Origin of the sequence: Pseudomonas pudica (assembly GCF_015680405.1) — a bacterium.
Lineage (GTDB): Bacteria > Pseudomonadota > Gammaproteobacteria > Pseudomonadales > Pseudomonadaceae > Aquipseudomonas > Aquipseudomonas pudica.
In genome coordinates this window covers 1-56,090 of the sequence record NZ_JADLJS010000015.1, presented here as the reverse complement: position 1 = coordinate 56,090, position 56,090 = coordinate 1, and the positions used below count along the sequence as shown (strand labels likewise).

The following is a 56,090-nucleotide window of genomic DNA, read 5'->3' as shown; positions in this document are numbered from 1 at the left end:
ATGAAGATGCCAGAGCGTTGTGAAGTCGCTGTAATCGGTGCCGGTGCGGTCGGCGTTGCCACTGCCTTGTGGCTGCGCCGCCAGGGTTACCATGTGGTGTTGCTGGAGCGCGATGCGGTCGCTGCAGGTGCCTCCTATGGCAATGCGGGCACATTTGCGCCCTATGGCTGCATGCCTATCGCACAACCTGGCCTGCTGCGCGACATACCACGCCTGCTCTTCTCGGCGGACTCGCCGTTTGTGGTGCGGTGGTCTCGCTTGCCGCGTTTGATGCCCTGGCTTGCCCGCTTCCTGAATCAGTGCCGGCCTCATCATTTCCAGCGCAACGCGACGGCCCTTGCACAATTGCTGCAACACACCTACGAGGGGTATGCACCACTGCTGGATGAGGCGCCTGTAGCCGCAAAGCACTTGCGCCATAAAGGCTGCATCTATGCCTACTCCAGCCTGGACAGCCTGCGTGGCGCCGAAGGCGGTTATGCGCTGCGTGACCGCTTCGGCATCCCTCAACAGCGCTTGAGTCGCGACGAACTCGAAGCACTTGAGCCCGCACTTGCCGGCAAGACGGTAGGCGGCATCCTCTTCCCCAAATCTTCCCATCTGGATGATCCAAAGCGCTTCTTCGAGGACTTGGCAGCGCCACTGCTGCTCGATGGCACCCTGTGTTTCAGCACCGTGCAGCGCCTTGTTCGACGCAGCAATGCACTGCAACTGGACTGCGCCGATGGCCACAGCCTGCTCGCCGAACGCGTGGTGCTGTGCGGCGGAGCCTGGTCTGCCGCCCTCGCGCAGCAACTGGGCGATCGCATCCCGCTGGATACCGAGCGTGGCTACCATATCGAGTTCGACCTGGAGGATACCTTGCTCGAACGCCCCTGCTGCCCGGTCGAAAGCGCCTTCTACATGACCCCCATGGCGGGTCGCCTGCGCGTGGCCGGCACCGTGGAGCTGGGTTCGATCAATGACCCAGCCAACCCCAGGCGCTACGAGTACCTGGAGCAACGGGTACGGCGCGTGCTTGGCCTTCGCCAGCCAGTGGCGAGGCGCTGGCTGGGCTTTCGCCCGTCGCTGCCGGACTCGCTACCGGTCATTGGCGTCTCGCCGAACGAACCGCGCCTGATTCACGCCTTTGGTCATCAGCACCTTGGCTTGACACTGGCGGGAGTAACAGGGCAACTGGTAAGCCAACTCATCGAAGGAACAGCACCTGCATGGCTAGACGCGTTTTCCTCACGCCGTTTCTGACCCAAGGAGATTGACCCATGACCATTCAACGCAAACAGATCGACCCGCGCATGAGCCAGATCGTGATCCACCGCGACACCGTCTATCTTGCTGGCCAGGTCGGCGAGACCGGCCAGACGGTGGCGGAACAGACCCGAGAAGCCCTGGCGCGGGTCGATGCACTGCTCGATGAGGCCGGCACCACTCGCCAGCACCTGCTTCAGGCCATTATCTGGTTGGCCGACATGACAGACTTTGACGAGATGAATAACGTATGGGATGCTTGGGTACCCAGCGGCCATGCACCGGCGCGAGCCTGCGGCGAGGCGAAGCTGGCAGATCCGCAGCTGCTGGTGGAAGTGATCATTACCGCTGCCATTCCCCAGTAGTGTCACGTGGCGCCGGGCTTGTGACGAGCCCGGATGGCCACCGAAAGGCTCAAATTTCGGAAAAGCTCTGTTGCCAGTGCAGGCCTCATCGCCGGCAAGCCAGCGCCCACAGGAATATGACCAGCCTTCAGGCATGCGCTGTACCTGTGGGAGCCGCGCTTGCCGGCGATGGGTCGATAGCAGATTGAAAGCCCTCCGCAAGGATGCCCAGGAACGAATGCCATGGATCGCCTTCCGACACTGCTCACCGATCGCCTTGTCCTCACGCCACTCCAGTTGAAGGATGCCCCCTTCATTCAGAAGTTGTTTCCGCAATGGGAGGTAGTGCGCTACCTGGATCGTCGTGTTCCATGGCCATATCCAGAAGATGGTGCGCTGGTTTATGTACGCGATGTCGCCCTGCCAGCCATGGCAGCGTGTCGTGAATGGCATTGGATGATCCGCAGGCGCGATGATGCCGAGTGCGTCCTTGGCAGCATCAGTTTGTTTGAGCAGCCGGGTAACAACAAAGGCTTCTGGCTTGCACCGCAGTGGTGGGGAAAAGGCTATATGCGCGAAGCATGCCGGGTCATCAACGCGTATTGGTTCGAGACATTGTCACGGCCGGTCATGCAGGTTCCCAAAGCGGTTGCCAACCACACTTCACGCAGGGTCTCGGAGCATGAGGGTATGCGTATGGTCGGCGTACGAGAAGGTGATTTTGTCTGCGGGCCGATGTGCGTCGAAATATGGGAGATCACACGAGCTGAATGGTTTGCCAAGGTCGATCGTTAGCCATTGGTTTTTTGGCCCGGCGGGCGTTGAACCAAGCCATTGCAAACAGGCCTGAAGGTGCCATAGGCTGCCTTCTCATGAATCGGCCACCGACACTGGATAAACGATGAGCGAACTACAAGGATGCGGAGAGTTTTCAGGCTTGGCCTGCCGCCCGGTCGGGCCCGCTGACGCAGAAATGATCTGCTCGCATCGCCAGGAGATGTTTCTTGAGGCAGGTGGCGATCCTGAAAAACTGCAAGTCATGGCTCAGCACTTTCGGCCATGGTTGGAGGAGCGGCTTGCTGACGGTCGGTACTACGGTTTCAAGCTCCTGGATGGCGACCAAGCGGTCGCAGCCATTGGCCTGATGAGTATTGATTGGCCTCCCCATCCATCGCACCCGACCCTGGACAAGCGTGGGTACGTGCTGAATGTGTTCGTCCAGCCGGCCTACCGCCGCCGTGGCCTGGCTTCAGCCTTGATGCAGGCAGCCGACGCCGAGTTCGCCCGCCGAGGCATCACCTTCGCTGTCCTGCACGCCACCGAGACGGGTAAACCTGTCTACGAGCAAACCGGTTGGATTGGAACCTCGGAAATGGCCAAATCCATTAGTTGATAGTGACCGCTTTCGCCTGAAAGCGGACATTGAAAAGAAGAAAGAACAAACCAGGCAGACTACTACCCACGCTAGTCTGCAACCGGCTCATACAAGCTCACCGCCTTGGCATCCACCGCCCTGGGCGGTAACCCTTCGCGGTAGAACGCATCGGCGATGCGCTGCTGCTCAGCCAGGTTCTCCGGCTTCACCGGCTGCACGTCGTAGCTGCGCCGGCGTCCACCGGCCCGAGGAAGCGGAACTCAACATCCTTCTCGCTCAAGCCGACCTGATCCAGTGCCTTGAGGGCCAGATGATGGCCGATCGACCCGCGACCGGTGGCGATGCGCTTGCCTTTGAGCTCGGCCGCGCTGTGCAGCTGCGCATCAGGACGCACCAGCAGCGCCGATTATGCCGGCATCGATCGCCCCGGCATTGAGCGCCTCGGCCAGCGGCGCGGCAGCGGGGAACTCGACCCAGTGGATGTCGTAAGGCAGGTCGCGCAAGGCGCCTGCGGCTTCCAGCTGGGCGCGCATGTTGCCCTTCTGGTCGACGATGCGCAGGGTCAGGCGCTCAGCGGCGCCGGCCTGGCTGGCCAGCAGCAGGGCCGCGGCCAGGGTCAGCAGCTTCGATCGGATGGACATGGCGTTGCTCGGTGTTTGGGCAGGCAGCCTCATGCTACCCGTGCCAGGCGACTCCAGCGAGAACCATCAGATAAATTAAATTGATTTTAGGAATAACCTAATATGCGTTTTCATCTATCAAATCCGAACCGTTAGCATTACCCGTCAGGCAGATATGGACGCCTTCGTCGCGGTCATTCGTTGCCAGTCCACCAACCTCGCCGCCGAGGCCTTGCAACTGACGCAACCGGCGATTACCCGTCGGGTGCAGAACTTCGAGGAAGACCTCGGCGCCACCCTGCTCGACCGCAACACCAAGCCGCTCAAGCCCACCCCCATGGGCCTGCGGGTTTACGAGCAGTGCAAGGCGATCCTGCGCGAGATCGACTCGCTGCGCGAACTGGTGGCCAACGATGGCGCCCCTTCTGGCACCCTGCGCCTGGGTGTGCCGCAGACCTTGGGTGACGTGGTACTGCTAGATGCGCTGGCGCAGATTCGCGAGGCCTACCCGCAATTGCGCACCCAGGTCAGCAGCGGTTGGGGCAGCAGCCTCATTGCGCGCATGGAAAACGCCGAACTGGACGCAGCCGCCGCGCTGTTCCCACCGGGCAAGATCTTCCCGGAAGGCATCGCCAGCCGTTCGATCGCACGCATGTCGCTGAAAGTGGTAGCTGCCAAGGGCAGCGTCACCAAGCGCAGCTACAAGCTCAAGGACTGCTACACCCGTGGCTGGGTGCTCAACCCCGATGGCTGTGGTTTCCGCGCCGGCCTGCAGCGAGCGCTGAGCGAACAGGGCCTGAGCCTGTCGATCAACCTGGAAACCCCTTCTGAATCATGGAAAGCCGGTCGACGATGTCGGCCGGCAACCGGTATCAACCTCGCAACATATGGGCCGCCACGCCGGCCAGGGCGCAGCTGAACAGTACCTGGATCACGCCACGCTTGAAGCGGAACAGCGCCACGGCGGCCGCAATGGCGATCAACGCGGAAGGCCAGTCGAACGCCCCACTGAAACCCTTTGGCCAGAGCACGTGGTAGCCGAAGAACATGGCGAGGTTCAGGATCACCCCCACGACTGCGGCCGTGATACCCGTCAGTGGTGCGGTGAACTTCATCTCGTTGTGGGTCGATTCCACCAACGGGCCACCGGCGAGGATGAACAGGAACGACGGCAGGAAGGTGAACCAGGTGACGAGGCTCGCCGCGACTGCACCAGCCAGGAACGGGTGCTGCTCACCGAACATCGGATGCACGTAGCCACCGACGAAGCCGACGAAGGCCACCACCATGATCAACGGACCTGGCGTGGTTTCTCCCAAGGCAAGGCCATCGATCATCTGGGTGGGTGACAGCCAGCCGTAATGGCCGACAGCGCCCTGATACACATAGGGCAGGACGGCGTAGGCGCCACCGAAGGTCAAAAGTGCGGCCTTGGTGAAGAACCAGCCCATTTGCGTCAGGGTGCCGGCCCAGCCAAACGCCAGCGTCAGCAGCCCCATGGGCAAGGTCCACAGTAGTGCGCCGATCAGCACCAGGCGCAGCAAATGCCCCACCCGAAAACGCGCATGCTCAGGCGCAGGGGTGTCATCGTCGATCAGGGCCGGGCCGTAGCTGTTCCTGGCAGCCCCATGACCGCCACCGATCACGAATTTGCCTGGCGCGAAGCGACCGCCCACATAGCCTGCGATGCCGGCAACCAGCACGATCAACGGGAACGGTACATCGAGGGCGAAGATGGCCACGAACGACGCTGCGGCCATGGCCCACAGCCAGCCGTTCTTCAGCGCGCGCGAGCCGATCCGGTGCGCCGCGTGGACGACGATGGCCGTGACTGCAGGCTTGATGCCGTAGAAAATCCCCGCCACCACAGGGACCTCGCCAAAGGCAATGTAAACCCAGGACAAGCCAATCAGGATGAACAGCGAGGGCAATACGAACAACACGCCGGCAATCACGCCCCCCCAGGAGCGGTGCATGAGCCAGCCGATGTAGGTGGCCAGCTGCTGTGCCTCGGGGCCTGGCAACAACATGCAGTAGTTCAGCGCGTGCAGGAACCGCTTCTCGCTGATCCAGCGCCGACGCTCGACCAATTCCTGGTGCATGATCGAGATCTGCCCGGCGGGCCCACCAAAACTGATGAAGCCCAGCTTGAGCCAGAACAGGAATGCTTCGAACAGTCCGATCGGCCGCTGAACCGCTTGCGATGGTGGCTGTTCGCCCACTGCGGAGGTGCTATCAACCATTGAGGGTTTCCTCACTTGCGAAAGCCGTCAGCAGGCCATCGAAGATGCCCCCGGCGACCGTTGTCAGTTGATCGTCATCGCCAATGCTTTGTCTCAAGCCCGCGAGGACACGTTCGATGCCTGGCGCTTCCGAGGGCTGGTTGCCTCCCACATCCAGGTAGTGAATGACTGCGGCCAAGCGTGCCAGGCCCGGCTGCTGTATGGCAAAGCTCTCGATGAGGGTCTCGAAGGACACCCGCTGACCCACATGGCTGAACCTGGCCCCATCAAAATCGAAGCCCAGCGCATCGTCCGGGCAGTCTTCAGGCCTGTCCAGCCAGATGAATCGAGCGTCGGCATCGATGAAGCGACGAATCAACCAGGCACATGCCAACCGATCCACCCATGGGCGCTTGCGGGTGGCCCAAAGGCGACCCTGGTAATCGTTGCGTTCCAGTCGGGTGATCGCCTCGTCGTGGGCACTCGGCTCATCGCAAGACAGTGCGCGGCCAATCGCGGCCTCGAGTTCTTGCAGCGCCGCATCGGCTTGCGCCTTGGGCTCGCCCGGGAAAAAATCGGTTGACGCCAACTGGCTGAAGGCCTTTCTGAGCTTGCGCACCTGCCGTGCGGTCTGCAGCGCATTCTCTGGCGCCAACTCGGCCCTGCAGCCTGCAATTTCTTCCATCAGCCTGGCGTACTCGTCGCTCCTGTCGAACAGGCTGCTGAAGCGCTCTTCACGCTCAGGCAGCGACAGGAGAAATGCCGTGCCGTTTATAGCCAGCACGTCTCGCTCGACTGCTGCGAAAACCTCCCGGCCTGCACAATGTTCGGGCAGCAAGTAAACACCATCCCTCAGCACTGCGGCTCCTGAGGCCTTCAGGCTTCTCCAGGCACGCATGCGCTCGGTGGCATTGGCCGTCGGCAACCCGAGGATCAGTAGCGACCAATCGATCATGTAGATTACTCAACATAATATGTTTGCATCTCTACAATAAACCGAAGCTTCGGAAAATCAACAGTTTCTACCGAGGCGAGGATGGGCTTGCTCCAATTCCGGCCAAAAACTGCAGCTGGGTGCATGCCACGCCTTTTTTTGAGGCACGCCTGCGGGCCGCTCCAGTGCTCTGCGTGCGGCTCAATCGTTGTATGCGGCAATAAACCCCTACCGTTTCAATGCCTTAGCGCCCCATGGTTGCCATCCGGGAACTACGCCGGGCTTTCGGCACCTTCATTGCAACGGCTTCTGCGTGCACAACGCACAAGCAATTGATCGGATTCGAGGCTCGCCACAGACACAGCACCCACCTACCCGCAAGGCCGCACCCTGAAACACGTAGATGAACCGCAATGAAGCTGCCGGCAACGGTGGCAAGGAGTGGGTATGTCCCGGGCATTTTTCAATGAAATGTACGAAACGAACGGCAGTTGCCGCCCGCATTACCAGGAGTTCGCCCGCTGGTTGGCAAACACCCCGCTGGAGCTGCTGGAGCAACGGCGACGTGAAGCAGACCTGCTGTTTCACCGCGCCGGTATCACCTTCACCCTGTACGGTGACAAACAGGACACCGAACGCCTGATCCCCTTTGACATCATCCCGCGCAGCATTCGTGCCAGTGAATGGCGCATGGTCGAGCGCGGCTGCATCCAGCGGGTGCACGCCCTGAACCTGTTCCTGCAGGACATCTACCACGACCAGCGCATCCTCAAGGCCGGCATCATCCCGCCGGAGCAGGTGCTGGCCAATGAAGGCTACCAGATCGCCATGCAGGGCCTGGGGCTGCACCGTGGGCTCTATGCCCACATCGCTGGGGTCGATCTGGTCCGCGACGGGGACGGCAGCTACTTCGTGCTGGAAGACAACCTGCGCACCCCCAGCGGGGTCAGCTACATGCTCGAAGACCGCAAGATGATGATGCGGCTGTTCCCCGAGCTGTTTGCCGCACAGCGGATCGCCCCGATCGACCACTACCCCAACCTGCTGCTGGACACGCTCAAGAGCGCCAGCCCACTGGACAACCCCACCGCCGTGCTGCTCACCCCTGGTCGCTTCAACAGTGCCTATTTCGAGCATGCCTTCCTGGCTCGGGAAATGGGTATCGAACTGGTGGAGGGCGCGGACCTGTTCATCCGCGACGAGCATGTCTACATGCGCACCACCGCCGGTCCACAACAGGTGGATGTGATCTATCGGCGCCTGGACGACGACTACCTCGACCCGCTGTCGTTCAACCCTGACTCGATGCTGGGCGTGCCGGGGCTGATCTCGGTGTACCGCGCCGGCAACGTGGTGCTGGCCAACGCGGTAGGCACCGGGGTGGCGGACGACAAGTCGATCTACCCCTTTGTCGACGACATGATCCGCTTCTATCTGGGCGAAGAGCCAGTGCTGAACAACGTCCCGACCTGGCAGTGCCGCAAGCCTGCAGAGCTTTCCCATGTCCTGGCCCACCTGCCCGAGCTGGTGGTCAAGGAAACCCAGGGCTCCGGTGGCTACGGCATGTTGGTCGGGCCAGCGGCCACCAGTGCGCAGATCGAGGACTTCCGCGCCCGCATCAAGGCCCGTCCGCACGCCTACATCGCCCAACCCACCCTGTGCCTTTCCACATGCCCGACCTTCGTCGACAACGGCATCGCCCCGCGCCACATCGACCTGCGCCCGTTCGTGCTGTCCGGCAGTGAAACGCGGCTGGTGCCAGGCGGCCTGACCCGGGTGGCCCTTCAGGAAGGCTCGCTGGTGGTCAACTCGTCGCAGGGCGGCGGTACCAAGGACACCTGGGTGGTGGAGGACTGAACCATGCTTTCGAGAACTGCTTCCGACCTGTACTGGATGTCGCGCTACCTGGAGCGCGCAGAAAACCTTGCGCGCATGCTCGAGGTGAGTTATTCGCTATCGCTGATGCCCCAGGCCGGCCGCAGTGACGGCCATGCCGAGCTGGCCATGTCACTGCTGGCATCCGGAACGCTGGACGACTACCGCCGCCGGCACACCGAACTCGACACCGAGCGCATGCTGCACTTCTTCGCCCTCGACGCGACCAACCCCGGCAGCATCTATTGCTGCCTGCAGGCGGCCAGGACCAATGCCCACGCAGTGCGTGGCCGCATCACCGCCGACATGTGGGAGAACATCAACGCTACCTGGATCGAAATGCGCAACATTGCCAGCAATGGCCTCGGCCGTTATGGCATCAGCCAGTTCTGCGACTGGGTCAAGGAACGCTCGCATCTGTTCCGCGGTGCGACCTCAGGCACCATCATGCGTAACGACGCGTACAGTTTCATCCGCCTGGGGACCTTCCTGGAGCGAGCCGACAACACCCTGCGCCTGCTCGATGCACGCTATGAAATGTTCGGTGAGGCCTCCGAGGAGGTCAGCGATGACTCCGCCCGTGGCTATTACCAATGGAGCGCGTTGCTGCGCGCGCTGACCTCCTACGAAGCCTTCAACGAACTCTATCGCGCCGCGCCCAGTGCACGGCCGGTATCGGAGCTGCTGTTGTTGCGGGTCGACGTGCCCCGCTCGCTGCATGCCTGTATCGAGGAACTGGACCAGATCCTTGCCAGCCTGCCCGGCAGCACCGGGCGCGCCGCCCAACGCATGGCCGCCGAACTCAACGCTCGCCTGCGCTACACCGCGATCGACGAAATTCTCGAAGCGGGGTTGCACCCGTGGTTGAGCGACTTCATCGGGCGCATCAATCAACTGGGCCAGGCGGTCCATCACTCCTATCTGGAGGTCGTATGAAACTGTCCATTCGCCACGACACTACCTACAGCTATGCCAGCGATGTGTGCAACAGCATCCAGTTCCTGCGCCTTACACCACGCAGCAGCGAGCGCCAGCGCATCAATGAATGGCAACTGGACCTGCCCTGCAAGGTCAAGGCCCAGATCGACCCCTATGGCAACATCCTGCATGTACTGACCCTGGACAAACCCCATGGCCACCTGGCGCTGACCGCCAGCGGCCAGGTGGAGATCGACCCGGAGCGCGAGCAGGAGGCCGGCGAACATTCCCCCCTGCCATTCCTGCGCGGCAGCCACCTGACCCAGGCCGATGACGCACTCAAGGCCTTCGCCAGCCGACATTGTGGCGAACACCGCGACCGGGCGGCACTGATCGGGCTGATGCAAGGCCTGGCCGAGCACATGCCGTACAGCCCCGGCGCCACATCGGTGGGCACCACTGCCATCGAAGCGTTCAACGGCGCGGCCGGGGTTTGCCAGGACCATACCCACGCGTTCCTTGCCTGCGCACGCAGCCTGGGTATTCCGGCACGCTATGTCTCCGGCTACCTGTGCACCGAAGACGAGCAGCACCTGGCCAGCCATGCCTGGGCCGAGGCCTGGGTCGATGACGCCTGGTACAGCTTCGACATCACCAACCGCCTTGTTCGGCCAGAGCGTCACCTGAAGCTGGCAGTGGGCCTGGACTACCTCGATGCCTGCCCGGTCAGGGGCGTGCGCCGCGGGGGTGGCGCCGAATCGATGCAGGCCAGCGTGCACGTGCACCGCCAGTGACAGGCGCAGTACCCGTTCATAAAAAAAGGGAAACAGCATGACCTATTGTGTCGCCATGCACTTGGCGGACGGGCTTGTCTTCATCAGCGACTCTCGCACCAATGCGGGCATCGACCAGATCGCCAGCTTTGCCAAGTTGTTCGTGTTCGGCGTGCCGGGGGAGCGCCTGATCGTGCTGCAGACCGCCGGCAACCTGGCGACCTCGCAATCGGTGGTGAACCTGCTCCAGCAACGCACACGGGGCCCCGGCCCCCACCTGCTGAACGTTGCCACGCTCTACGATGCAACGGTACTGGTCGCCGATACACTGCGTGAAGTGGTCAGCCGTGATCGCAGCAAGCTGTCGGCCGGAATCGACTTGAGCAGTTCGTTCATTGTCGGCGGCCAGATAGCCGGTGGCCCCATGGGCATATACAACGTCTATGCGCAGGGCAATTTCTTCCAGGCCACGCCGGACACCCCGTTCCTGCAACTGGGCGAGAGCAAGTATGGGCGGCCGATTCTCGATCGCAACCTTGGCTACCATATGCCACTCGACGAAGCGTTGCGCTGCGGTCTGATCTCGTTCGACTCGACCATTCGCAGCAACCTGTCGGTGGGCATGCCATTGGACCTGTTGGTGTATCAGAAGGACAGCCTGGAAATACCGAAACGCCAGCGCATCACCAGCGACGATGCCTATTACGAGCAGATACGCAGGCAGTGGAGCGACGGGCTGAGAAGGCTGTTGGCCGAACTGCCTGCGCCGCCCTACTGATTGGCAGGGTTCCTGTGGGCTGCGCTGTCGCGTAATGAACTCAATTCGAAAGCGACCGCTGCCACAGGGACCGTGATCCTACTTGAGGGGAATGGTCAGGCGATCGATCACTGCCCGAGTTTCTGGCCGCACCCCGCGCCACCAGGCGAAAGCCTCCGCCGCCTGCTCGACCAGCATGCCGACGCCATCGGCCAGGCGCGCCACACCCTGCGCCTGGGCCATGCGCAGGAACGGCGTCAGGCCTTTGCCATACGCCAGCTCGTAAGCAAGCCGCGTCTCGCCCAGCACGCCCTCGGGCAGTGGCGGCAGCTCGCCGGTTAGGCTCGCGGAGGTGGCGTTGACCACGATGTCGAAGGACTGTCCCTCCAGCTCCTCATAACGGCTGATGCGCAGCCTCGGATGATCCACTTCGTTGCGCAAGGTGAGCGCCTTGGACATGTCACGGTTGGCGAGTACCAGCTCGCTCGGCCCTGCCTGCAGGAACGGCAGCAGCGCACCACGCACCGCACCACCGGCGCCGAGCAACAGTACCCGTCGATTGCCCAGCGGTTCACCGAGGTTTTCCTCGATATCCCGCAACAAGCCAATGCCGTCGAAGTTCTCGGCAACGATACGGCCATCCTCGAACTTCAGTGCATTGGCCGCCCGCGCCAGCTGGGCGGCCTCGCTGCGCTGGTCAGCCAGCTCGAAGGCACGCAACTTGAACGGCGCGGTGATGTTCATGCCCAACCCGCCCTCATCGCGAAACTGCAGCACCTGGGCCTCGAAGCCCTCGAGTTCGCCCTCGATGGCGCCGTACTCCAGGCACTGGCCACTGGCCTGGGCGAACAGGCCATGAATCAACGGGGACTTGGTGTGGTTGATCGGTCGGCCGATCACTGCATAGCGGTCGCTCATCTGGCATCTCCGTGGGTGAACAGCACACCGTCTGCTTGCATGGCGGTGATTTCTTCAGGGCTGAAACCTAGGCCGGCGGCCACTTCGGCATTGTGCTGACCGAGGTCCGGGGCCACCTGGTGGATCGTGGTATCGCAGTCGGAAAAGCGGAACGGCAGGTTGGGCAGGCGCAAGGTACCGTAGCGCGGGTGCTGCTGCTCGATGACCATGTTGCGCGCCTGGATCTGCGGGTCGGCCACGACTTCGTCGATGCGCTGCACCTTGGCGCTGGGGATGTCGATGGCATCGAGCAATTGCAGGATATCGGCTACCCGGCGCGCACCGACCCAGTCACGCACCACGGCCAGGATCGCCTGCCGATGGGTGTTGCGACCATTGAGGCTGTGGTAGCGGTTGTCACTGCCGAACCCGGGCGGGCCACCATTGGCCTCGAGCATCGCGGCAAAGCGCTTCCAGGCGTCGTCTACCTGGGCGGCGATCACGAGGTCGCCATCGGCCGCGCGAAACACGCCGTACAGGGTGGAGGTGGGCATGTCATGGCCGGTCTGCTCGGGCAGGACGGTGCCGTCGGACAAGGTGTAGCACTGCACCGCGTATTCATGCATCGACACCAGCGTGTCGTACAGGGCCATGTCGATGTGCTGGCCACGACCACTGCTCACCCGGCCCAGTAGCGCCGCATTGATCGCCGCCACGGCATGAATGCCGGTGTACATGTCGCCCAGGGAAATGCGCAGCAACGGCGGCGCTTCGCCTGGCACGCCGACCATCTGCATGATCCCGCTCTTGGCCTCGGCAATCAGCCCGAAACCGGCGCGGTGGGCATCCGGCCCGGTATGGCCGTACGCGGAGATGGAGCAGTACACCAGTCGCGGGTTGCGCGCCGACAGCTCTGCATAGCCCAGGCCCAGTTTGTCCAGGGCGCCGGGGCGATAGTTTTCGACGAACACATCGGCCGAGTCGGTCAGGCGTTGCATGAACGCCTTGCCACGTGGGTCCTTCATGTTCACGCTGACGCCCTGCTTGCCCATGTTCAGCTGCAGGAAGTAACCACTCTGCTGTTCATCAAGGGTAAACGCGTGCTGGCGGCCGGCATCGCCGCTGCCCGGCCGTTCGACCTTGATCACCTCGGCGCCTAGTGCTGCCAGGCAGCGGCCCACATAGGGCCCGGCCAGGAAGTGGCTATAGTCGATGACGCGGATACCCGCCAATGGCAATGCCTGGCTCATGCCTGCACCCTCCTCGGCACCATCAGCCGGTGCTCGCCACGCTGCACGACTTCGCCGTGCTGGTTGATCAGCTCCGACGGCAAGACCACGATGCCCCAGCCCGGTCGGCTGTTGCTCGGGCGCATCGCCCCCACGCGCATGCGCACGTGCAGCACATCATCGACCTTGATCGGCAGCACGAAGTCCCACGTCCAGCCCAGCGACATGCCCGGTACAAAGCGGTATTCGCACTGGGTCTTCAGGCCGTCGGCGATCGACAGGCCGAACAGACCATGGGCAACCAGGCAGCCGAAGTGGCTAGCGTTGGCATACGCCTCGTCGACATGCACCGGGGTATGGTCGCCGGTGAGCTCGGCGTAGGCCAGGATGCGTTCGCGCGTCACGGTATAGGTGGGGCTGATGCATTCATCGCCCTCACGGGCATCGTCCCAGTATTTTTCAACCACGCTCATGCCACCACCTCTGCACGTGGGTCGATGGCCAGAGCCTGGGCGACGCATTTCGCCGGCAATGCCTGAATGAACTCGACCGCCAGGCCGTCAGGCAGGCGCAGCCAGTTGCGGCCTTGGGGCATTTCGCTGACGCCGAAGCGCTGTGCGGCGGCCAGGGCAGCTTCGAGGTCCTCGCACATGATGCCCAGGTGTGCCATGCGCCCTTCCGGCCCGGCAAAGTCCGGCTGGTGTATGAACTGCAGGCCACCGAGGGTCCAGTACTGCGCAGGCTGCTCGACGTCGCCCTGTATTTCACGCATGGTCATGCCGCACACCTCGCTGAAGAAGCGGATGTGCCACTGGATGTCCCGCACCCAGAACGCAACGTGTTCAAGGTAGGCTTTTGGCTGGCTCATGGATTACTTCCCTTCTGCTGATCGGCCATGGCGCGCTCGATACCCTTGATGCAGGCAACCAGGGTCGCGTTGACCGGCGTAGCCACGCCATGGCGCTGGCCCCAGCGCACGACGGAGCCGTTGATGAAATCGATCTCGGTGACCGAGCCTTTTTCCAGGCTCTGCAGCATCGAGGTACGGAAGCTTGCCGGCAGGCCTTCAGCTGCCAGGCGCCACGCAGCGTCCGGGCTGGTGAGGTTCAGGCGGATGCCGGCACGCTCGGCGACGGCGATGGCCTCGCTCACCGCTGCCTTGGCGGTGCTTTCCAGCAGCGGCTCGCTGTACAGCTGGCCATAACTGAGCATGGTGATGCCGCTGAGCGCGCCTGTCGCGACGTTGACCAGCAGCTTGTCCCACATGGTGCCGAGAATGTTGTCGCTGACCGTGGTGGCGAGCCCGGCGCCATTGAAGACCTCGGCAATGGCCTGCACACGGGAGGTCCGTTGGCCATCGAGCTCGCCGATGAAGGTGTGCTTGCCTGCTACACCGGCACGAATCGAACCCGGCGCCAGCAGCACGCCACCGACATAGGTCTTGCCGGCCAGTACCCGCTCACGCCCCACGGCCTCGGCCAGGATGTCTTCGTGGCCAAGACCGTTCTGCAGTGACAGCACCAGCGTCTGCGGCCCGATCAGCGCCTTGGCACCGGCAATCGCCTCGCTGGTGTGGAACGACTTGACCAGCACCACTACCAGGTCCGCCACGCCCACGGTTGCCGCATCGCAAGCCGCCCTAACCCGGACCTGCCGCTCGCCGCGCTCGTCCTGTACCCGCAGCCCGCGCAGGTTCATCGCCTCGACATGTGCCTGGCCACGATTCAACAGCCAGGTTTCGTGCCCCGCCTCGCTCAAGGCCGCACCAATGGCGCAACCCAGGGCGCCGGCGCCCAGAATGCAGATTTTCAAATCGCGGACCTCCTGTGGTTTGCGACCACCTTATGCAGCGAGGCTTATTTCGGCTATACAATGAGATCAATAGACCTATTGAGTTCTGCAATAATGAGTACGCTCGATGCCTTGCCCGATCCCAAGCTGCTGCAGCTGTTCGATGTGCTTTACCAATGCCGTAGCGTGACCCGCAGCGCCGAACAGCTCGGCCAGAGCCAACCTACCGTGAGTATCTGGTTGGGGCGCTTGCGTGAAGAACTCAACGATCCGCTGTTCGTGCGTACCCCTGGGGGGATGGCCCCTACCCCGCGGGCAGACCAGTTGATCGGTCCATGCCGCGAGGTGCTGGAATCGCTGCGGCGCCTGACTACCTGGGAGCCGCAATTCGTTCCGGCCACAGCGCAACGGCGCTTTCGCCTGTGCGTCAGTGATGCCAGCCATATCACCCTGCTGCCCAGCATCCTCAACCACCTGCGTACGCATGCGCCGGGTATTCGCCTGGAGGCGGCGCGCATAGATGGCAATACCGAAAGCGCGCTGGAGTCGGGCGAGGCGGACCTGGCCATCGGCTTCGTGCCTTGGTTGGGTGCGGGGATGTATCAGCAAGTGTTGTTCGAACAGGACTGGGTCTGCTTGAGCGACACGCGACACCCTCGACTGGGCAAAGGCATGACCGTGGCGCGCTACGAGGCCGAGGGGCATGTACAAATCAGTGCCGGGACCGGGCAGAAGTTGCTCGAGGCTGGGCTGGCACGGGCCGGCATCGAACGCAGGATAATGCTGGAGCTGCCGGCGTTTCTGGGGTTAGGCATGATTGTCGGGTCGACCGACCTGGTGGCTACGCTGCCACGGCACATCGGGCAGACACTTGCCGACATGCATGGTCTGCAGGTGCACGATTGCCCGTTTGCAGTTGAGGGTTTCACGGTAAAGCAGCATTGGCACGCGCGCTACCAGCAAGACAGCGGGAATCGCTGGATGAGGGAGGTGGTTCGGGGCTTGTTTCAAGCAGGTGCCAGTTAGCTCACCAGACGAACCCCTCCCTCGCCGAGGTTCCTTCCCTGGAAGCTTCGGGGTGCGAGTCAGGCAGCAGGCTTGAGCACCACCTTCGTCCAGCCATCATCGCGCGCATCAAAATGCTTGTAGGCGTCGGGGCCTTCAGCAAGCGTCAAACGATGGGAAATTATCTGGGAAGGTTTGGCGCGCCCATGATGAATGAGCTGCGCCAGGCGGCGATTATAGGCCTTCACATTCGCCTGGCCTGTGCGGATGAACTGGCCCTTGAACCAGAACGCTCCGAAATCGAAAGCCATCTTGCCCTGCTTCGCCAGGTCGTTCTTCGCACCCGGGTCTTCTGGCACGAACACACCCACGACACCTATGCCACCGGTAGCCTTGGTTGAGGCAACCAGGTTGTTCATGGTGAGGTAGTTCGCTTCATGGCCATGCTTGTCGCAGCACTGGTAACCCACACATTCGCATCCCCGATCGGTGCCTCTGCCGTGGGTCAGGTTCATGATCTCGTCCACGGCCTTTTGCTCGACCGCGTTGATGGGGGTTGCCCCAAGCTGCGCGGCCAGCCTCAAACGATCCGGCTGGTTGTCGATCACGAATACCTCGGAGGCACCTTTGATGATTGCCGAATAAGCCGCCATCAACCCGACAGGGCCCGCTCCATAGATCGCAATGCTCTCGCCCGGCTGCAGGCCGGCAAGCTCTGTTGCATGCCAGCCAGTGGGGAAAATATCCGAAAGCATGACGTAGTCATCTTCACGTTCCTGGGCGTCCTCCGGCAACACCAGGCAGTTGAAATCAGCGTATGGCACACGCAACAGCTCGGCCTGGCCACCTTGGTAGGGTCCCATGTCGGCAAAGCCGTATGCGGCCCCGGCAGTCCCCGGGTTGGCGGTGAGGCAAAACCCTGTAAGGCCTTTTTCGCAGTTTTCGCAGAACCCACAGCCGATGTTGAAAGGCAGGCTGACCCAGTCGCCGACCTTGACGCGGTCCACCCCTGCCCCGACCTCTATCACCTCACCGAGGTTCTCATGGCCGAACACACGCCCGGCCTCGAACGATGTGCGCCCCTCATACATGTGAAGGTCGGACCCGCAGATATTGGTGGTGGTGATGCGCACCAGCACATCAGTTGGTTTCTCGATTCTTGCATCGGTGACATTCCTGACGGCCACGTCGCGCGGTGCGTTGTATACGATTGCTTTCATGCTGAACTCCCAGAAGTCAGGGGCGATGGAAAGCGCCCTACCCTGTTGGGGTAATCGATTTACCCCCGGTGTTCAGTGCTGTACGTGAATAGCAGATCAGTGGCGCTAATCATCGTCGCGCCTTTGATCTGTTGCCGTTGCCTCAGCGGCGGCGTTTCCTGTCGGCCTCCTCGAGGTGCTGGTTGATCTGGCGCGTCTGTTCTTCCTGTTCATGAATGGAGGTGGGCGTAATGACTTTGTCCACCGTTTCGGTATCCGGGTCAGGGCGCTCGAGCAGCGGGTCTGGCGCCCGGTGCCCTTGCTGCGCCTCTTCAGAAGACAGCGGCCTTGGGACCTTGTCGCCGGTCTTGCCTTCATCAGGTTTCATGCGCTTCTCCTCGCATCAATGAATGTTTGCAGAAGAGTCCGACGGTGGCAAAAAGTTTGATCCGCTTGCTTTGGGGCAAACACCGCCCGCCCCTCGCCGAGGCTGTGGAAAGAAAATTCCTCGAGTTTGCATAACACCATTCGTCGTGATTACGGGATTTACATACAACCTTCCTGCCCGGGTCGTCCTTCTACATCAACACAACAAACATTCGGCAACAATTACAGGATCCGCGCATGGCAGAGGGAACTACTAAAGCCACACGACTACTCGGCCTGTTGATGCTGGGCGTCATCACGCTGCAGCTTTCGGGCTGCGACATGGTGCTGTTCAACCCCAAGGGCCAGGTCGGGCTGGAACAACGCAATCTGATCATCCTGGCCACGCTGTTGATGCTGGTGGTGGTCGTCCCGGTCATGATCATGGCGCTGGTGTTCTCGGTGCATTACCGCGCCTCCAACGAAAAGGCGCGCTACACGCCAGAGTGGAGCCACTCGCGCGCAATCGAGGCAGTGGTCTGGGGCGTGCCGCTGCTCATCATCATCGTGCTCGGGGTGGTGACCTGGCGTTCTACCCACGCGCTCGACCCGTATCGTCCGCTGGATGCCGACAAGGCGCCGGTCAAGGTGCAGGTCATCGCCACCGACTGGAAGTGGCTGTTCGTCTACCCCGAACTGGGCATCGCATCGGTCAATGAACTGGCCATGCCGGTGGACACACCCGTGGATTTCCGGGTGACCTCCGATGGCGCCATCACCTCGTTCTTCATTCCTGCGCTGGGCGGGCAGATATATGCGATGGCCGGTATGCAGACCCAGCTGCACCTGATCGCCAATGAGCCGGGCAGCTATACCGGTATCGCCGCCAACTACAACGGCCCCGGCTTCTCCGACATGCACTTCAAGGCCCTTGCACTCGACCAGGCCGGTTTCGATGCCTGGGTGGCCAAGGTCCGCGGCTCGCAACGCCAGCTCGATCAGAGGCGCTATGCGCAGCTGGCCAAACCCAGCGTCGACCACCCGGTAGAGCATTACGCTGCGGTCGATGCCGGCCTGTTCCAGTCATTGATCGACAAGTACCAGGGCATCAACCGGTCCCGGGAGGTCGAGCGGCGCTTGAGTGCCCCCCAGGATGAATCGCCGCAAGGCAGCAAGGAGTGACACACATGTTCGGGAAATTGACCTGGGATGCCATCCCCTTTGACGAGCCCATCATCATGTACACCCTTGCCGTGGTCGGGCTGATGGGTATAAGCGGGGTCGCGGCCATCACCTGCAAGCGCAAGTGGACGTACCTGTGGAAGGAGTGGTTCACCTCGGTCGACCACAAGCGCATCGGCGTGATGTACATCGTTGTCGCCCTGGTAATGCTGCTGCGCGGTTTCGCCGACGCTTTGATGATGCGCACCCAACAGGCCATGGCCTCGGACGGTTCGCCCGGCTACCTGCCGCCGGAGCACTACGACCAGATCTTTACCGCCCACGGCGTGATCATGATCTTCTTCATGGCCATGCCGTTCGTGGTCGGTTTGATGAACATTGTGGTGCCGCTGCAGATCGGCGCCCGCGACGTGGCCTACCCGTTCCTCAACGCAGTGAGCTTCTGGCTGTTCGTTTCCGGCGCGGTGCTGGTCAACATCTCACTGGGCATTGGTGAGTTCGCCCGCACGGGCTGGGTCGCCTATCCGCCGTTATCCGGCATCGCCTACAGCCCCGGCGTGGGCGTGGACTACTACATCTGGTCGTTGCAGATATCGGGGATAGGCACCTTGCTGACGGGGCTCAATTTCTTCGTCACCATTCTCAAGATGCGCACCACCGGCATGACCTTGTTCCGCATGCCGGTGTTCACCTGGACCGTGCTGTGCACGTCGATCCTGATCCTGGCCGCCTTCCCCATCCTCACCGCGACGCTGTTCATGCTCACCCTGGACCGTTACCTGGGCATGCACTTCTTTACCAACGAACTGGGCGGCAACCCGATGATGTACATCAACCTCATCTGGGCCTGGGGCCACCCTGAGGTGTACATCCTGATCCTGCCGGCATTCGGCATCTTCTCGGAGGTGGCTTCGACCTTTTCGCGCAAGCGGCTGTTCGGCTATTACTCGCTGGTATGGGCGACCATCGTCATCACCGTGCTGTCGTTCGTCGTCTGGGTGCACCACTTCTTCACCATGGGTGCCGGGCCGAACGTGAACGCATTCTTCGGCATCATGACCATGATCATCGCCGTGCCCACAGGGGTTAAGATCTTCACTTGGCTGTTCACCATGTACCGCGGGCGGGTGCGCTTCGAGACACCAATGCTGTGGACCGTCGGCTTCATCGTCACCTTCAGCATCGGCGGCATGACCGGTGTGCTGCTGGCAGTGCCAGGCGCCGACTTCCTGTTACACAACAGCCTGTTCCTGATCGCGCATTTTCATAACGTGATCATCGGCGGCGCAGTATTCGGCTACATGTGTGGCCTGACCTATTGGTTCCCCAAGGCGTTCGGCTTCAAGCTCCACGACCCGCTGGGGCGTGCGGCGTTCTGGTGTTGGCTGGCAGGTTTCTATTTCGCTTTCATGCCGTCCTACTTCCTCGGCTTCATGGGCATGACCCGGCGCCTGAACCATTTCAATGTGCCCGAGTGGCGGCCGTTTCTGCTGCTTGAGATGGTTGGCGTGCTTATCATCCTCTGCGGCGTGGCCTGCCAGCTGACGCAGCTGATCGTGAGCATCCGCAAGCGCCACGAAAACCGCGACCGCACCGGCGACCCTTGGGACGGCCGCACGCTGGAATGGGCCACCGCCTCACCGCCGCCGTTCTACAACTTCGCCGAACAACCGGTAGTGCACGGCATCGACGCCTATTGGGGCATGAAGGAACGCGGGGTCAAGACACTTGTCGAGGCGGACTTCCGCAAGATTCACATGCCGTGCAACACCAGCCTGGGCGTGGTGATCGGCGCGTTGAGCACGGTGCTGGGCTTCGCCCTGGTGTGGCACATCTGGTGGCTGGTGATCGCCAGCCTGCTGGCTACGGTGGCAGCATTGATCGTGCGCAGCTACGACCAGCATACCGAGTACTACGTGACGGCCGAGGAAGTCGAACGCGTGGAAACCGAACGGCGCCAACTGATGGCGGAGGCTTGAGCCATGTCGCATATCGTCCTGAACGAAACTGCCCATCAGCAAGAGCAAGGTTACGAGGATGCGGGCTCGCTGAGCCTGTTTGGCTTCTGGGTCTACCTGATGACCGACTGCATCCTGTTCGCCACGTTGTTCGCCACCTACGCCGTGCTGGGCCAGTCGGTGGCAGGCGGCCCGGGCGCGGCAGACATCTTCGAATTGCCCTACGTGCTCGGTGAAACCGGCTTGCTGCTGTTCAGCAGTATCACCTACGGCTACGCCATGCTCGCCAATCACCGCAACGACAAACGCCGCGTGTTGCAGTGGCTTGGTGTCACCTTCGTGCTCGGGTTGGGTTTCATCGCCATGGAGCTCAACGAATTTCATCACTTGATCGCCGAAGGCTACGGCCCGCAGCGCAGCGCGTTCCTCACCGGCTTCTTCACCCTGGTTGGCACCCACGGCCTGCATGTACTGATCGGCCTGGTGTGGATGGCCTTGCTGATGATTCAGGTGCAGCAGCGCGGCCTGTGCTGCGTCAATTCCACACGGCTGAGCTGCCTGAGCCTGTTCTGGCATTTCCTCGACATTGTGTGGGTGTGCGTGTTTACCGTCGTCTACTTGTTCGGGGTGATCCAATGAGCAGCGAAAGCCAGGTTCATAGCAGCGCCGGGGCCAGCCAGTCCAGCCACAAGTCCTACAACGTCGGCTTTGTGCTGGCTGCCCTGCTGACGCTGATCCCTTTCGGGCTGGCCATGTATCCAAGCTTACCGCGCACCGCCACGTTCCTGCTGGTGCTGGCTTGCGCGGTGATCCAGATTCTGGTGCACATGGTGTTCTTTCTGCACCTGACCACGGCGCGTGAGCAACGCTGGAGCCTGGTGGCGCTGGTGTTCACGGTAGTGATCATCGTGCTGCTGGTGGGGTTGTCGCTATGGATCATGTACTACGTGCACTACAACATGCTCGGTTTGTGAAATCGGATCGACCTGTGGCGCCCTCATGAAAGAACGCGATCAACAGCCTCGTTCAGCCTGACCGGGCAAGACAATGGGGCCACTTTCAAACGCTCGGTGTCTACAGCTTGAAACGGACGTGTATACAGCTTTTACTATCTGTCCGATCCACCTCGACAGCCGCACTGCCGTAGCCGGAATAGCTTTTGACCAAGCGCATGCCGAGGCCCGTGCCCGTCGGCTTCGGGTAATTATCAGGGAATCCATCGCCCTCATCCCTGACGGTGAGCAGGGCATGGTCGCCGGCATGCTTGACGATCACCTCGATGGCGCCCTTGCCGTATTTGAGGGCATTCGTGATCAGTTCAGAAATTACCAATCCCAAAGGTGCCATTCTTTCTGGGGGCAAGACGAAATCGTCAGCCTCCAGCACAATTTTCCGGTCGGCCAAGGCTCTGCCCAGATCCCCCAGCAGAGCATCGAGGTAATCACGAGCGCGCAGTTCCTGGTCTTCGGCAGCTTGATACAGCCGCTCGTGAACCGTGGCAATGGTCACCACTCGCCCGGCGGCGGTTTCAAGTTGCAACTTGACCGCTGCGTCAGGCGTGAGATTGGCCTGCAGCAACAGTAGCGTGTTTACCAGGTGAAGGCTGTTCTTGACGCGATGGTGGATTTCTTCCAGGTAGAGGTCGCTTCGGTTTTGCTTGCTATTCTGAGCCTCGATCAGCGACAGCAATTGAGCCTCATACTGATGACGTTCCGTGATATCTCGCGATACTGCGATGATCCGCTCGACCTTGCCGTCCACTCCGAGGATTGGCGCCACCGTCACGTCCCACCATTTTGGATCATCTGCAGAGATGGGGTGATATGCCTCGAATCGAGCGGTTTCGCCACCACTCACTTTTGCCAATGCCTCCCAAACGAGCGAACGAGACTCCTCGGGCCACAAATCATGCCACTGCTGACCTTTCACGTCCGCCAAATGGGTAGCCAGGAAGAGGAGCCCCGTTTCGTTCATGAACTCGATCTCGCCGCTTGACGTCAGGATCTCGACCCAATCGGGGCTCGCGTTCAGAAGGGTTTCCGAATACGGATCGGGAACAGAGACATCTGCTCCCGCAGATATTCGCTCAAGGGCCATGGAAATGACGTTGGAGATACCCTCCAGAAATACCAGATCGCTTTCTACAAAGTCGTCCCCGTCACTGCTGTCGGCTTCGAGGACGCCAAAGGGGCCAAGCACGCCCCGGATCGGGACGTTGATAGCCCGCTCGATTCCGTATTTCTTCAGCAGCTCCGGTGTTCGGAAGCGGTTCTCCATGCCCAGATGGTTCGAGAGCACGGGCCTGTAGGTAGCCAATGCATAGCCTGCCGGGCTTGCTTCATCGGCACCCACGGCAGCCCGACCGATGTCAGAAGCGTCCCAGCCCACGCCGTGTGACAAGATGAAACCTTCCCCCTCCTCTGCCGGCTGCAGCACCTTGGCGAAGCGAGTGCTCATCCCTTCAGCGACGACTTCACAGGCATGGGTCAACAACAAGTCCAGGTCAGTCGCTTTCAAGGCCATCACGCCAAATTCCACCACCAGTTCATGTTGGCGTTGCAGGCGCACATGGGTCTTTTTCAAGGCCGCTCGGATGGTTTCGTCAACTGGTAGCTGCTGCATGGTCTTCCCTTTCGGATTGACGGTTTACGCCCCCGGAAACCGTGCAGAGCGTGAAGGCGGTTCACTTGGCGCCCTTCTACGATAGCCGCTGATCCTTCACGGCGCTTGGAGCACCACTCATCGCTTGGGAGCAACGTCGTAAGGCCAGGACGCCCTAACGCATACGAGAAGCGAGCGAACGACGCATGCCCAAAACCATTCTGATCGTGGAAGACGACGAGCTACTCAGAGATCTCACTGCAGAGAGTCTCTCGTCACTTTACGCGGTAAGCATCACATCCACAGCAAATGCTGACGAGGCGCTTCTCCACCTTTCGCATGAAGAACCTCCTGCGTTGGTCATGACCGATATCCACATGCCTGGCCGCATGGACGGATTAGGCCTGGCGCACGTTATTTGGCGCAGGTGGCCGACCCTACCCGTGATTCTGACTTCAGGCGACACGATCATTGATACCCATTCACTTCCCGTGAGGGCCGCATTCCTGGCCAAACCGTGGGGTATCCCTGATCTGGCCTCGCTGATCGACAGGCTGGTAACCCTGCCCGCCATAGACGGTTGATGACAAGACACGGGGGCAAGGATGACTACCAATCACCCCCGCCGGCATGCTCTACAAGGTTTGCCATGGGGCGATGACCGCCGAAGGGTAGCGAGGACTTCCCCGCAGTCGGCAGGGTGCTGGTGGCTGATTCGGTCGCTGCCCGGGGCCTGGTTCGCGAGGACTTTGAAGGCCATTGTATGTTCATCGAAGGCGGCATAGGGCTGATTGGTGGCGCCAGCGGAGCGGCAATGCTGTTCGGCCTGGACGCCAAGCTGTTAGCGATGACTGCCGCTACGCTAACGCCGGTAGGCAACCTGCTGCTGCCAGACGACAGTGCCGTGCGCCTGCTGCGCTCGGCCAAGGACGTGATCATGGCTGCCGGACTCAACGCAGGGCTGCAGGCCGGTGCTGGCGCGACGATTTCCCTGGGCGGGCTGTTCCAGATTCAGTCAAGAATGGCAGCTAACCACTCTCGGTGCGCTGCCCGCTTTGGGCAGCTTGAGTTGGTGCATTGTTTCCGGCTTCTGGTTTGTGCACTCGGCTACCTATGAAGATCTGCGCAAGCTCAATACCAATAAAGAGTGATGGATCGGAGCGGGGCTGAAAAAGGCGTCGCTTTGGGTCGATAGCGGTCATTCACGACCCGGCAGCTTTCGACCCATAGCGGCCATTCGTATCTGAGGTGATCTTTGTGGGAGCGGGTTTACCCGCGAACACGGGCAAAGCCCGTGCCATCCTCCGCGTTGCCTGCTTCGCGGGTAAACCCGCTCCCACAGGGTTTGCGCCGGCCTCGAAAAATGAGCAATAGCAGTACTTGCGCAATGGCCGCTTTGGGTCGAAAACGGCCACTCGTGAACGGCCGCCTTCTTCCATGGCGAGCTTTCGCAGTCTGGCCCCAGCGCTCATTGGCTTGGCTGCGTATCCTCCTGCTTGAAAACACGAAATCCGCGCGCCTGATAATTTCCAAGCGCGGCAGGATGGTCGAACGTGCATGTGTGTACCCACACCCGCTCTGTACCTTGCCATTCCCACGCAGATCGAACAGCGTGACTCAAGAGTGCCCCGCCGAAGCCACACCCTAGAAACTGCGGTGCCAACCCGAAGTAGCGGATTTCGCAGTTACAGCCATCGGGGCGATAAAGCTCGTAATAGCCGGCTATCGCGCCGCGGTGATAGGCAACCCAGGTACGGTGGCACTCCTGTTCAACGAGTGCCTGCCATTCGGAACTGCTCCAGCAATCAAGATCGCCCCACTCCCAGGGCGTTCCTACCAGCTTGTAGAGAAACCGATTGAATTCCGCCTGAGGCACTTCACATTCGATGATCTGAAGGTCGTAACGCTGTGGTTTTTCCTGCAGCTCGGAAGCCGAGGTCATTTCCAAGTAATAAGTGATGCAAGACCGTTCCATCGTAGACTCCCTGCGTCTTCCCGCTAGCGATCAGACAAGCATGCCAGCTGCGGCTCGACCGCGGCTACACCTGATGTCTGCTTCGGCTCGATCGGAACAGAATCCACGATTGTCCGAAGGGGCAATCAACCTCGCTGTCGCGCAACCGCTGTGGTAGCGCAATCGCCCCAACTATTCTCAGAAGCGCTCATCGCCGATCGCCGGCAAGATCAGCTCCCTTACGAACGAAGCCTCGGACAAGCGCAACAGCGCGTCGACCATGGTGACCACATCATGCACCGGCACCTGGCGCCGTTCGCCTCGTGCTGCGGCTTGCGCCAATGGCGTGTTCAGGGAGTCGTCGGTATTCAGGTATCCCAGGTGAAGCACGGTCACCGCCAGGTTGTCATCCCTAAAGCCTTCGCGTAGCGCATCAGCCATGCCGTTGAGGGCGAACTTGGAGGCGCCGAACGCCACCTCCGGGCGCCCGCTCTGGCGAAGGGCCGAGGTCGAACCGGTAAGGATCAACTGCGGCCGGGGCGCACCCAGCAACTTCGGCACCAGCCGCTTGAGCAGAAGCAGCGTGGCGGTGATGTTCACCTCGACCAGCCTGGTGATCGATTCGTCGCTGTCGTCGAGGAATGCGTAGTGCTCGCTGAAGGCGTGTTCTTCCCAGATGCCGACGTTGCAGATCAGGACATCCAGATCGGCAGGTGTTCGATCCGCGATCTGTGCTACAGCTGCCGTTGGCTTGGCAAGGTCGGCATCGATCCAGTGCAGATCGATGCCCGAGGCAAGGACCAGGTCGACCGGCTGTTTGCGGGATACGCCGATCAGCGTGTCCCCTGGCTTGCCGAGCCCTTCGAGCAAGGCACGGCCCAACCCTCTGCTGGCGCCTACGATCATCGTCTTCATCTGTTGCTCCTTCCTGGCATCCTGCAAGTATCCATCGACCGATCAACTCCACCGGACATTGAGTACGACGAAGTGCAACAGGACCCAGACCATCAGCAGCAGATGGGTCAGTTGCAACCCTTCCTGGCGGATCCAGTAGCCGAACCATATCCCGCCCAGCAGCATGGCGAGCAGGAACCCGAGCGTTGCGCTCAAGGCCAGGTTCAACCAGGGCAGTGAAGCCTCCAGGCCGGCGCCAAGCACTAGTTCATAGCACCCGACCCAGGCCGTGAGGGCGGCGGCTGCCTGTATCAGTACGATGATCGACAAGGCCAGGCGATGGAGGGAGGGAGAAGTCATCGCTCGCCCCAGCAGTGGGAGGCTGATTGCGGGAGGTTGGGCCAGCGGCGCCATCGACATGGTCGCCCCGATCGCTCCGGCCGAACTGGCAAAAGCATGCAGGTTGTTGATCAGGCTGATACTCAGCCACAGGCTCAAGCCAATGCTGCAGGTGATCTGGAAAATCAGCAGTGAGGTCGGAGTGTCCATTCCTGGTCCTTTGTGAGTTCGTTTCCGGAAGTTGCGAGAGAGTCCGGACGACACTCTAGAACCTCCACTTAACTCGAGGTCAATACCGTTTTCCAGGAAGGCTTCCATGCTGGAGAACCAGGTTAAGCCAGGTTCTACTTCACGCGATTGGAGGAGTGGCCAGCTCAATCGTTGCCCGTTACTTCGACAACCTCGACAAACCCCTCTGACCTGCAAGGCGGCTCGAACGCAACCGCAACTGCCTCGATACTCTCCCGCGGCACTTGATGATCCGCGCGGCGTAACGCATTGCGTGCCAGTGCCTGCTCCACCGAGGCACGAACCCAGACCGCCGAGACCGGCACGCCAATGCGCGCGGCCAACGCCAGAATTGGCGCACGATGCACGCGCCGCGGCAGTGCTGCATCGAAATACAGGCAGCCGTTATCATCCCCTGCCCCACGATGCTGCTCGATCCAGGTGGTTTTCCCCGCAGCTTGCATGCCCACGACCAACAGCAATCGCGCTTTCGGGCCACTGCGCGTTAGCGCAGCCTCCAGCGCCTGCAGGGTGAGCCGCCAAGCGTCGGCGTTGCGCGATTGGCTGAACACGCGCCCACCGAGCGTTTCAAGGTAATGGTCTGGATTGAACACTCGGGTATCGGCTGGAGGGGCAGACGACCAACGATAACTCGTCAGCGGCCATGATTGCCCTGCCAGTTCAATGGACCGTACAGACGCCTCCCGGCCACCGCAGCGTCGGTAGAAGTACCGATTCGGGTTATCCGTCAGCACCCAGGCGAGCAAACCTTGCCGGCCCGGCGCTTGAAGCTGCATCGCCACGGCCAGCAGCAGCTGGCGCCCAACGCCCTGTCCTTGCCAATGCGGCAGCAGATAAAGACCATAGAGCTCGTTAGCCTCCCCGAACCCCGGGCTTCGGTTCGGCCCTCCCGAGCAGAAGCCGACGATCTCGCCCGCTACCTTGGCCACGTGGTAGCTCACTCCAGTGACGGCGATCAGGGCCCGATGCCGTTGTTGCTGAGCCTCGATGGTCAATCCGGCCAGAAATGCATCCGGCAGAATGCCCTGAAACGTTGTCTGCCAGGCCTTCACCGTCACGGCCGCAATGCCTGCCAGGTCCTCAGGGGCTGCCGGGGCAATGAGCAAGTCCATGTGCGCTCTCCGTTGGACTGTTCTCTTCAAAGACGCGCTGGCTTGCATCAGTTCGGCAGTGCACTGCGCAGCGTCCAGATCGCGGCTAGGGCCGAAGGAAACCCAGCCAACCACCTGCCCATTCAATTCGGCTACACGAATGGAAGGATTGCCAGACTCGATTGCCTGCCTCAGGAAACCCGCACGGCGTTCCACACTGCTGTCCAGGGCGCTCAGGTAACGGCTCGACAACAGCCCTTCATAGGCGCTCTGCCAACTGCGGATGTGAAGGATGGCAATCGCAGCGGCATCAGCGCTGACGGGCTTGCGAACAAGGAGCTTGGGTAGCAGGCTGACGGGTTCCAAGTGATCAGACCTCAAAAGTATTCAACACAGTTACTGCACCTGCCATGCCACCAGGCATGCAACGATCAACTGCCGCTTTCAGCGGGTAACCCTCAGGCTTGACCTGTACAGCAGCAACGCAAACTGTCTGAACACTGTCCCCAGGCCGACAGCATTGGCACTGAGCGCTATCTGCCCAATATAGATAGTCCGCTTTACCTTCCTCATGCCTGGCAGAGCGAAACATGTAAAGACCACCGGGCTCGATACCGGCCCGGTGATTGCTCACCACCTTACCAATTGTGCGTATAGCTGGCAGTCAACACAGTGCCGGGTGCCGGCAAGTGGCTGGTGTTGTTGTTATTGCGCAGCAATTGGCTGTAGAGCGGGTAATAATCGCGATTGAACAGGTTCTGGATACCGACGCTTACCTTGTCGTCAGCGGAGATCTGGTACTGGCTGACCAGGTCCACTGTCGTATAGGTACTCACCTGATGCCGACCAAAGCTGTCCACGCCATCGAGCCTGTAGTCCTTGCCGTCGAAGAACGTGGCTTGCAAGCGGTTGCTCCAGTCCAGGGTCGGCTTGTATTGCACGTAGGCGGTCAGCTTCAGCGGCGGAACGCGATAGCCGGTCATGTCTTGCCAGCCTTTGCCGTCCGGTTTTTCTCGCCCGCGCATCCAGGTCGCACTCCCCCCTGCGCCCCACACCGCATCGTCCGATAGCCAATCGGCACTGGCTTCAGCACCGTAGATGCGCTCCTTGGTGCGGGTCAGAATCAGGCCATTGTTGAAACTTTGCACGTCCCCCAGTTTGGAGGTGGTGTAGAACAGCGCCAGAGTGCCGAGGGTGTTGCTGCCCAGCTCTCCTCGCCAGCCAAGCTCATAATTGTTGGTCTTGACCGGTTCCAGGTTCGATGCGTCGATATCGAAACCACGGCGCGCATTGCGCAACTGAATGCCCACGTCGGGCAATTGGAAGCCTTGGCTGAAAGAGGCGTAGATTTCCTGGCCGAGTACTGGTGAGTAGACGATACCCAGGTTCGACAGCACCGCATCGTAATGAATGTCACCTCCCTTCACCGCCACCGGGGACGCAGCCGTGGATTCGGACAACGGAACGAAGTCATCGAATTCGGCGGTGGAATATTCGTAGCGCAAGCCGCCGTCGATAGACCAATGCTCGTCGAAGCGATGCTGCAACTGGGCGAACGCACCGGCGCTTCTCGTTCTCAGCGGGGGCATGTAGGTGAGCTTGCCGGTCTTGTCGAATACCAGGCCACCACTGGCGTCATAAGCCGCAGGGTCGAAGACGTCGAGCGGCATGTCGCTGCGCTCCTGGTTATAGTCGCCACCCCACACCAGCTCGGTACTGCCGCTGTCGCCAAGTGGCGTGCGCAGGGTCAGGCGGCTGCCGAAGACTTCACTGTTCTGCATGATCTGGTCGACGTTGCCGCCGCGGGTGGCGACGGCCCGGGCGTCGAACGGGGTGAAGCGAGTGAAGTAGTCCCGGTAGTACATCTGGGCAGAAAGCCGGCTTCCGAGAATGTCGAGATTCTCGTATTCCAGGTTCACCAGGGTGTTGCGAATGCGGTTCTGCTCGTCGAGGTCCAGGCCCTTGATCGCATTGGCCGGCACAGAGCCTGCGGGAAGTTTCGCGACGCTTGGGTCTGTAGCGTAGTCGGTGTCCTGGCGGGCGTCGTAGTGGCTGACTGCGAGCTGGATTCGCTGGTTCTCGTCGATGTGCAGCCCCAGCTTGCCGCCAATGTTGTAGATGTTCGAATCGAACAGGTCGCCTTGACTGGGCTCCGGAGCGATCCGGTCGCCGTGCGCATCGTACGAGGCACCGATGTGGCGGGTGCCGAAGTCGAACGAGTAGTCCACCGCGCCCTGGGAGCCTGCGAAATACTGCTGGAACTGCCCACCCAGGCCATCGCTGCCCAGGCGGCTAAGTGGCGAGGTGGCGCTCAGGCTGGTTTCGGCACGGTTTTCGCCACCGGCAGGCCGTGTGGTGATGGAGATGATGCCCCCCGTGGCGCCGCTGCCATAGATGGCGCTGCTGCCGCGAATGACTTCGACCCGTTCGATCAGTGCCGGGTCGATGTTGGCAAGGTTGCGCGAAGAGTCGCGGTTGGTATTGAGCGGCACCCCGTCGACCATGACCAGCATGCTGCGCCCGCGCAGGGTCTGGCCATACTCGGTGACGGTGCGGCTGGAGTCGGACATGCCAGGAATCGCCTTGGCGAGTACCGTGGCCAGGCTCTCTGAACCCTGGCGTAGCTCCTGCAGTTGTTCATGCTCCAGAACGGTGGATTGCCGCGTTGCGGAAACCAGGCTGCTGCTGGTGCGCGAGGCGGTGATTTCCATCTGTGCCATTTCCACGGGCACGCTCTGGGTTGCGGGGCTGGCTGCAGTGGCACCCTGCGCGACGATGACGAACGTGCGTTCATCCTTGGCCTGTACCTGCAAGCCACTGTCCTTGAGCAGCGTTTGAAGGGCTTCCTCAGGTGTGAACCGCCCTTTCACCGCAGGCGCGTTCCGACCTGCACCGAGATCGCTGGCAAAGATGATCTGAACCGAAGACTGCTGTGCGAGCGCGTTTATGGCCTCGCCCAGCGGTGCGGCGGGGAGATCCACGTTCACCTTTTCCCGGCCCTGGGCCGACATTGCGATAAGCAGGCTACTGGCGAGCAATGACAGGCGAAGTTGGCGACTGCGGAGGGGAAAATGCACTTCTCGAGTTCCTTTTTCTGGTTGGGCTTTTTTCATTAGCCGCCATGGGGATCGAGAAACCCTACCTGCGCCTGAGAATTATTTTCTTGTCGGTTTGCGTTGGATCCGGACGCTGCCATCCTCTTGTTGCAGTACGGCTACGGGCAGGATGCTCGGTAGCAGATCCAGTAGCAGGTCGACATTGTGCGCCTCGAACACCCCTGTCACCTTGAGTGCGCCAAGGCTTGGGTCGCTCAGCTCGATGGGCGCCTTGCGATAGTGGCGCAGCAACGACACCGCTTCATCCAGCGGCGTCTGCTCGAACACGATGCGATCCTCTTTCCATGCCATCGCCCTGGAAACATCGGCCTTCGCAACCGGCGTCAGTCGCCCGCCAATCGAGTCGACCTGTTGCCCTGGCCTGAGGGTAACTGGTGCTTGTGTTGCAGCTGCCGCAACGTCCACGCGCCCACGGGCCAAGGTCACACGCACCGCGTCGTTATCCAGGCGGCGGACATTGAACAACGTACCGAGCACCTCGACTTTCGCCTGGCCAGCAGACACCACGAAGGGGCGGTACACGGCCGAGGACACATCGAATAGCGCCTGCCCTGCGCGCAGGTCGACTTCGCGGCTGAGCAGACGCCAACTGATATCGAGGTGCGTGCCACTGTCGAGCAGCAGATTGCTTCCATCGCCCAGCAGCACAGCGCGCCGCTCACCAATGGCGGTAGCGAAACGCTCGCTCTTGTAGGCAGGGTTCAGCCACGCCAGGGCTGCAAAGGCGATCGCAAGCGCCAGCGTGATACCTGCCGACTTTACCGCTTTCGAGGGCGCTGGCCTGGCTGGCGGCATGGGGAACAGCTGTTTGAGCTCTTCACGATGTCGCCCCAGAGCCTCGTCCAGTGGCGCCTGTTCGGGCTGCTTCGTCATGGATGTACCTCATCGCGCCCAAGCCTTTGCCTGCACGCCGCCAACCCCAGCCGCAGGTGCTTTTCCACTGTCTTGACGGAAATACCGAGGCGAGCGGCTACTTCTGCCTGGGGGATTTCGTGAATCTTGTGCATGACGAAAACAGCCTGGCAGCGAGGTGGGAGGCCTGTGATAGCGTTGACGAGCAGTTGAAACTCGCGCTCGCTGTCATACCTGGTCGTCGGGTTGGCTGCCGGGCAGGCCACCTCAGGCAGCTCGGAGATAGCCTCTACCCAGGCGTCTCGACGGCGATCGCTACGATAGCGACTCACGGCGGTGTCGTGGGAGATTTTTCGTAGCAAGGCAAGTGGGGTTCGAACGTCGTCTTTCTCACCGCGCTCAAGCAACTGCACGCACACGTCATGCACCACATCGCGCGCCATGCTTCTGTCGCCGAAGCGTCGGCGAATGTGGTCCACCAGATCGTCGTAGTGACGTACCAATGTAGACAGCAGCGTCGGTTTGGCGGGATCGAACGACACGATGCATCCTGGATAAGAGGGAGGCCCCGAAACAAGACACAAGTGTAAATGAGAAATAATTGCGAATAAACAAGCCAAGGTGCCGAGCCATGCTAAATCGCAGGAAGGTCAGGAATCGTCAGGCCGTTGGCAATGGCACTGGCTTCGAGCTTTGCACGCTCCGCATCCAGAAAGACATAGGCGGCTTGCAGCGTGGTGATCTTAGCTTGAATTTCGGCCATCTTGCTGGCCACCAAGGCCGCGCCTTGAGCGCAATCGATCGTGTTACCCCGCTTGGCCGCAAGGATGTCGGCGATCTCGGCGAGTGAAAAACCGCCGCTCTGGGCACTCTGGATAAAAGCCAGATCAATAACGGTCTGTTCGCTGTAACTGCGGTAATTGTTGGCTTGCCGATGGGCCGCGATAAGCCCGAGTTGCTCGTAATAGCGCAAGGTATGGCGGCCGACTCCACTCAGGCGCTCCAACTCTCCAACATTCACAGTAGAAATTCCTTGACTGTAGAGTACGCTCTACACCTTAGCCTGCGCCGATCATCCAGACAAGGACTCAGATATGAGCGTGGAATGTTTCGTCACGGGCGGCAGTGGGTTTGTCGGCCAACACTTACTGGCCCGTCTTACTGCGACAGGGCACAAGACCTGGGTGCTCATGCGCAACCCTGAAAACATCAAGCGCCTCAAAGAGCAAGTACGGCAACTGGGAGGTGACCCTGCGTATATCCATGCAGTCGCAGGAGATATCAGCCGGGAAGAACTTGGACTCAGCGAAGCAGACAAGCAATGCGTGTCATCGTCCACTGTAATCTTCCACCTCGCGGCGCAGTTTACCTGGGGCCTGACAATGGAGCAGGCCCGTGCAGTCAATGTGCAAGGGGCGCTGAGAGTCGCCAGGCTCGCGGCGAGCCAGCGAATCCGCTTGCTGATGGTGGGCGGCTACATGCTGCAGAACCTTACCCATCTGGCAAGTATCGGGGTTGATAACGAACACCCAGAAAACACCAATTGGCCTGCAGTATACGGCCGTGTGGGGGGCTACGAAGGCAGCAAGCTGGAGTCTCATTTCGCAGTCATCCGCTACATGCAGGAGGTAGGTGCGGATTACACGATCGTTCATCCTGCTACGGTATGTGGCCATAGCGAAAGTGGGCATATTCTTGAAGGGCAACCTCTGGCCGACCTCATTCGAAATCTCGCACTGGGCCGGTTAAAGGCTGTCCCGGGTTCCGCCAGGCACTGGTTGCCATTGGTCAGCGTCGATTATCTGGTAAAGATGATGACCTGCGTGGCGTTCGACCCTTCGATGGCCAACCGGCAGGTCCTGGCGCTGTATGAACACACCCCGAATCTGCAGGGGATGCTCGAGCAGCTGGCACAAACGCTGGACATCAAGGCACCCCGCCGCCATGTACCCATAGGGTTGCTCAAGTGGCTGTTGGCGATTCCCGGGCTGGCCACCCGATTATCGATCAGCGCCGAGTCATTGAACTTCATTCAGACGCAGCGCTTCGACATGAGTGACAGCCTGAAACTGGAACAGAAGTATCAGTTGGCACATCCCGATATGGCGCGAACTTTGGAAAGGACCGTGCGCTACATCCAGGGTAACTTGCCCAATCGTCACGTTCACACTTCTGCAGACCTTGCCGGCAGATAACCAACGGGGCCTGAAAGAGCGCGTGATTCTGTCGGACATTCCAGCAATACAGGTGTTATATTATTGCGCGTGAACCAGATGGTTACTTCCTGACCGTCTGGTTAGTTAAAGCGTGTCGACGCTCAACTTGGTCCTTGGGGAAAAAGGCGTGTGAATTGACGTGAAGCGTGACATCCACCTCGTTGTGCTACTGCTATCGGTCATCGGTTGCTCTCTCGCCTCGTTAACGCTGTGGAAAGTCATGGCTTCTCGCGAGCGCGCCCTGGAAGACGTCAATGTCCATGGCCTTAACCTGACCCAGGCACTTTCCACCTATTCGGAAGGTATCGTCCGACAGAGTTCGATGCTGTTGCTCGGCCTGGTCGAGCGCCTGGAAACCGAGGGCGCCGGACCTGCGCAAATCGAACGCCTGGGTCAGCTGGTCAAGCGTCAGCAGCCGTTGATGCCGCCGATGAGCGGCATCACTATCTACGCAAGGGATGGACGCTGGCTGATGTCGTCCAACCGTCCGATCCCCGACGGTGCCAACAGCAGCGACCGAGCCTTTTTCATCCACCACCGTGACAACCCATCCCGCGACCCCTTCATCGGCCTGCCAATCCGTAGCCGCGTCAATCAGGAATGGGTGATCACCATCAGCCGGCGATTCAACGATGAGCATGGCGAGTTCGCCGGCGTTGTCGCCATGACACTTGGCGTCGAGAACTTCCTCCAGCTTTTCGGCAAACTGGATGTCGGCCATGACGGTGCCATCGGGCTGGCCTATACCGACGGTTCCATGCTGGTGCGCTACCCTTTCCGGGAACAGGACATGGGGCGCAACTTTTCGAAGTCGCCCATCTTTACCAAGTATCTCGTTGACCAGTCAGCCGGCACCGCATCGTTCACCTCCAGCCTGGACGGCGTGGAGCGCCTCTATGCGTTTCGCAAGAGCGACAAGCTACCCTTGGTGACAACAGTTGCACTGGGCAAGCAGGAAGCACTCTCGGCCTGGCGGCTCGAGGCGCTGCTGTCCTCACTGGTGGTCGTGGCGCTGCTCGCACTGATCGGAGCCATTGGCTGGCTGCTGATACGTGCCATGAGCCGGCGAAGCGCGGTCGAAAACGAGCTGCGACTGACCCAGCAGCGGTTGCTTGAGAGCAATCAACGGCTGGAAAGCCTGGCGATGCACGATGCGCTGACGGGGCTCGCCAACCGGCGCTGCTTTGACGAGGCGCTGACCCAGGAAATCCGCACGGCTCATCGAAACGGGACCACGCTGGCTTTGCTGATGATCGACATCGATCACTTCAAACGCTACAACGACACCTACGGGCATCCGGCTGGCGACGCCTGCTTGCAGCAGATGGCTACCCTGCTCTCTTCCTGTATCCGCCGCCCTCGCGACCTGCTGGCACGCTACGGCGGTGAGGAAATGGCGGTGATCCTGCCCGATACCGACAATGACGGAGCAGCTGTCGTTGCCAGGTTGATAATCGAGCGCCTGGCCTTGCAACCCGTCCCTCACAAAGGCAGCCCTTTCGGACATGTGACCGCCAGTATCGGCATCGCCTGCTCCGATGGGACGGCCCTCGACAGTCCGCCATCGCTGATTGAACGCGCCGACCAGGCGCTCTATATCGCCAAGCAAGCAGGCCGTAATTGCCTGCATGTCGACCAAACGAATGTACAAAGCCAATGACACGGAATGTATTGATGCACTCTCATTTCGGCAAAGGCGTCCTCTTTGCACTCAGCGCCGCGGCACTGAATGCAACGATCGGCGTACTCAGCAAGGTGTTGATGAACAGTGGATTCAGCTCCAGCAGCATCGCCCTGATAAAAACCGTACTTGGCTGCCTGCTGCTGTCAGCCTTGCTCATGTTCCTCAAGCGGCCCCTGCATACGGCCAAGTGGCTTCCTGCAGCCGTTTGCGCCTTTCTCGGCATTTTCGTGCTGTTCCATTTTGAAACCTCGGCCTATAGCCATTACGCCGCGGCAGGCGTCGTGGTGATCCTGATGGCAAGCGCCTCCATTTCTTCGATATTGCTGGGGCGGATAGTCCTCAAGGACCCCATCACCGCCAATGCGACAGTAGGCGCCGGGTTGGCGATAGCCGGTATTGCCGTGATCTTTGGAGCCGACCTGGAACAAGGCTTCACCCTGCAAGGCGCAGTGCTCGCTTCGATCGGAGGCTGCGGTTATGGCGCATTTTCGGTTGCCATGAAGCGCATGGGCGTTTCCGGGGGGCTGCATTTCACCCGGCAACTGTTGTTTTTCGGCAGCCTCTACCTGCTGATGCCGGCTGCGACCGATGGGTTCATCGTGGGAGAGCTGTCGCTGGCGGCAGTCATGGCATTGCTGGCTCTGGCCGCGTTGCCGACCATCCTCGGTTTCTTCTGTACCACCAAGGCCATCGAATATCTGAAGCCGTCGCAAGTCCAGGCACTGGAACTGACTGAGCCGCTGTTCGCCGCGCTGCTGGCGTTCGTGGTCCTCAATGAGGTACCGCGAGACACGTTGTACCTGGGGGCCGGGCTGATCCTCTTCGGATTGTGTTTCTCCAATGAGTTGATCCGACTGGGCAAGAAAGCGCCACAGCCGTCCGAAGCGTGAAGCGCGTGCGAACAAGCGCCCCGAAGCGCGCATGCTCGCGCGGCCGCATTACCAGATCGCTATATCGTAGGTCAGGTAGATCCGGTTGCTGTCGCGCCCTCGGGAAAAGTCAGAGCGGTAGACGTAGTTGCGAACTTTCACGCCCAGCCCTTTCACGGGCCCGGACTGCACCACGTAGGCGAGCTCCACGTCACGCTCCCACTCGCTGAGGCCGGCGTCAGCAGAGCGACCGTTGTCCCCGCTCAGGTAGCGCGCCATGAAGGTGAGCCCGGGGACACCGGCCGCGGCAAAGTTGTAGGCATAGCTCGCCATCCAGGTTTTCTCTTCTTCCTCGATGAACTTGCCGATGCCCACGTTGCTGAACGAGTAGACCGTCGCACCGCTGATATACGGCAACCCAGCCTCGCCATCGAGAATCTGGTAACCGGCGCCGAAAGTATGACCGGAATGAGCGTAGGACAGCTGCCCACTGAACATGTCGTTGTCGATCTGACCACCATGAGCGGCCCCGCTGTCGCGGCTCTTGAAATAGCGCAATTCGGCGGTCAACACGCCGCCGGCCAATGGCAGGTCGTGGACCAGGCCTAAATAGTCCTGACGATAGAAGTGTTCGAGCTGGCCGTGGAAATAGCTCAAGCGCAGCTGCTTGCTGACGGCATAGTCGGCCCCGGCAAAGTTGAAATCGCCAGACTCACCGCCACTGTAACCATCCAGGAACAGGCCGGTGCTGTCGGAGGAGTCCCGCTGCTTGAAGCGGTTCAGGTGGCCGGCGGTCAGGGTCAGGCCATCGACATCGGTGCTGGTCAGTTGCGTGCCCTGGTAGGTTTGCGGCAACAATCGCGCATCGTTGTACACCAGCACCGGTGTCTTGGGCAGCAAGGTGCCATGCTTGACGATGGTCTGCCCCAGGCGCGCCTTGGCCGTCACCCCGGCACTGGCGAACTCGTTCGCGGCACGGCCATCGTCATGCACCGGCAGCAAGCCGGTACCGCTGCGCCCGCGGCCCGAATCGAGCCTTACGCCTACAAGCCCCAGGGCATCGAGCCCCAGCCCGAGCGGGCCTTGGGTGAACCCTGACTGGTAGTCGAGCAGAAACCCCTGCGCCCATTCCACCCGCTCGCTCTTGGCATTTGCAGCAGCGCGGGCGCTCATGCCTTGTTCGTCGCGGAAGTTTTCGTTGAAGTAAACGTTACGCAGCTGCAGCTTGAGCTTGCCGTCGTCGATGAATCCGGCAGCGCCGGCCACAGGCAGCCAGCCGCAAAGCAGGCCACAGGTGGCCCCACGGAAAACAGTTCGGGACATTTTCGATACTCTGTTGTTGTTCTTGGATGAGGTGGGCGCCAGCGGCGCCCGAAGCAGATCAGACGAAGAAGGACAAGGCACCCGTGACCAGGGCCAGTGCGGTGATGACCAGCGATGTCAGCACCGCCCATTTCACGGTGGCCTTCTGGAAGTCGCCGATGTCGCGATCGACCATGCCCACCAGCAGCAAGGTCGAGGCCACCAGCGGGCTCATCAGATGCACCGGCTGCCCCAGCACCGAGGCACGGGCGATTTCAACCGGGTCGATGCCGTAGGCGGCCGCAGCGTTGGCAAGGATCGGCACCACGCCAAAGTAGTAAGCGTCGTTGGACAGTACGAAGGTCAGCGGCATGCTGGTCAGCGCCACCACCAGCGGGAACCAGTGGCTCCACGCCTCGGGAATCCAGTCGACCAGGGTCTGCGCCAGCGCATCGACCATCTTGGTGCCCGAGAAGATCCCCGCGAAGATGCCTGCGGCGAATACCAGCAGTACCACGGTCATGGCGTTGCCAGAGTGGGCGAGGATGCGCTCTTTCTGCAGCTCCAACTGCGGGTAGTTGATCATCAGCGCTGCGACGAAACCAATCATGAACAACAGAGCGGAGTGCATGACACCCATCACCAGCGCCGTCATGACGGCAATCACCAGCACCAGGTTCACATACGCCAGACGCGGGCGCTTGTGCGGATTGTCGCCGAGGATTTCCTTGATGTAGCAGTTGCCGCCACCCGACTCCAGGGCGATGTTGCCGATGCGTCGGCGCTCGGCTCGGCCCAGCAGGAAGGCGGTGAACACCACCCAGGCGGCACCGCCGATCACGGTCGGCAACATGGGGATGAAGTACTCGGTCGCATCCAGCCCGAGCGCGGCAATGGCCCGGGTTGCCGGCCCACCCCAAGGGCTCATGCCACTCATGATGCTCAGCGACAGCATGGACACCGTGGCCAGGATCATCGGGTTCATGCCAATGCGCTTGTACAGCGGCAGCATGGCGGCGCAGGTGATCATGTAGGTGGTGGTGCCGTCACCGTCGAGCGCCACCAGCAACGACAGCAGCGCGGTACCGATGGCGATCTTGACCGGGTCGCCATTGACGCGCTTGAGGATCTTGCGGATCAGCGGGTCGAACAGGCCGGCATCGATCATCAGGCCGAAGAACAGGATGGCGAACAGCAGCAGCGCTGCCGAGGGCGCCACCATTTTCAAGCCATCAAGCATCATCTTGCCCAGTTCGGGGGCGAAACCACCGATCACAGCGAAGACAATGGGTACCACGGTGAGCGCAACGATTGGCGACAGGCGTTTGCTCATGATCAGGTAGGTGAAGGTCACCACCATGATCAGGCCCAGGAGTGCGAGCATGGTCTTTTCTCTTGTTTTTATTCTATTGCGGCCATCGGCAAGGCAGACGGCCCCCTACCCCACTCGGCATCGCCAGGATGCTGAGTGGGATTCTAATTCAACAGTGGGAGGTGGAAGTGGCTTTTCAGCCGTGATGCCGGGGCTCGGCAGACCAGTCGGCCTGCGCAGCATCCGCCTTGTCCGGTACAACCGGAACGCCGTTCAAGCGGCGCAGCAAGGTTTCCCGTTCGCAGGCATTCTCCGACAGCGAGATGACCACGGTGGCCACGGCGTTGCTGGCCAGGCTGGTCAGGGCACGCGCCTCGGACATGAAGCGATCGATGCCGATCAGCAAGGCAAGCCCTGCCAACGGGATGTCGTGAATGACGGTCAAGGTCGAAGCCAGTGCAACGAAGCCACTACCGGTCACGCCCGCTGCGCCTTTTGACGACAACAGCATGATCGCCAGCATCGTCACCGTCTGGCCGAGGCTCAGGTCGATGTTGCAGGCTTGAGCGATGAAGACCGCCGCCAACGACAGGTAGATGGCAGTACCGTCGAGGTTGAAGGAATAGCCGGTTGGCAGCACCAGCCCGACCACGCCTTTCTTGCAGCCCAGTTTCTCGAGTTTTTCCAGCATGCGTGGCAGCACGGGCTCGGTGGACGAGGTGCCGAGCACCACCAGAAACTCCTCGCGGAAATAGCGCAGCAGCTTCCACAGGCTGAAGCCATGGGCACGGCAGATGCCGCCGAGTACCACCAGCACGAAGAATGCACAGGCGATGTAGAGCGTACCGACCAGCTTGGCCAGCGCCCCCAGGGACGTCACACCGTACTGCCCGACGGTGAACGCCAGCGCACCGAAGGCGCCGACCGGGGCGAAGCGCATCAGGTAGCCAAAGATGCGAAACACCATGCTAGAGGCAGACTCCAGCACATCGAGTACCGGCTTGCCCTTCTCGCCCATGGACGACAGGGCAAAACCGCTGAGCACCGCGATGAACAGCACCGGCAGCACTTCACCCTTGTTGAACGCCCCGATGAAAGTGTCGGGAATGATGTGCATGAAGAAATCGACAACACTGAGTTTCGCCGCAGACGCGGCGTACTGGCCGAGCCCCTCGGTGCTAAGCGTGGCCGGGTCGATGTTCATGCCGACCCCGGGGCGGAACAGGTATACCGCTGCCAGGCCGATCATCAGGCTGATAACGGTCAATACCAAGAACAGCAGCAAGGTCTTGCTCATCAAACGCCCGAGGGAGCGCTTGTCGGTCATCCCGGCAATGCCGGTGACGATGGTGCAGAAGACCACCGGCGCGATCATCATCTTGATCAGCTTGATGAACGCATCACCCAGGGGCTTGAGCGCAACGGCCTGTTGCGCCCAGAAGTGACCGACCACCACGCCCAGCAGGACGGCGCAGAGGATCTGGAAGTACAGCGATTTGGCGAGTCTCATGAGGCATCACCCATTGTTGAAATTGTGCGGATGCGCTTGTTGCAAATGTAAAAGTGTGGGCTGTCGCCCGACCTACCCCGCCAACCTGCGGAATGTAGGGGCATAAACGAAGCCTGAGAACAGCCGCCGGGCAGTTCGCACCACCGAGGCCTGAATCGTCTTGCCATCGGCACCGCTGCGTGACAGCGCGACATCGATACCGCCGCTTGGGTGTTCCAGGCGCACCTCGGCCAGTTGCTCGGCACCCTCGCCCAGCAGTTCGCCGATTACCGTACCTGGGCTGACGCAGGCAGTCGCCAGCCCTATCGCTCCGGTGATGGCCAGGGCGCGATGGCAGTTGTGCGGCATGAAGTAGCGAACCTGCAACGTGCCGTCATAGCGGGGCTTGGACACCAGAACAGGCTTCGGGATGACCATGCCGCTGACATCACCCAGGCCCATGGCCTTGCCGGCCTTCAGGCGCAACGCCTCGAGGCGTTCGAGCAATCCGCCGTTGGCGTCGAGTTCGGCCGGGGTTTCCGAGCCGGTGACACCCAGCTGGCTGGCCTCTATCACCATCATCGGCATGGCCATGTCGATGCAGGTGACCGGTACGCCATCGATCACATCCTTGGCCTTGCCGGTCGGGAACAGCTTGCCGGTCTTGCTGCCGACCGCATCGAGGAAGGTCAGGTGCACCGGGGCGGCAGTGCCCGGTACACCATCGATCGCCGTGCGGCCTTCATAGCGCACGATGCCGCCGGGGGTTTCCACCAGCGAATTGACGAAAGTGCCGGTGTTGAGGTTGCGAATGCGTACCAGCGTCTTGCCGTCCTGCCCTTTGACAAGGCCTTGCTCGATGGCGAAAGGGCCAACGGCGCACAGCATGTTGCCGCAGTTGGGCGCAGTATCGACCCGGCGCTGGGCGACCATGACCTGCACGAACAGGTAGTCGACGTCGGCGTCGGCATGCAGCGAGGGGCTGACAATCGCTACCTTGCTGGTCTGCGGGCTACCGCCACCGATGCCGTCGATTTCCAGTTCATGCCCGGAACCCATCAGGTTGAGCAGCAATTCGTCGCGTTCGACCACATTGGCAGGAAGGTCCCATGCATGGAAAAAGGGGCCCTTGGAGGTGCCACCGCGCATGAGTACGCAAGGAATTCGTTGCATGATTTCGCACTCTTGTTGATCAATGGACATCATTGATGCTGTGGACAAAAGATTGACAGGGATGGATAAATCAATCCAATGCAAATATCGTAGTCATTGTTCCGATTTGAGCATCAATACAGAGCCCAATGCCAAGAGCGATCCGAGATGGAATATGAGCTGCAAGACATACGATCTTTCGTGAAAATCGCCGAACTCGGCAGCTTCCACGAAGCCGCAGAAGCGCTGCACCTGTCCCAGCCCGCCTTGAGCCGACGAATCAAGAAGCTCGAGGAAGGCCTGGGCACTTCGTTGCTGGAACGCACTACTCGTCGCGTCAGCCTGACCAGCGTCGGGCGCGATTTCCTGCCCAAGGCCAGGCGCCTGCTGGATGACTTCGAAGACTCGATCCTGAGCATCCGCGAACTCGCAGAACGACAGACCGGTCAGGTGACCCTCGCCTGTATTCCGACCGCAGCGTTCTATTTCCTGCCGTCGGTGATCCGCGACTACAACGAGCAATACCCCAAGATCCGCATTCGCCTGCTGGACCTCAGCGCCAACGACGGGCTCGAAGCCGTGCTGCGCGGTGAAGCCGATTTCGGCATCAACATGATGAGCGGCCAGCACCCGGACATCGAGTTCGTCTCCCTGGTACAGGAGCATTTCGTCCTGGCCTGCCGCAGGGACCACAAGCTGGCGAACCGTGAAGCCGTCACCTGGACAGAACTGGCCGACTACCGCCTGATCGGCGTAGGCCGGCTCAGTGGCAACCGGATGTTGCTGGACCATGCCCTGTCCGGGCTCAACCTGCGGCCCAAGTGGTTCTATGAGGTTCAGCACCTGTCCACCTCGCTGGGCATGGTCGAGGCCGGGCTGGGCGTATCGGCCATGCCCAGCCTGGCCATGCCCAACGCCGACCACCCGACGCTGGTCAGCGTGCCGCTGATCGAACCCCAGGTAACCCGTACCCTGGGGTTGGTCTACCGCAGAGGGGCGTCGCTGTCGCCAGCAGCGGAGAAGTTCGTGTCGATCCTGCTGGACAAGTGGCCCAATCGCTGAACGCAGCCGCGTGCTTCTGGCTTGACGCGGTGCAGGGGAAATACGAGCTGTGTTCATGGCTCACTCCCCTCCCAGGCCCAGCCGGTTGGGCCGGCGCTTCTCGATTGCAAACTTGAGCAATGCCGCGCTGCGGAACAGCCCATGGGCAAACTTGCCATAGGGCAGCGTGATGAAAAGCGCCATCACGGTACCCAGGTGAATCGCCAGCATGATCGCCATCGCGGCGGTATCACGCAGGCCCAGCAAGGCAAGGCCGGTGGCGCTTACCAACAGCAGAAGCACAATGAAGGCCCGGTCCATGGGGCGCTGGGCCACATCACCCTGCTCCGGCGCCCTGCGCAGGTTCAGTGCCAGCAACCCGGCCGGCCCGACAATCAAGCCAATTCCGCCCAGGGTTCCGAGCAACACCGGTGCGCTCAGCAGCGGGTACGGCGCCTGCTGGCCCAGCAGATAGTGATACCCGGTGGCGACCACCGTGGCGGCAAAGCACAGCATGAAGCCGTAGAAGGTGAAGTGATGGAAGCGACGGCGCCAGAGCGTGTAGCGATCATCGGCGTTGTTGCAACCTTGGCCGTGCCCGCCGTCCAGGTATTTCAGGGTCAACGCCGCGCTTGATGCCTCAAGCACTGCCCCTTTTGCCGGTTGCGCCAGCGCCTCGGCAGGCGAGACCGAACGCCAGAAGCGACGTACCGCCACCGTCAGTGCCAAGCCTGCAGCGACAAAGACGCAACCGAACATCAGCGCCAGGGTGTTGTGCGGGAAGATCGCATAGAAATTGCCCGCCAGCCGACCAGGTAGCAGCGTGCCATTGATCCACAACGCCAGCAGCAGGAACAGCGACAAGGCCACTGCCAAGGCACTGGCAACATAGACGCCGTTGTGCCGGTACAGCCGGCCGAACAGGGCCGGCCATGCGTATTCGGCGTAGGTTTGCCCGCGCACCTTGGCCATCGCCTGGGGTACGTTGACGGCGAATTCGTGAGGCTGCGCGTACTGGCAGGCATGCAAGCAGGCACCGCAGTTGTGGCACAGGTTGGCCAGGTAATGGATGTCGGCCTTGCCGAACTCCAGCCTGCGGGTCATCGCCGGGAAAACGGCGCAGAAGCCCTCGCAGTAGCGACAGGCGTTGCATATCCGCATTTGCCGGTCCACTTCCCGCTCTTCCAGGTTCAATACCGGGATCAGTTCGAGGGCCGACCCGGCGGCATCAGGCTGGCGTGGTTCAGGCAGTTGCGCAGTCATGGCGGTTCTCTTTTTCTGGATGTTCGTAACCTGCCGCCGCAGCGGCGCTGGTCCCGGCGATACGGCCGAAGGCGGTGCCGATGGACATGCCGACACCTGCGGTGTAGCCCTTGCCCAGTACATTGCCCGCCATCATCTCGCCAGCAACGAACAGGTTCGGGCTGGGACGTTTGTCGAAATGAACCGCGGCGGTTTCATCGGTGCGCAGCCCCAGGTAGGTGAAAGTCACGCCAGGGCGCAGCGGGTAGCCGTAGTAAGGAGGTGTATCGATCGGGCGAGCCCAGTGGCTTTTCACAGGTTCCAGGCCAACGGTGTGGCAGTCGTCCAGGCGGGTGTGGTCGAAGGTACCCACCTGGCAGGCTCGGTTGTAGGCATGCACGGTTTCGAGGAAGGCCTGCACAGGCAAACCGAGCAGGCCGGCCAACGCCTCCAGGCTATCGGCGGTGGCGCCCGGGAAAACCGGCGGCATGAAGCGACCGAGCGCTTTCTGGTCGATGATCGAGAACCCCACCTGCCCTGGTTGATGCGCCACCAGGCGCCCCCAGATGGCATACCGCTTGGGCCAGAAGTCCTCGCCTTCATCGTAGAAGCGCTGGCCGTCGCGGTTGACCACCACGCCTAGCGACACACAATCGATGCGCGTGCAGATACCGCCATCGTATAGCGGAGCGCGGGCATCGATCGCCACCATGTGCGCCTGCGTCGGGTCGCCAATCGTGTCGGCACCCTGTTCGATCATGCGGCGCAACAGAACACCGTCATTGAAACGCGTGCCACGGATCAGGAAGTTGTCCGAAGGCCACTCCCCTCGCTCGTTCTGCCCCCACGCCTCGCGCAACCATTGGCGGTTGGACTCGAAACCACCGGCAGCAAGCACACAGGTACGCGCCTCGATGCGCTCGGCGGGCAGCGGACGCCCCCGAACCTCGCGCGCAGGCACATGGGCCGCGACGAAGCGTCCGTCCTGCAGTTCTATGTCGGCTACGGGGGTGTCGTAGCGTATCTGTACGCCAAGATTTTCGGCGCTGCGGAAGTAGGCATTGACCAGCGCCTTGCCGCCGCCCATGAAGAAGGCATTGGTCCGTGCGGTGTGCAGCGCACCAGACAATGACGGCTGGAAGTGCACGCCATGCCGGCGCATCCACCCGCGGCAGCTGGAGGATGCGCGAATCACCAGGCGCGCAAGCTTTTCGTTGGTCTGGCCACCGGTGACCTTCAGCAGGTCCTGCCAGAACTCCTCTTCCGGGTACGCCTCGAGCAGTACGTCCTGGGGGCCATCATGCATGCACCGCAGGTTACGCGTGTGTTGTGAGTTGCCACCACGCCAGGCGCGGGGTGCGGCCTCGAGCAGCAGCACGCTGGCTCCGGCCTCTCGCGCCATCAGCGCGGCACAGAGGGCGGCATTGCCCCCTCCGATGACTAGCACATCGATCATTTCGCCTCCAGATCACGAAGAGCCGAATGTTCGGCTGCTCCTCGTGACCGGGGACTTTAATGAGTGCCTTATGGGTGCGAAACGCGATCGTCGGGGGGAGGCATTCAGTTTTTCTAAAGGGGCTGGATGAGCGCACCCAGCGTCTGGGTCAAAGCAGCCGGGCCCCAGGCCATCGGCCCTGTTCCACCAGATCCCGAGCGACCTCCTGCAGTACAATCCGCGTTGCCAGCGCTGCTGGCGAGAGCTCGTCATCAGTCAGGCTGACAATTACATTGCGACGCTGCGCCTGTGCTTCATCGATGGCAAACACGCGCAAGCCTGCCTGATGCGCACGGGCCACCGTCGCGCCGGGCTGGATGGTCGCGGCATGACCCGCACACACGCAATCCATCAACAACGACAAACCATCGACCTCCATGACGATGCTGGCCTCCAGCCCTGCCCGCTCGAAGATCGAGCGCAACGTCGTGCGCAGGCCATGCTGCGTGCTGGGCATCACCAAGGGGAGCGTCGCGATCTGTTGCAATGTGAGCGACTCGCCCCACTCGGCCTTGACCAGCGGGGCGGGAACCAGCACGAACAGCCGCTCCGTGAGAAGCGCCCGCACCTCCAGCCGCGGCCCCGTCTCTGCCTGGAACAGCACCGCCAGGTCAAGGTGCCTGGCATTGAGCTGGTTCATCAGATAACCGGACAGCATTTCCACCAGGTGCAGACGGATGTCGGGATAGCGTTCGCGCATACGGTCAATCAACGCCAGGCCAAGAATCGATGCGGTGGTCGGTGCCAACCCCACGCTGGCGTAGCCGCTCATGCGGCCGCTTTGTGCCGCCAGCACAGCATGCTCCGCCTGGCGAAGCGCCAGCCGCGCATGATATTCGAAGGCCAGGCCCGCCGCCGTCGGCGACACGCCTGTGCTCGAACGTGTCAAAAGCCGGGTACACAGCTCGCTCTCCAGCTTGGACAGCTGTTGGCTCAATGCCGAGGCGCCGACCCCGAGTTCGACCGCAGCCCTGCCAAGGCTGCCGTACTCCAGAACACTCAGGAAATAGCGAAGCTGACGTAACTCCATACAGATCTCTTCAACGATGGGGGCAGGCCTGGCGCATGTTAAACGTATTTGCACAGCGTGGGCGGTCAAGCCTTGATCGACAGGACGCTACGGTGGAACTGGCCCGCCCTCATGGAACCGCACATGACTCATTGAATTGGCAGGGTAGGCGGACTGCTTGCGAATTCAGTTCGCCAAGCGTCAGCGCAGCCCACAAGCTGGGCGATCTCCTGCAAGGCCTTCTTTCGTCTGCAGGAATCAATCTGGCAGGCCTTGCAATACATGCGAAAATTCATATATTTGAAAAAACATATATATCAAGCATGAAAAGCAAACACCGAGAACCACCATGACTGACTCGCTGACCCCGACCCAGGTATTCAAATGCCTCGCCGACGAGAACCGCATTCGGATGATGCTGCTGATCGCTCGTGAGGAAGAGCTGTGCGTGTGTGAACTGATCTGCGCCCTGGAAGAAAGCCAACCCAAGGTTTCCCGGCACCTCGCACAACTGCGCACCTGCGGCCTGCTTGAAGATCGCCGGCAGGGGCAATGGGTGTATTACCGCCTGCATCCAGAACTGCCCGCCTGGGTACGCGATGTCCTGGTAACCACGCTGGAAGCCAATCGCGAATGGTTGGGCACCAGCGCCAAACGACTGGACACCATGGGTGACCGCCCTCAGCGCGTCGCTGCCTGCTGCTGACTACTGTCGAAAAAAGGCATTTCTCGCATTGCCTTTCGAACGACTGGATGCCGCCCGGCTCAAGGCCTAGCTGGCGATCATCGAAACGCTCTGACGTTCAGGGAGATACACCATGAGCAAAAGCCGGCTTTCCTTCCTCGACCGCTACCTGACGGTCTGGATCTTCCTGGCCATGGGCCTGGGGATCGCTCTCGGCAGCCTGTTCCAGGGGTTGCCAGCGTGGCTGAACAGCCTGTCGGTGGGCTCGACCAACATCCCCATCGCAATCGGCCTGATCGTGATGATGTACCCGCCATTAGCCAAAGTGAAATACGAGGAGTTACCGCAGGTCTTCAAGGACAAGCGCATACTCGCCCTGTCGCTGATCCAGAACTGGGTGATCGGCCCGGTGCTGATGTTCGGGCTGGCAGTAGTGTTCCTTTCCGACAAGCCCGAGTACATGACCGGCCTGATACTCATCGGTCTGGCGCGTTGCATCGCCATGGTGCTGGTATGGAATCAGATCGCCGGCGGCAATAACCAGTACGTGGCTGGCCTGGTCGCCTTCAACAGCATTTTCCAGATCCTGTTCTTCAGCGTGTACGCCTGGATCTTCCTGGGCCTGCTGCCGCCACTGTTCGGCCTGGAAGGTAGCGTCATCGAGACTAGTTTCCTCGATATAGCCCAATCGGTGCTGATCTACCTGGGTATCCCGTTCCTTGCCGGTTTCCTGACCCGCAAGACCCTGATCGGCCGGAAAGGTGCCACCTGGTACCAGGAGCACTTCATTCCGAAAATCAGCCCGCTAACCCTCGTGGCGTTGCTGCTGACCATCGTTGCCATGTTCAGCCTGAAAGGCGACATGGTGCTGCAACTGCCGCTGGACGTGCTGCGCATCGCCACCCCGCTGACCATCTATTTCGTGGTGATGTTCTTCATCAGCTTCTGGATGGGCAAGCTGCTGGAGGCCGACTACCCCCGCACCACTGCGCTGGCCTTCACTGCGGCAAGCAACAATTTCGAACTGGCCATTGCCGTGGCCATCGCCACCTTCGGCCTCGCCTCGCCGGTCGCGTTTGCCACCGTCATCGGGCCCTTGGTGGAAGTGCCGGTACTGATCTCGCTGGTTGGCGTGGCCTGGTGGCTCAAGCGTCGCTGGTTCGATCAGCCATCTGGCGCCTTGTCTCAGGAGTAAATCATGACCGAACACCACATTCCCAACATCGACAACGATCTGGTCGACCTGCCGACAGCAGACAAGCTGGCAGTCGAGCAAAAGTCCACCCACAAGCCTCGCATCCTGCTGCTGTACGGCTCGACCCGCGAACGCTCCTTCAGCCGCCTGCTGACCGAAGAAGCCGCCCGCCTGCTGGAGCACTTCGGTGCCGAGACGCGAATCTTCAACCCGTCCGGCCTGCCATTGGCAGATGACGCGCCCGATGACCATCCGATGGTCAAGCAGCTGCGCGACCTGGTGCTGTGGTCGGAAGGCATGGTCTGGTGCTCTCCGGAACGTCATGGCGCCATGACTGGTGTGTTCAAGTCGCAGATCGACTGGATCCCCCTGAGCATCGGCGCCGTACGGCCGACCCAGGGCAAGACCCTTGCGGTCATGCAGGTATGCGGCGGTTCGCAGTCGTTCAACGTGGTCAACCAGCTGCGTGTGCTTGGCCGCTGGATGCGCATGTTCACCATCCCCAACCAGTCGTCCGTACCCAAGGCCTACCTGGAGTTCGACGAAACGGGCCGCATGAAACCGTCCCCGTACTACGACCGTGTCGTCGATGTCATGGAAGAGCTGGTGAAGTTCACCCTGCTGTTGCGCGACCGCGCCGACTACCTCGTCGACCGCTACTCCGAGCGCAAGGAGTCGGCCGAGGAACTGTCCAGGCGTGTCAATCAACGATCCATCTGAAGTCACAACTCGAGAACAAGACCATGGCAATCAAAGTAGGCATCAATGGGTTTGGCCGTATCGGTCGCCTGGCGCTGCGCGCGTCCTGGGGCTGGCCGGAATTCGAATTCATCCAGATCAATGACCCGGCCGGCGACGCCCAGACCCACGCCCACCTGCTCAACTTCGACTCGGTCCACGGGCGCTGGGATCGTGAAGCCGGGGCAGATGGCGACTCGGTGGTGATCGAGGGCAAGCGCATCAAGGTCAGCGCGAACAAGAACATTGCGGACACCGACTGGTCGGGCTGCGACCTGGTCATCGAGGCCAGCGGCAAGATGAAGTCGGTAGCGGTGCTCCAGGCCTACCTGGATCAGGGCGTCAAACGTGTGGTGGTCTGCGCTCCAGTGAAGGAGAAAGGCGCCCTGAACGTGGTGATGGGGGTCAACCAGCACCTGTTTGACCCGGCGCAGCATCGTATTGTCACCGCCGCCTCCTGCACCACTAACTGCCTGGCCCCGGTGGTCAAGGTGATTCACGAGAGCCTTGGCATCCGCCACGGCTCGATCACCACCATCCACGACCTGACCAATACCCAGAGCATCCTTGATACGCCGCACAAGGACCTGCGTCGCGCCCGTGCCTCGGGCATGAGCCTGATCCCGACCACTACGGGCTCGGCTACCGCAATCGCCGAAATCTTCCCTGAACTGCGCGGCAAGCTGAATGGCCATGCCGTGCGTGTACCGCTGGCCAACGCCTCGCTGACCGACTGCGTTTTCGAGGTGGCGCGTGAGACCACGGCTGAAGAGGTCAATGCGTTGTTGAAGGTTGCTGCCGAAGGCCCGTTGAACGGAATCCTCGGCTACGAAGAACGACCACTGGTGTCCATCGACTACCGAACCGACCCACGGTCTTCGATCATCGATGCGCTGTCGACCCTGGTGGTCAATGGCACCCAGGTAAAAATCTATGCCTGGTACGACAACGAGTGGGGCTACGCCAACCGCGCAGCGGAACTGGCGCGAATGGTCGGCATGGCGGAGTAGACGGCAATCATGAAGGCGTTGTCAGCCCTGTCCATGGAAGTGCGTCAGTACCTGCTGGTTACCGGCAACTACTGGGCCTTCACCCTCACCGACGGCGCGTTGCGCATGTTGGTGGTACTGCACTTCCATTCACTGGGCTACACGCCGTTGCAAATCGCGGCGCTGTTCCTGTTCTACGAAGTGTTCGGCGTGATCACCAACCTGGCAGGCGGCTACCTCGGCGCCCGCCTGGGGCTGAATCGCACCATGAACATAGGCCTGGGCCTGCAGGTCCTGGCCCTGCTGATGCTCACGGTACCGGCAGCCTGGCTCACGGTGGCTTGGGTGATGATGGCCCAGGCGCTTTCCGGCATCGCCAAGGACCTGAACAAGATGAGCGCCAAGAGCTCCATCAAGCTTCTGATGCCGGACAGCCAGCAAGGCACGCTGTACAAGTGGGTCGCCATCCTGACGGGCTCGAAAAACGCGCTCAAGGGCGTTGGTTTCTTCCTTGGCGGCGCCCTGCTCGCCCTGCTCAGCTTCACCCTGGCGGTGCTGGCCATGGCGGCGGTACTGGCATTGATCTGGATCGGCAGCTTGATCCTGCTGAAGAAGGACCTGGGCAAGGCCAAGGCCAAACCGAAGTTCCGCGACATGCTGTCCAAGAGCCGGGCCATCAACATTCTCTCGGCCGCACGGCTGTTTCTCTTTGGTGCCCGTGACGTCTGGTTCGTCGTGGCTTTGCCGGTGTACCTGAGCACGGCTTTTGGCTGGGACTTCTGGCTGGTCGGCGGCTTCCTGGCTGCATGGGTAATCGGCTACGGCATTGTCCAGTCACTTGCGCCCCACATCACTGGCAAGAAACGCGGCCATGTGCCCGACGGTCGCGCGGCCTTCATCTGGGCGATCGCCCTTGCCGGGCTGCCGGCGCTCATCGCCCTGGGCCTGTCGGCAGGCTGGTCGGCGCAGGTGGTGCTAGTGGGCGGGCTGATGCTGTTCGGCGTGCTGTTCGCCGTGAATTCATCACTGCACAGCTACCTGATCGTCAGCTATGCCAAGGAAGACGGGGTATCGCTGGATGTGGGCTTCTATTACATGTCCAACGCGCTAGGGCGGCTGGTCGGTACGCTGCTTTCCGGTTGGGTGTTCCAGGCTTATGGGCTCGGAGCCTGCCTGTGGATCTCCACAGCGTTTGTTCTGCTGGCTGCCCTGATTTCTATCGCATTGCCAAGGCATGCTGCCGGGGTGCTCCAGGCTAGCGAAGATAAAAGGTAAAGGGGTGATCCACAGCTGCCCACAATCGATCCTTGTCTGTCGTAGTCGCGAATGGCGGCTAACTACCCATTGCGTAAATCTGTAACGGGGGCCGTTTGGGGGCCCATCGCCGGCAAGCGCGGCTCCCACAGGTACAGCGCATACCTGAAGGCTGGTGGTATTCCTGTGGGAGCCGGCTTGCCGGCGATGAGGCCGGTACTGACTACAGAGCTTTGGATCAGTGTCCGCCGTGGGCCGGTAGCTGCCTTTCGTGACATACGACCTCCATACGGGGCTCACCCCTGCTCTGTTTCCGGCCCTCCCCCCAATGGGCGTACACATCGCCCGTTTCTCGCCTAACCACCTCCGGTAACTGCACGATCAATTCCCCAGGCATGAGCCATCAGACGGCAACCTGTCTTTGTGCATGGGACAGCGTCGCACACCGTGCTGACGGTGTTCGCCCACAGCATGATGGGCACCGTTCAACCCGCCTACCCTGCCTCCCTGCCAAAGGCGTAATCCTTGAAAACTAACCACCCGATCCCATGGGAGCACTGTACATGCCTATCGACTTCAGGCCCGCTCAAGCCTCGGACGCGCACGATATTGCGCGCTTCTTTCAACTGACATCGGAGGGCATGGCCGATTACATATGGAGCAAGCTTGCCGCTCCTGGAGAAGCATTGCTGAGCGTCGGTGCGTCTCGCTATGCCAGGGAACAAGGCGACTTTTCCTACAAGAACTGCCTGATGGCCACTTTCGAAGGGCGTGTCATCGGCATGATGCATAGCTATGCCTTGCACGAGACCCCTGACAGGTCTGTCGAGGCAGACCCGGTCCTCGCGCCTTATTCCGAAATGGAAATACCCGACACCTTGTACATATCCAGCCTGGCCCTGGATGAAGCCTGGCGCAGCCAGGGGCTGGGCGTCCAGTTTCTTCGCCACGCCCAGCAGCGCGCCGAGGAGTCGGGCCTGAATGGGCTATGCCTGATCGATTATGCAGAAAACCACGGTGCACGCCGCTTCTACGAACGTCAAGGTTTTCAAATTGTTAAAACCTGCCAGATCGTTCCGCACCCGATGCTGGGCGTAACCGGTGAAGCCTATTTGATGTATCGCCCTAACCAAAACGTGCTCGAGAAAAAGCCATGAACAAGAAACTGACCGTGTTCCGCGAACTGGATATCCAACCGATACGCGACCTTCCCTTTTTTGAAGAGGTGGTGGAAGGCACCCCTCATACGCTGACGTCCAAGTACTATCACGATGAACAGCAAGGTCGCATTTCCGGAGAATGGGAAGCCAGCACCGGAGCGTGGCGCATCGACTACAAGGTTTGGGAGTTCTGCCATGTCCTGAGTGGATGCTGCGTCATCGAGCTTGAGGGTTGCGCCCCCATCAAACTGGCCGCTGGCGACACGTTCATCATCGAACCGGGCGCCAAGGGCAAATGGACCGTGCTGGAAGACATGAAAAAGAACTTCGTGATCCTCTTGCCAACGAACTAGGCGCGGCAGACCACAACAGCCCTCTACCTCATGGCTGCGCTGTCGCGCATGGAACAGAGCCTTTGCGGGAGCGGCCTTGTGTCGCGAAAGGGCCGCAAAGCGGCCCCAAGCAGGTAAAGAAAACAGCGTAACCGCCTCGGCGAGATCAGTCGTCGTGGCGGTGTTTGTTGCGCCAGCCGTAGTGATGGCCACGGTCGTGGCGGTGACGACGCCAGCCCCGATCGTCGTCATCGTCGTCATAATCACGGTAGCGATGCCCGCTCTCGTCATCGTATTCCCGGCCCATGTGGTTGCCCAAGGCACCACCCACACCGCCACCGGCTGCTGCGCCGATCATGCTGCCAGTGGTGCCGCCCATCTTGCGACCCACCACGTTGCCGCCAGCTGCACCCAGTGCGCCGCCAATGGCCGCCTCTCCACGGCTGTGCTTGTCGGCACCCACCGCACCACCGGCCGCGCCACCCAGGCCGGCGCCGATTGCCGAGCCGGTGCTGCCGCCGATCGACTGGCCGACTACCGAGCCCAATACTCCACCCAATGCGCCACCTATGCCTGCTTCGGTATTGCCGCCTGCCGACGCAACGCCGCTCAGCAGGCCAAGTGACAACAACAGAATCGAGGAGTACTTCATTTGTGAAAGCCTCAAAGGGATACGGAGGCGATCCTGAGGCTCTGGACAGGGGCTTACAATGGAAATCCGACGAGTGACAAGACTTGGAAAAATTCCCCAAGTTATTGTTTTCCCGATGGAAACTTAAGGGATTTTCAACGGTCACAGGCTGATTGCAAAAAGCCTTTCCAGCGATGGAGAGGCCTTTTGTTTCTACCCGTCACCCGTGCTCCCCTCCAAACTCACTACCCTTCTGCCCCAGACCTTGATTGCCCCAAACCGCTGGATCAACAAGGTGACAAGTGCACCGAGCAAAGCCAGGGCCATGTCCTTTTGCGCATCCCAAGGGTCTTGCTGGGTAGCGACAAAGGCTTGTGCCTGATCATCACCCAGGTATTGGCCACCTATCCACTCCAGCAGCTCGTACAGCGCCGATGTGGCGAGGACGAAGGAAACAGTACACAACGCCAACCAGCCGCCTCGCAACAGGGCCTGGCGCTGGAGCAGCTCCCTGATCGGCAGGACGAACAAAAGGCCGTAACTCAGATGCACCAGACGATCGAACTGGTTGCGCTGCCAGCCCATCCAGGCATTCAGAGAGTGGTCGGTAAGCGCACGCAGCCAAGCGTCATAGGGGACTTTGGCATAGGTAAAATGCGCTCCTAGCTCGTGAATCGCCAGCATCACCACGATTGCCAGGTAAGCATGCCGAGAAAAGCGCCAATAACGGCTGGTCGCAGCCAAGGTGAGCAGGAGTGTCAGCGGCAAAACGTTTTCGAGCCACCAATCCGCACGATCAAGCGGCGCAACCCCCGAGGCAAGCATCAGCAACATGGCCGATGTCAGCAAGCCCGCGACTTGGCGTGGCGTGGCCGAAGGGGCAAAGCTTGTTTGCAATGCTGGATTCTTGTTCATGGTTTTACGCTCGGCTTGAGCACGGTTGAGCCTGGCAGGACAGCTAAAGTTTCCTCCGGTCGCCGGTTTCACCTGATGCCATGTCACCCCAATGACAGTTCTTCATGGTGTTGAACGGGGCCAGTAACACTGAAACTTGCCACTGGACGATTCCACCTGAACTTTCCCTGTCTCCTTGGCTTCCCCTGCATAGACCATCCGGACCCGCCTCTGCAGGAGATGAACCAATGAGAGCACTGACATACCACGGAACCCAGGACGTCAGGGTCGACAATGTCCCCGACCCGCTCATCCAGGACGAAGACGACATCATCCTTCGGGTCACCGCTACCGCCATCTGCGGCTCCGACCTGCACCTCTATCATGGCAAGATTCCACAGACAGAGCCGGGCGATATCTTCGGCCACGAGTTCATGGGCATCGTCGAAGAGACCGGCCGCGGGGTGACCAACCTGCAGGTCGGTGACCGCGTGGTAATTCCCTTCGTGATCGCCTGCGGCAGCTGCTTCTTCTGCCAACTCGACCAGTTCGCCGCTTGCGAAACCACCAACACCGGCCGCGGTGCAATCATCAACAAGAAAAGCATCCCACCCGGCGCCGCACTGTTCGGCTATAGCCATCTTTATGGCGGCGTGCCCGGCGGCCAGGCGGATTTCGTGCGGGTGCCCAAGGCCAACGTCGGCCCGTTCAAGGTGCCTACCGCCCTGCCGGACGACAAGGTGCTGTTCCTCTCGGATATCCTGCCCACGGCCTGGCAGGCCGTTACCAATGCGCAGGTCGGCCCAGGCTCGACTGTGGCCATCTATGGCGCCGGGCCGGTCGGCCTGCTGAGCGCAGCCTGCGCGCGCATGCTGGGCGCCCAGACAATCTTCATGGTCGACGACAATGACTACCGCCTGGCGTTCGCTCGCGACGCCTACGGCGTGGTGCCGATCAACTTCGAGCAGGATGATGACCCGGCCGACAGCATCATCCGCCTGACCCCAGGCATGCGCGGTGTGGACGCAGTCATCGATGCGGTCGGTTTCGAGGCCAAGGGCAGTACCACCGAAACAGTATTGACCACACTGAAGATCGAGGGCAGCAGCGGCAAGGCGCTGCGCCAGAGCATCGCTGCGGTGCGCCGGGGCGGCGTGGTCAGCGTGCCTGGGGTCTATGCGGGTTTTATCCACGCCTTCATGTTTGGCGATGCCTTCGACAAGGGGCTGACGTTCAAGATGGGCCAGACCCATGTGCAGAAATTCCTTCCCGAACTGCTCGAACATATCGAGGCCGGGCGCCTGCAACCGGAACTTATCGTCACCCACCGCCTGGCCCTGGAAGAAGCGGCCCTGGGTTACAAGTTGTTCGACCAGAAGCAGGACGACTGCCGCAAGGTCATCCTCGTGCCGGGCGCTGCCGCCGGTACATTGGGGCCTGACCATACATTCGGTGGGATACAGCGATGATCGGCGCTGCACCCGGGGTTACCCGCTCTCCTGGAACGGCCCATAACTCATTGAGTTAGCAGGGACCCTGTGGGAGCGGCTTTAGCCGCGAACACCGCGCAGCCGGTGACATGCACCGCGTTGGATTGTTCGCGGCTAAAGCC

The 56,090-nt window shown here is 61.0% G+C and carries 54 protein-coding genes and 3 pseudogenes; 28 read left to right on the top strand and 29 right to left on the bottom strand.

What is annotated here, in order from left to right:
• The 4 genes from IRZ77_RS13120 (at position 1) to IRZ77_RS13105 (ending at position 2,985) form a co-directional block, all read left to right on the top strand.
• Entirely contained in the window at positions 1-1,245 is a 1,245-nt protein-coding gene (locus IRZ77_RS13120; RefSeq protein ID WP_196173638.1) for an NAD(P)/FAD-dependent oxidoreductase, read from the top strand.
• A gap of 17 nt (positions 1,246-1,262) precedes the next feature.
• Positions 1,263-1,613, top strand: a complete 351-nt coding sequence (locus IRZ77_RS13115) for a RidA family protein (RefSeq protein ID WP_196173636.1) — start codon at positions 1,263-1,265, stop codon at positions 1,611-1,613.
• Positions 1,614-1,835: 222 nt separating this feature from the next.
• The gene (locus IRZ77_RS13110) at positions 1,836-2,387 is read left to right on the top strand and encodes a GNAT family N-acetyltransferase (protein ID WP_196173634.1); all 552 of its coding nucleotides are present in this window, start codon (positions 1,836-1,838) and stop codon (positions 2,385-2,387) included.
• Positions 2,388-2,493: 106 nt separating this feature from the next.
• Complete coding sequence (locus tag IRZ77_RS13105; protein ID WP_196173632.1) at positions 2,494-2,985, top strand: GNAT family N-acetyltransferase; 492 nt, start codon at positions 2,494-2,496, stop codon at positions 2,983-2,985.
• 71 nt (positions 2,986-3,056) lie between these two features.
• Here the strand turns inward: IRZ77_RS13105 and IRZ77_RS27295 are convergent.
• Both IRZ77_RS27295 and IRZ77_RS13100 read right to left on the bottom strand, forming a co-directional pair.
• Positions 3,057-3,200, bottom strand: a pseudogene (locus tag IRZ77_RS27295) (ABC transporter substrate-binding protein); the annotation flags it as partial.
• Positions 3,191-3,608, bottom strand: a pseudogene (locus IRZ77_RS13100) (aliphatic sulfonates ABC transporter substrate-binding protein); the annotation flags it as partial. The pseudogenes IRZ77_RS13100 and IRZ77_RS27295, both read right to left, overlap by 10 nt.
• A gap of 154 nt (positions 3,609-3,762) precedes the next feature.
• On the opposite strand from IRZ77_RS13100, the pseudogene IRZ77_RS13095 reads away from it, so the two are divergent.
• Positions 3,763-4,410, top strand: a pseudogene (locus IRZ77_RS13095) (LysR family transcriptional regulator); the annotation flags it as partial.
• 49 nt (positions 4,411-4,459) lie between these two features.
• Here the strand turns inward: IRZ77_RS13095 and chrA are convergent.
• Together chrA and IRZ77_RS13085 are read right to left on the bottom strand one after the other, a co-directional pair.
• Positions 4,460-5,830 carry a chromate efflux transporter gene (gene chrA, locus IRZ77_RS13090; RefSeq protein ID WP_196173630.1) on the bottom strand — a complete coding sequence of 457 codons (1,371 nt, stop codon included), beginning with the start codon at positions 5,828-5,830 and terminating at the stop codon, positions 4,460-4,462.
• Complete coding sequence (locus tag IRZ77_RS13085; protein WP_196173628.1) at positions 5,823-6,764, bottom strand: chromate resistance protein ChrB domain-containing protein; 942 nt, start codon at positions 6,762-6,764, stop codon at positions 5,823-5,825. Before IRZ77_RS13085 ends, chrA begins: the two co-directional genes overlap by 8 nt.
• A 426-nt stretch (positions 6,765-7,190) precedes the next feature.
• On the opposite strand from IRZ77_RS13085, the gene IRZ77_RS13080 reads away from it, so the two are divergent.
• Genes IRZ77_RS13080 through IRZ77_RS13065 form a run of 4 tightly spaced genes read left to right on the top strand, consistent with a single transcriptional unit; the run spans position 7,191 to position 11,087 of the window.
• Positions 7,191-8,600, top strand: a complete 1,410-nt coding sequence (locus IRZ77_RS13080; protein ID WP_046613782.1) for a circularly permuted type 2 ATP-grasp protein — start codon at positions 7,191-7,193, stop codon at positions 8,598-8,600.
• Between the two features lie 3 nt (positions 8,601-8,603).
• Positions 8,604-9,554, top strand: coding sequence for an alpha-E domain-containing protein (locus IRZ77_RS13075; RefSeq protein ID WP_015270105.1), 951 nt, complete (start codon positions 8,604-8,606; stop codon positions 9,552-9,554).
• A complete protein-coding gene (locus tag IRZ77_RS13070) occupies positions 9,551-10,330 on the top strand; it encodes a transglutaminase family protein (protein WP_085598460.1) in 780 nt (259 codons plus the stop codon). Before IRZ77_RS13075 ends, IRZ77_RS13070 begins: the two co-directional genes overlap by 4 nt.
• 37 nt (positions 10,331-10,367) lie before the next feature.
• Positions 10,368-11,087 (top strand): proteasome-type protease, encoded by a 720-nt coding sequence (locus IRZ77_RS13065; RefSeq protein ID WP_046613784.1) that lies wholly within the window; start codon positions 10,368-10,370, stop codon positions 11,085-11,087.
• Positions 11,088-11,165: 78 nt separating this feature from the next.
• Here IRZ77_RS13065 and aroE read toward each other — a convergent pair whose 3' ends face one another.
• The 5 genes from aroE to IRZ77_RS13040 are packed head-to-tail and all read right to left on the bottom strand — an operon-like array spanning position 11,166 to position 15,004.
• Entirely contained in the window at positions 11,166-11,984 is an 819-nt protein-coding gene (gene aroE / locus IRZ77_RS13060; protein WP_108481407.1) for a shikimate dehydrogenase, read from the bottom strand.
• Complete coding sequence (locus IRZ77_RS13055) at positions 11,981-13,213, bottom strand: CaiB/BaiF CoA transferase family protein (RefSeq protein ID WP_108481406.1); 1,233 nt, start codon at positions 13,211-13,213, stop codon at positions 11,981-11,983. The genes aroE and IRZ77_RS13055 overlap by 4 nt, the downstream gene beginning before the upstream one ends.
• Positions 13,210-13,665, bottom strand: coding sequence for a MaoC family dehydratase (locus IRZ77_RS13050; protein WP_046613787.1), 456 nt, complete (start codon positions 13,663-13,665; stop codon positions 13,210-13,212). Before IRZ77_RS13050 ends, IRZ77_RS13055 begins: the two co-directional genes overlap by 4 nt.
• A complete protein-coding gene (locus tag IRZ77_RS13045) occupies positions 13,662-14,060 on the bottom strand; it encodes a VOC family protein (protein WP_046613788.1) in 399 nt (132 codons plus the stop codon). Before IRZ77_RS13045 ends, IRZ77_RS13050 begins: the two co-directional genes overlap by 4 nt.
• Complete coding sequence (locus IRZ77_RS13040; RefSeq protein ID WP_085598454.1) at positions 14,057-15,004, bottom strand: ketopantoate reductase family protein; 948 nt, start codon at positions 15,002-15,004, stop codon at positions 14,057-14,059. Before IRZ77_RS13040 ends, IRZ77_RS13045 begins: the two co-directional genes overlap by 4 nt.
• A gap of 93 nt (positions 15,005-15,097) precedes the next feature.
• Between IRZ77_RS13040 and IRZ77_RS13035 the strand changes: the two genes are divergently transcribed.
• The gene (locus tag IRZ77_RS13035) at positions 15,098-16,009 is read left to right on the top strand and encodes a LysR family transcriptional regulator (RefSeq protein ID WP_046613790.1); all 912 of its coding nucleotides are present in this window, start codon (positions 15,098-15,100) and stop codon (positions 16,007-16,009) included.
• Between the two features lie 59 nt (positions 16,010-16,068).
• Here the strand turns inward: IRZ77_RS13035 and IRZ77_RS13030 are convergent, their stop codons facing one another.
• Both IRZ77_RS13030 and IRZ77_RS13025 read right to left on the bottom strand, forming a co-directional pair.
• The gene (locus tag IRZ77_RS13030; protein WP_108481405.1) at positions 16,069-17,208 is read right to left on the bottom strand and encodes a glutathione-independent formaldehyde dehydrogenase; all 1,140 of its coding nucleotides are present in this window, start codon (positions 17,206-17,208) and stop codon (positions 16,069-16,071) included.
• 142 nt (positions 17,209-17,350) lie between these two features.
• Positions 17,351-17,575 carry a hypothetical protein gene (locus IRZ77_RS13025; protein WP_046613792.1) on the bottom strand — a complete coding sequence of 75 codons (225 nt, stop codon included), beginning with the start codon at positions 17,573-17,575 and terminating at the stop codon, positions 17,351-17,353.
• 236 nt (positions 17,576-17,811) lie between these two features.
• On the opposite strand from IRZ77_RS13025, the gene cyoA reads away from it, so the two are divergent.
• Genes cyoA through cyoD form a run of 4 tightly spaced genes read left to right on the top strand, consistent with a single transcriptional unit; the run spans position 17,812 to position 21,667 of the window.
• Positions 17,812-18,735, top strand: a complete 924-nt coding sequence (cyoA, locus tag IRZ77_RS13020; protein ID WP_196173626.1) for a ubiquinol oxidase subunit II — start codon at positions 17,812-17,814, stop codon at positions 18,733-18,735.
• A gap of 5 nt (positions 18,736-18,740) precedes the next feature.
• The gene (cyoB, locus tag IRZ77_RS13015; protein WP_046613794.1) at positions 18,741-20,714 is read left to right on the top strand and encodes a cytochrome o ubiquinol oxidase subunit I; all 1,974 of its coding nucleotides are present in this window, start codon (positions 18,741-18,743) and stop codon (positions 20,712-20,714) included.
• A gap of 3 nt (positions 20,715-20,717) precedes the next feature.
• Positions 20,718-21,332: a cytochrome o ubiquinol oxidase subunit III gene (gene cyoC, locus IRZ77_RS13010; protein WP_085598446.1), complete on the top strand. Its 615-nt coding sequence runs from the start codon at positions 20,718-20,720 to the stop codon at positions 21,330-21,332.
• On the top strand, positions 21,329-21,667 hold the full coding sequence (cyoD, locus tag IRZ77_RS13005) for a cytochrome o ubiquinol oxidase subunit IV (protein WP_046613796.1): 339 nt from the start codon (positions 21,329-21,331) through the stop codon (positions 21,665-21,667). The genes cyoC and cyoD overlap by 4 nt, the downstream gene beginning before the upstream one ends.
• Positions 21,668-21,767: 100 nt before the next feature.
• Here the strand turns inward: cyoD and IRZ77_RS13000 are convergent, their stop codons facing one another.
• Positions 21,768-23,315, bottom strand: coding sequence for a sensor histidine kinase (locus IRZ77_RS13000; RefSeq protein ID WP_108481402.1), 1,548 nt, complete (start codon positions 23,313-23,315; stop codon positions 21,768-21,770).
• A 185-nt stretch (positions 23,316-23,500) separates the two neighbouring features.
• On the opposite strand from IRZ77_RS13000, the gene IRZ77_RS12995 reads away from it, so the two are divergent.
• Positions 23,501-23,878, top strand: coding sequence for a response regulator (locus tag IRZ77_RS12995; protein ID WP_108481401.1), 378 nt, complete (start codon positions 23,501-23,503; stop codon positions 23,876-23,878).
• 179 nt (positions 23,879-24,057) lie between these two features.
• Positions 24,058-24,411, top strand: coding sequence for a hypothetical protein (locus IRZ77_RS12990; protein WP_146190403.1), 354 nt, complete (start codon positions 24,058-24,060; stop codon positions 24,409-24,411).
• Positions 24,412-24,762: 351 nt separating this feature from the next.
• Here IRZ77_RS12990 and IRZ77_RS12985 read toward each other — a convergent pair whose 3' ends face one another.
• From IRZ77_RS12985 to IRZ77_RS12950, 8 genes are all read right to left on the bottom strand, one after another.
• Positions 24,763-25,269, bottom strand: a complete 507-nt coding sequence (locus tag IRZ77_RS12985) for a GNAT family N-acetyltransferase (RefSeq protein ID WP_196173624.1) — start codon at positions 25,267-25,269, stop codon at positions 24,763-24,765.
• 177 nt (positions 25,270-25,446) lie between these two features.
• Positions 25,447-26,163, bottom strand: a complete 717-nt coding sequence (locus IRZ77_RS12980) for an SDR family NAD(P)-dependent oxidoreductase (RefSeq protein WP_153671061.1) — start codon at positions 26,161-26,163, stop codon at positions 25,447-25,449.
• Between the two features lie 42 nt (positions 26,164-26,205).
• Positions 26,206-26,691 carry a DUF2165 domain-containing protein gene (locus tag IRZ77_RS12975; protein ID WP_153671060.1) on the bottom strand — a complete coding sequence of 162 codons (486 nt, stop codon included), beginning with the start codon at positions 26,689-26,691 and terminating at the stop codon, positions 26,206-26,208.
• Between the two features lie 164 nt (positions 26,692-26,855).
• Positions 26,856-28,187, bottom strand: coding sequence for a GNAT family N-acetyltransferase (locus tag IRZ77_RS12970; RefSeq protein ID WP_153671059.1), 1,332 nt, complete (start codon positions 28,185-28,187; stop codon positions 26,856-26,858).
• A gap of 272 nt (positions 28,188-28,459) precedes the next feature.
• Positions 28,460-30,898: a TonB-dependent siderophore receptor gene (locus IRZ77_RS12965; RefSeq protein ID WP_196173622.1), complete on the bottom strand. Its 2,439-nt coding sequence runs from the start codon at positions 30,896-30,898 to the stop codon at positions 28,460-28,462.
• Positions 30,899-30,976: 78 nt separating this feature from the next.
• On the bottom strand, positions 30,977-31,810 hold the full coding sequence (locus IRZ77_RS12960; protein ID WP_196173620.1) for a FecR family protein: 834 nt from the start codon (positions 31,808-31,810) through the stop codon (positions 30,977-30,979).
• Positions 31,807-32,331: an RNA polymerase sigma factor gene (locus tag IRZ77_RS12955; protein ID WP_196173618.1), complete on the bottom strand. Its 525-nt coding sequence runs from the start codon at positions 32,329-32,331 to the stop codon at positions 31,807-31,809. Before IRZ77_RS12955 ends, IRZ77_RS12960 begins: the two co-directional genes overlap by 4 nt.
• A 92-nt stretch (positions 32,332-32,423) precedes the next feature.
• Positions 32,424-32,810, bottom strand: a complete 387-nt coding sequence (locus IRZ77_RS12950; protein ID WP_108481908.1) for a MerR family transcriptional regulator — start codon at positions 32,808-32,810, stop codon at positions 32,424-32,426.
• 73 nt (positions 32,811-32,883) lie between these two features.
• Between IRZ77_RS12950 and IRZ77_RS12945 the strand changes: the two genes are divergently transcribed.
• The 3 genes from IRZ77_RS12945 (at position 32,884) to IRZ77_RS12935 (ending at position 36,579) form a co-directional block, all read left to right on the top strand.
• Entirely contained in the window at positions 32,884-33,984 is a 1,101-nt protein-coding gene (locus IRZ77_RS12945) for an SDR family oxidoreductase (RefSeq protein WP_196173616.1), read from the top strand.
• A gap of 160 nt (positions 33,985-34,144) precedes the next feature.
• Entirely contained in the window at positions 34,145-35,665 is a 1,521-nt protein-coding gene (locus IRZ77_RS12940; protein ID WP_196173614.1) for a sensor domain-containing diguanylate cyclase, read from the top strand.
• 14 nt (positions 35,666-35,679) lie between these two features.
• Positions 35,680-36,579: a DMT family transporter gene (locus tag IRZ77_RS12935; RefSeq protein WP_085598420.1), complete on the top strand. Its 900-nt coding sequence runs from the start codon at positions 35,680-35,682 to the stop codon at positions 36,577-36,579.
• A gap of 48 nt (positions 36,580-36,627) precedes the next feature.
• Here IRZ77_RS12935 and IRZ77_RS12930 read toward each other — a convergent pair whose 3' ends face one another.
• The 4 genes from IRZ77_RS12930 to IRZ77_RS12915 form a co-directional block, all read right to left on the bottom strand.
• Positions 36,628-37,881: an OprD family porin gene (locus IRZ77_RS12930; RefSeq protein WP_046613806.1), complete on the bottom strand. Its 1,254-nt coding sequence runs from the start codon at positions 37,879-37,881 to the stop codon at positions 36,628-36,630.
• A gap of 58 nt (positions 37,882-37,939) precedes the next feature.
• Positions 37,940-39,244, bottom strand: a complete 1,305-nt coding sequence (locus IRZ77_RS12925) for a CitMHS family transporter (protein ID WP_046613807.1) — start codon at positions 39,242-39,244, stop codon at positions 37,940-37,942.
• 124 nt (positions 39,245-39,368) lie between these two features.
• Positions 39,369-40,682 carry a C4-dicarboxylate transporter DctA gene (gene dctA, locus IRZ77_RS12920; protein ID WP_108481905.1) on the bottom strand — a complete coding sequence of 438 codons (1,314 nt, stop codon included), beginning with the start codon at positions 40,680-40,682 and terminating at the stop codon, positions 39,369-39,371.
• Between the two features lie 72 nt (positions 40,683-40,754).
• Positions 40,755-41,834 carry a 4-oxalomesaconate tautomerase gene (locus IRZ77_RS12915; RefSeq protein WP_080958408.1) on the bottom strand — a complete coding sequence of 360 codons (1,080 nt, stop codon included), beginning with the start codon at positions 41,832-41,834 and terminating at the stop codon, positions 40,755-40,757.
• 147 nt (positions 41,835-41,981) lie between these two features.
• Here IRZ77_RS12915 and IRZ77_RS12910 point away from each other — a divergent pair, with 147 nt between their 5' ends.
• A complete protein-coding gene (locus tag IRZ77_RS12910) occupies positions 41,982-42,875 on the top strand; it encodes a LysR family transcriptional regulator (protein WP_016714082.1) in 894 nt (297 codons plus the stop codon).
• Positions 42,876-42,935: 60 nt separating this feature from the next.
• Here IRZ77_RS12910 and tcuB read toward each other — a convergent pair whose 3' ends face one another.
• The 3 genes from tcuB to IRZ77_RS12895 form a co-directional block, all read right to left on the bottom strand.
• Positions 42,936-44,117 carry a tricarballylate utilization 4Fe-4S protein TcuB gene (gene tcuB, locus IRZ77_RS12905; protein ID WP_230386319.1) on the bottom strand — a complete coding sequence of 394 codons (1,182 nt, stop codon included), beginning with the start codon at positions 44,115-44,117 and terminating at the stop codon, positions 42,936-42,938.
• Entirely contained in the window at positions 44,098-45,552 is a 1,455-nt protein-coding gene (gene tcuA / locus IRZ77_RS12900) for an FAD-dependent tricarballylate dehydrogenase TcuA (RefSeq protein ID WP_196173612.1), read from the bottom strand. The genes tcuB and tcuA overlap by 20 nt, the downstream gene beginning before the upstream one ends.
• 148 nt (positions 45,553-45,700) lie before the next feature.
• On the bottom strand, positions 45,701-46,621 hold the full coding sequence (locus IRZ77_RS12895; protein ID WP_046613812.1) for a LysR family transcriptional regulator: 921 nt from the start codon (positions 46,619-46,621) through the stop codon (positions 45,701-45,703).
• Between the two features lie 328 nt (positions 46,622-46,949).
• On the opposite strand from IRZ77_RS12895, the gene IRZ77_RS12890 reads away from it, so the two are divergent.
• The 7 genes from IRZ77_RS12890 (at position 46,950) to IRZ77_RS12860 (ending at position 52,974) form a co-directional block, all read left to right on the top strand.
• Complete coding sequence (locus IRZ77_RS12890) at positions 46,950-47,306, top strand: metalloregulator ArsR/SmtB family transcription factor (RefSeq protein WP_046613813.1); 357 nt, start codon at positions 46,950-46,952, stop codon at positions 47,304-47,306.
• A gap of 112 nt (positions 47,307-47,418) precedes the next feature.
• Positions 47,419-48,480 carry an ACR3 family arsenite efflux transporter gene (gene arsB, locus IRZ77_RS12885; protein WP_046613814.1) on the top strand — a complete coding sequence of 354 codons (1,062 nt, stop codon included), beginning with the start codon at positions 47,419-47,421 and terminating at the stop codon, positions 48,478-48,480.
• A 3-nt stretch (positions 48,481-48,483) separates the two neighbouring features.
• Positions 48,484-49,200 carry an arsenical resistance protein ArsH gene (gene arsH / locus IRZ77_RS12880; RefSeq protein ID WP_196173610.1) on the top strand — a complete coding sequence of 239 codons (717 nt, stop codon included), beginning with the start codon at positions 48,484-48,486 and terminating at the stop codon, positions 49,198-49,200.
• Between the two features lie 23 nt (positions 49,201-49,223).
• The gene (locus IRZ77_RS12875; RefSeq protein WP_046613816.1) at positions 49,224-50,228 is read left to right on the top strand and encodes an ArsJ-associated glyceraldehyde-3-phosphate dehydrogenase; all 1,005 of its coding nucleotides are present in this window, start codon (positions 49,224-49,226) and stop codon (positions 50,226-50,228) included.
• A 9-nt stretch (positions 50,229-50,237) separates the two neighbouring features.
• Positions 50,238-51,482 (top strand): organoarsenical effux MFS transporter ArsJ, encoded by a 1,245-nt coding sequence (gene arsJ, locus IRZ77_RS12870; RefSeq protein WP_196173607.1) that lies wholly within the window; start codon positions 50,238-50,240, stop codon positions 51,480-51,482.
• Positions 51,483-52,024: 542 nt separating this feature from the next.
• A complete protein-coding gene (locus IRZ77_RS12865; RefSeq protein WP_196173605.1) occupies positions 52,025-52,618 on the top strand; it encodes a GNAT family N-acetyltransferase in 594 nt (197 codons plus the stop codon).
• Positions 52,615-52,974 (top strand): cupin domain-containing protein, encoded by a 360-nt coding sequence (locus IRZ77_RS12860; protein ID WP_085598401.1) that lies wholly within the window; start codon positions 52,615-52,617, stop codon positions 52,972-52,974. The genes IRZ77_RS12865 and IRZ77_RS12860 overlap by 4 nt, the downstream gene beginning before the upstream one ends.
• A 145-nt stretch (positions 52,975-53,119) precedes the next feature.
• Here the strand turns inward: IRZ77_RS12860 and IRZ77_RS12855 are convergent, their stop codons facing one another.
• Positions 53,120-53,605 (bottom strand): glycine zipper domain-containing protein, encoded by a 486-nt coding sequence (locus IRZ77_RS12855; protein WP_085598399.1) that lies wholly within the window; start codon positions 53,603-53,605, stop codon positions 53,120-53,122.
• Between the two features lie 192 nt (positions 53,606-53,797).
• The gene (locus IRZ77_RS12850; protein ID WP_108481901.1) at positions 53,798-54,499 is read right to left on the bottom strand and encodes a DUF2238 domain-containing protein; all 702 of its coding nucleotides are present in this window, start codon (positions 54,497-54,499) and stop codon (positions 53,798-53,800) included.
• Between the two features lie 227 nt (positions 54,500-54,726).
• Here IRZ77_RS12850 and IRZ77_RS12845 point away from each other — a divergent pair, with 227 nt between their 5' ends.
• Positions 54,727-55,947, top strand: a complete 1,221-nt coding sequence (locus IRZ77_RS12845) for a zinc-dependent alcohol dehydrogenase (RefSeq protein ID WP_046613842.1) — start codon at positions 54,727-54,729, stop codon at positions 55,945-55,947.
• Positions 55,948-56,090 lie beyond the last annotated feature (143 nt).

Bases quoted from the DNA above. Each gene is read 5' to 3' on its own strand.
- cyoC (WP_085598446.1), top strand. From the start codon at position 20,718: ATGTCGCATATCGTCCTGAACGAAACTGCCCATCAGCAAGAGCAAGGT.
- IRZ77_RS13070 (WP_085598460.1), top strand. From the start codon at position 9,551: ATGAAACTGTCCATTCGCCACGACACTACCTACAGCTATGCCAGCGAT.
- IRZ77_RS12865 (WP_196173605.1), top strand. From the start codon at position 52,025: ATGCCTATCGACTTCAGGCCCGCTCAAGCCTCGGACGCGCACGATATT.
- IRZ77_RS13030 (WP_108481405.1), bottom strand. From the start codon at position 17,208: ATGAAAGCAATCGTATACAACGCACCGCGCGACGTGGCCGTCAGGAAT.
- tcuB (WP_230386319.1), bottom strand. From the start codon at position 44,117: ATGACTGCGCAACTGCCTGAACCACGCCAGCCTGATGCCGCCGGGTCG.
- IRZ77_RS13035 (WP_046613790.1), top strand. From the start codon at position 15,098: ATGAGTACGCTCGATGCCTTGCCCGATCCCAAGCTGCTGCAGCTGTTC.
- IRZ77_RS12850 (WP_108481901.1), bottom strand. From the start codon at position 54,499: ATGAACAAGAATCCAGCATTGCAAACAAGCTTTGCCCCTTCGGCCACG.
- IRZ77_RS12890 (WP_046613813.1), top strand. From the start codon at position 46,950: ATGACTGACTCGCTGACCCCGACCCAGGTATTCAAATGCCTCGCCGAC.
- IRZ77_RS13115 (WP_196173636.1), top strand. From the start codon at position 1,263: ATGACCATTCAACGCAAACAGATCGACCCGCGCATGAGCCAGATCGTG.
- IRZ77_RS13045 (WP_046613788.1), bottom strand. From the start codon at position 14,060: ATGAGCCAGCCAAAAGCCTACCTTGAACACGTTGCGTTCTGGGTGCGG.
- IRZ77_RS12960 (WP_196173620.1), bottom strand. From the start codon at position 31,810: ATGACGAAGCAGCCCGAACAGGCGCCACTGGACGAGGCTCTGGGGCGA.
- IRZ77_RS13120 (WP_196173638.1), top strand. From the start codon at position 1: ATGAAGATGCCAGAGCGTTGTGAAGTCGCTGTAATCGGTGCCGGTGCG.
- IRZ77_RS12915 (WP_080958408.1), bottom strand. From the start codon at position 41,834: ATGCAACGAATTCCTTGCGTACTCATGCGCGGTGGCACCTCCAAGGGC.
- IRZ77_RS12975 (WP_153671060.1), bottom strand. From the start codon at position 26,691: ATGGACACTCCGACCTCACTGCTGATTTTCCAGATCACCTGCAGCATT.
- IRZ77_RS12845 (WP_046613842.1), top strand. From the start codon at position 54,727: ATGAGAGCACTGACATACCACGGAACCCAGGACGTCAGGGTCGACAAT.
- IRZ77_RS12875 (WP_046613816.1), top strand. From the start codon at position 49,224: ATGGCAATCAAAGTAGGCATCAATGGGTTTGGCCGTATCGGTCGCCTG.
- IRZ77_RS12985 (WP_196173624.1), bottom strand. From the start codon at position 25,269: ATGGAACGGTCTTGCATCACTTATTACTTGGAAATGACCTCGGCTTCC.
- IRZ77_RS12945 (WP_196173616.1), top strand. From the start codon at position 32,884: ATGAGCGTGGAATGTTTCGTCACGGGCGGCAGTGGGTTTGTCGGCCAA.
- IRZ77_RS12925 (WP_046613807.1), bottom strand. From the start codon at position 39,244: ATGCTCGCACTCCTGGGCCTGATCATGGTGGTGACCTTCACCTACCTG.
- tcuA (WP_196173612.1), bottom strand. From the start codon at position 45,552: ATGATCGATGTGCTAGTCATCGGAGGGGGCAATGCCGCCCTCTGTGCC.
- arsB (WP_046613814.1), top strand. From the start codon at position 47,419: ATGAGCAAAAGCCGGCTTTCCTTCCTCGACCGCTACCTGACGGTCTGG.
- IRZ77_RS13110 (WP_196173634.1), top strand. From the start codon at position 1,836: ATGGATCGCCTTCCGACACTGCTCACCGATCGCCTTGTCCTCACGCCA.
- IRZ77_RS13105 (WP_196173632.1), top strand. From the start codon at position 2,494: ATGAGCGAACTACAAGGATGCGGAGAGTTTTCAGGCTTGGCCTGCCGC.
- IRZ77_RS12980 (WP_153671061.1), bottom strand. From the start codon at position 26,163: ATGAAGACGATGATCGTAGGCGCCAGCAGAGGGTTGGGCCGTGCCTTG.
- cyoB (WP_046613794.1), top strand. From the start codon at position 18,741: ATGTTCGGGAAATTGACCTGGGATGCCATCCCCTTTGACGAGCCCATC.
- IRZ77_RS13000 (WP_108481402.1), bottom strand. From the start codon at position 23,315: ATGCAGCAGCTACCAGTTGACGAAACCATCCGAGCGGCCTTGAAAAAG.
- IRZ77_RS13080 (WP_046613782.1), top strand. From the start codon at position 7,191: ATGTCCCGGGCATTTTTCAATGAAATGTACGAAACGAACGGCAGTTGC.
- IRZ77_RS13055 (WP_108481406.1), bottom strand. From the start codon at position 13,213: ATGAGCCAGGCATTGCCATTGGCGGGTATCCGCGTCATCGACTATAGC.
- IRZ77_RS12930 (WP_046613806.1), bottom strand. From the start codon at position 37,881: ATGTCCCGAACTGTTTTCCGTGGGGCCACCTGTGGCCTGCTTTGCGGC.
- IRZ77_RS12990 (WP_146190403.1), top strand. From the start codon at position 24,058: ATGTTCATCGAAGGCGGCATAGGGCTGATTGGTGGCGCCAGCGGAGCG.
- IRZ77_RS12895 (WP_046613812.1), bottom strand. From the start codon at position 46,621: ATGGAGTTACGTCAGCTTCGCTATTTCCTGAGTGTTCTGGAGTACGGC.
- IRZ77_RS12910 (WP_016714082.1), top strand. From the start codon at position 41,982: ATGGAATATGAGCTGCAAGACATACGATCTTTCGTGAAAATCGCCGAA.
- IRZ77_RS13050 (WP_046613787.1), bottom strand. From the start codon at position 13,665: ATGAGCGTGGTTGAAAAATACTGGGACGATGCCCGTGAGGGCGATGAA.
- IRZ77_RS12995 (WP_108481401.1), top strand. From the start codon at position 23,501: ATGCCCAAAACCATTCTGATCGTGGAAGACGACGAGCTACTCAGAGAT.
- arsH (WP_196173610.1), top strand. From the start codon at position 48,484: ATGACCGAACACCACATTCCCAACATCGACAACGATCTGGTCGACCTG.
- IRZ77_RS13065 (WP_046613784.1), top strand. From the start codon at position 10,368: ATGACCTATTGTGTCGCCATGCACTTGGCGGACGGGCTTGTCTTCATC.
- IRZ77_RS12860 (WP_085598401.1), top strand. From the start codon at position 52,615: ATGAACAAGAAACTGACCGTGTTCCGCGAACTGGATATCCAACCGATA.
- arsJ (WP_196173607.1), top strand. From the start codon at position 50,238: ATGAAGGCGTTGTCAGCCCTGTCCATGGAAGTGCGTCAGTACCTGCTG.
- IRZ77_RS12855 (WP_085598399.1), bottom strand. From the start codon at position 53,605: ATGAAGTACTCCTCGATTCTGTTGTTGTCACTTGGCCTGCTGAGCGGC.
- cyoD (WP_046613796.1), top strand. From the start codon at position 21,329: ATGAGCAGCGAAAGCCAGGTTCATAGCAGCGCCGGGGCCAGCCAGTCC.
- aroE (WP_108481407.1), bottom strand. From the start codon at position 11,984: ATGAGCGACCGCTATGCAGTGATCGGCCGACCGATCAACCACACCAAG.
- IRZ77_RS13025 (WP_046613792.1), bottom strand. From the start codon at position 17,575: ATGAAACCTGATGAAGGCAAGACCGGCGACAAGGTCCCAAGGCCGCTG.
- dctA (WP_108481905.1), bottom strand. From the start codon at position 40,682: ATGAGACTCGCCAAATCGCTGTACTTCCAGATCCTCTGCGCCGTCCTG.
- cyoA (WP_196173626.1), top strand. From the start codon at position 17,812: ATGGCAGAGGGAACTACTAAAGCCACACGACTACTCGGCCTGTTGATG.
- IRZ77_RS13085 (WP_196173628.1), bottom strand. From the start codon at position 6,764: ATGATCGATTGGTCGCTACTGATCCTCGGGTTGCCGACGGCCAATGCC.
- IRZ77_RS12935 (WP_085598420.1), top strand. From the start codon at position 35,680: ATGCACTCTCATTTCGGCAAAGGCGTCCTCTTTGCACTCAGCGCCGCG.
- chrA (WP_196173630.1), bottom strand. From the start codon at position 5,830: ATGGTTGATAGCACCTCCGCAGTGGGCGAACAGCCACCATCGCAAGCG.
- IRZ77_RS13075 (WP_015270105.1), top strand. From the start codon at position 8,604: ATGCTTTCGAGAACTGCTTCCGACCTGTACTGGATGTCGCGCTACCTG.